The following is a 57,671-nucleotide window of genomic DNA, read 5'->3' as shown; positions in this document are numbered from 1 at the left end:
CTCCGCGTTCGGCTTCAAGGGTCCCGACCAGCAGAAGCCCGCCGGCGTCCTGTCCGGCGGTGAGCGCAACCGCCTCAACCTCGCGCTCACCCTCAAGCTGGGCGGCAACCTGCTGCTCCTCGACGAGCCGACCAACGACCTCGACGTCGAGACCCTCGGCTCGCTGGAGAACGCGCTCCTGGAGTTCCCCGGCTGCGCCGTGGTCGTCTCCCACGACCGGTGGTTCCTGGACCGAGTGGCGACGCACATCCTCGCCTACGAGGGCGACTCCAAGTGGTTCTGGTTCGAGGGCAACTTCGACTCGTACGAGAAGAACAAGGTCGAGCGGCTCGGACCGGACGCCGCCCGGCCGCACCGCGCCACCTACAAGAAGCTGACCCGGGGCTGATCGATCTTGCGCCACATCTACCGCTGCCCACTGCGCTGGTCGGACATGGACGCCTACGGCCATGTCAACAACGCGGTCTTCGTCCGCTACCTGGAGGAAGCCCGTATCGACTTCCTGTTCCGCCCGGAAAAGGACTTCCAGCAGGGGTCGGTGGTGGCGCGCCACGAGATCGACTACAAGCGGCAGCTCGTCCACCGGCACCACCCGGTGGACATCGAGCTGTGGATCACGCAGATAAAGGCCGCGTCCTTCACCATCACGTACGAGGTGAAGGACGACGACCTGGTCTATGTACGGGCCTCGACGGTGGTCGTGCCGTTCGACTTCGAGGCCCAGCGGCCGCGCCGACTCACCTCCGAGGAGCGGGAGTTCCTGGGGGAGTACACGGATGACGCGGCCGACGCGGATGCCAAGCGGGGGGCCGTCGCCGCATGACGGTGCTGCACCTCGCCGACGAGGGGGAGGCGGCGGACCTCGCGGCCTTCCTCTCCCGGCTGCTCCACTACGATCGTGGAGCAGCGGTGCGCCTGCAGGCGGCCGGCACGGCGCTCGCCGTCTTCGGGCGACCGCCGTCCTTCGAGGTACTGGCGATCCGTGCGGTACGGCTCGCAAAGCCGTACGAGAACGGGCTGGACGCCACCCTGGACGTGACCGTCTCCGCGGGTGAACTGCTGGAGTCCGTCGACGAGTCGGCCGCCACGGCCGGCGTGCCGGGCGCGGTGACCGGGCCGCCGTGGGCCGGAGTCCTTCCGCCGCGCGGCGGTTGGCGGCCGGTGCCCGGGCTGCCCGCCCCGGACGTGCTGCGCGCGCTGGTCGGCGCGGCCGTCGCCGAATTCCGGTCCCGTACGCAGGAGTTGGCGCCGGAGCGACGTACCCGGGCCGAACTCGACCGGATCGGACGGGAGATCTGGTCCCGGACGGTCGGGGACACCCGCCTTCCGGTACGGGTGCTGCACGCGGCCCAGTCCCTGGGCTTCCTGCGCGGAGCCGCTGGAGTCTCAGGGGCGTCCGGTGCCTCCGGAGCCTCGGCGGACTGGCGGCTGTTCTCCTCCGGCGCGTGGCTGCGGCTGCGTACCGCCTACGGGTCGATCGCCGTACGGACGGCGGGACTCGGGGCGCTCGGCGTCAGCGTGCGCTGAGCCGTTCGGCGCTGTCCCGCCCCCTCCCGGGCCCGGCGGCTACCGGTCACTGTCGTCCGGCCATACGGCGATGTGGTCCGGCTCCAGTTCCAGGGCGACGCGGTCGCGCATGCCCAGGGACTCGGTGTACTCGGCGGGGAGCTGGAGGCGGCCGGCGCGGTCGAGCATGGCGTACTCGCGGGCGACCACCGTCTCGTGGCCGGTCGTCTCGTCGACCTCGCTGCGGCGCAGGACCTCCGTGGAGGTGCGGCCGTCGCGGATGGCGACCGTGCGGCGGACCTCGCCGGCGACGGCCTGGTCGTGGGTGACGATGACGATGGTGGTGCCCAGGGCCTCGTTCGCGGTGCGGAAGGCGGCGAAGACCTGTTCCGCGGTGTGCGAGTCGAGTTCGCCGGTGGGTTCGTCGGCGAGCAGGACCGAGGGGCTGTTGGCGAGGGCCGCGCCGATCGCGACGCGCTGCTGCTGGCCGCCGGACATCTGGTGCGGGCGACGGTCGCGGCACTCGGCGATGCCGAGCAACTCCAGGAGTTCCAGGGCGCGTTCGGTGTGGGCGCGGCGGGAACGACGGCCGTGGGAGCCGGTCAGCTGCATCGGCAGGGCGACGTTCTGGGCGGCGGTGAGGTAGGGGAGCAGATTGCGGGAGGTCTGCTGCCAGACGAAGCCGATGGTGTCGCGGCGGTAGGCGAGGCGGTCCTTGGCGGTCATGGTGAGCAGGTCGTGGCCGGCCACGCGGGCGGCGCCGGCGGTGGGGGTGTCCAGGCCGGCGAGGATGTTCATCAGCGTGGACTTGCCGCTGCCGGAAGCACCCACCAGAGCCATCAACTCGCCCTCGCGGACCAGGAGATCGAGCCCCTGGAGGGCCTGCACCTCGATGCCGTCCGTGGTGAAGATACGGACGAGACGGTCGCAGGTGATCAGCGCGTCGTGGCCGTAGGCGGGGCGGTTGAGGTGCTCGGTGGCGCGGTGGGCCAGGTCGGCGAGGGTGGGGTTGGTGGTGGTCATCGAGGGTCTCCTGGAGTGGGGCCGCGTCGCTGCCGCTGTTCGTGAGTCGCACGGGCCGGCTGCCGCTCGTGTGTCGCCCGGGTCATCGGCCGTCCCCCACCCGCAGTTCCGCCACCGACCCCCGCCGTCCCGTCCACCAGGCCTGCACCCCCGCGACTCCCACCGTCACCGCGATGATCGCCAGCGCCGGGACCGTGAGGGACACCGCGTCCGTGTGCAACTCGGCCGCGCCCACCGGGACTTGGGCGGAGGCCAGGGCGATCGTCGTGAGGTCGATGCCGGGGGAGAGCAGGCGGATCGCCGCCCAGCCCGTGAGCGCGCCGCCCGCTGCCGCCAGGACCGCCTGGGGGAGTGACTCCAGGACGAGCAGGCGGCGGCCCTGTGCGCGGGTCAGGCCCATGGTGCGCAGGCGGGCCAGGAGGGCTCGGCGTTCGGGGGCCGCGCGTACGAGGGAGAGGAGAAGGGCGAGGACGGCGTAGCCTGCGCCGGCGGCGACCGCGGCCGTGTAGACGCGTTCGGCGCCGGACTGCAGGGGGGAGTCGACGTATTGGGCCCGTTCCTCGGAGCGCAGGAGTACGCCCGCGTTGCCCGCCATCCGGCGCAGGGCGGCTCCGTCGAGGTGGTCGCCGGTCAGGAGCAGGGTGGACGGTCGGGCCGCGTCGGCGCTCAGGCCGGCCCGGTCCACGAGGAGGAAGTCGGCGCCGGTGACGGCCGGCGTGCGGTCGCGGACCAGCGTGATGCGGACGGTGACCGTGGTGCCGTCCTCCAGGCGGACGGGGAAGGGGCGGGTGCCGTACGTGGAGGCGACCTGCGGCGAGGCCACCGCCGGCAGCGCGCCTGACCCTGATCCCGTACCCGTACCCGTACCCGTACCCGATCCCGCATCAGCGCCCGCCGGAACCCTCAACTCCCCAGCCCCGAAAGCTCCAAGCCCCGTCCGCGACGTCAACTCCGCATAGTCGCGCGGGTCTACGCCCACCAGCGGCACCGACTGCCTGCCCTCGTTCGGCTTCGCCTGGTAGGCGATGCTCACCGCTGCCACTCCCCGGACGCCGTGCAGGCCGCGCACACGGTCCGGCAGGGACGACGGCAGTGCGGTGGTTCCCTCGACGCGGGCGTCGGCGCCGACGGTCAGGAGGGCGGCCTGGTCGCGGGCCTCGCTCACGCCCGAGAGGACGGAGCCGCCGAAGGCCGCCGTGGTGAGGGCGGTCAGAAGGGCCAGTAGGGGCAGTACCGCGGAGGCGGAGGTGCGGCCCGCGCGGGCCAGTGACAGGTGGCCCACCGCGCCGCGCAGACGGGCCGCCGGGCGGGCCAGGCCGCGCAGGGGGAGCGGGTAGAGGCGGACCAGGACCAGGGCCGCGGCCACGCCCACCAACACCGGTGCGAGGGAGGCCAGTTCGTCGCCGGACGTACCATTTCGGCGCAGGGTCTCGACCGCGCCGAGCGTCACGACGAGCAGGGTGAGTTCCGCGACCGTACGGCGCCGGGACGGTCGTACGGATGCCACGTCCTCGCGGGCGCCGTGGATCCGCACCACCCGGTGGACGGCCGCCGCGCGCAGGGGCAGGGCGGTGCAGGCGACGGCGGTGACGGTGGCCGCCGCGGCGACCGCGTAGGAGAGCCGGCCGCCGGGCAGGGCGAGCAGCGCGGCCGTCAGGCCGAGGGCGCCGGCGGGCAGGGAGACGATCGACGTCTCCGCGAGCAGGCGGCCGGTCACCCCGCGCAGGGAGCCGCCGCGGGCGCGCAGCAGGAGCAGTTCGGAGCGGCGGCGGTCGGCGGCGAGGCCGCCCGCCATCAGCAGGACGACCGCGGCGACCGTGCCGGTGCCGACGGCGGCCACGGCGACCAGCGGGCGGATGCCCGAGCGCAGGTCGGTGTAGGTGCCGAGGACGTCGTCGAGGTCGGTGCTCACGTCGGTGGAGGGGTCGGTGCGCGTGCGCATCGCGCGCAGGGCCGGGCCGCCCTCCAGGGAGGCGATCGCGGATTTCAGGCGGCCGAGTTCGTAGGCGTGCAGATCGCCGGGGGCGGGGGCCAACTGCCAGTAGCGCCAAGGGTTTCCGGGCGTGCCCAGCATCGCGGGCGCGGCCTCGGGGGCGAGCAGCAGGCCGCCGAGCCAGTACCTGTCGCCCTCGGCACCCGCGCCCGGCAGGAGGACCAGGGTGGGGGTGTGCAGGAGGGGCTGGGCAGCCCAGTAGGCGCCGTTCGGGTCGCGCGGGGTGACGATGCCGGTGATGTGTACGGCGAGGGGTCCGCGTTCCACACCGGGTACGTGGATCACCGAACCGACCTTGATGTGCATGCTCTTGGCGGTCTCGGCGGTGACCGCGGCCTCCACCTCGGCCGTGGCCGCGGTCACCGGCTCCGAGGCGCGCGGCAGCCGGCCGGTCACCGACCGGACGTGTCCGGCGAGGTCGTGCTGCGCGGCGAGGGCGACCTGCGCGGGCAGACCGTTCGGCCGGGGTATGAAGGCGTCCGGCACCTCCATCGGGCTGTGGGTCCGCACCCCGTACGTCGACTGGTCGGGGTCGGCGACGAGCGGGCGCGGGACGGCGGCGAGGACCTTCCGGTACTGGGCGCCGAGCAGGTCGGGGCGCAGCGCGTCCTCCCGCATGCCCTGCGACATGAGGGGGTCGGGCTGCGCCGCGTACACGCTCACGCTGGTGCTGTCGGGACGCGCCCGCTCGACGGCATGACGCAGTCCCGCGTCCTCGTAGCGGTCGACCGCCCGGGGGAGGGCCGCGGCGAGGCACGCCGTCAGCACGACGAGCAGGGCCAGCGCGCAGGCGGCGCCGGGGGCGGTACCCAGTCGGGTGCGGACCCAGGGGGCCAGGACGCGAGTACGGCTCCAGGGGGCCAGGACCCGCGTACGGACCGAGCGCCTCATCTCCCTCTCCCCTCTCATCTCACTCACCCCCTTGATCCCGCAACGACACCACCGGATCCGCCCGCCGCAGTGCCAGCGCCCCGGTGACCAGCAGCGGCGCAACCGCCACCGCGACGAGCAGCAACACCACCTGGGACACGGGCAGTTCGACCAGCACCCCCGGTACCGGGCGCGCCGCCTCCGACGTCAGCACGATCAGCGGGATCACCGCCCGGGTCAGTACCGCGCCCAACGCCGTGCCCACCACCAGGGCCAGCGCGACCAGGACGCCCTGTTCGACGGCGATCATGCGGGCCAGGCGGCGGCGCGGGGCGCCCAGAGCGCGCAGGACGGCGAGTTCGGCGCCGCGCTCCCGCAGCGACCCCGCCGCGCTCACCGCGAAGCCGACCGCGGCCAGCGCCGCCGCCACTCCGGCCGCCGCCCCGAACGCCGCCTCCGGGCCCGCCCCGAACGGGTCGTCGCGCAACTGCGCCGCCATCTCGTCCCGCACCACGACCTGCGCGGGGTCCATGTCGGGCAGCGCCCGCACAGCCGCGGCGACCTGGCCCGAGCCGCCGGCGTCGGTGCGCAGCCACCACTCGGTGGGCGTGACGCTCATCCCGTACTGCGCCTCCAACACCCGGTTCACGGACGGCAGATCGACCAGCAGGGCGCCGCCGTCCACGTCGCTCGTCGTCGGCAACTCCCGTACGGAGTCCACGATCATCGCGGACACGGTCTGGCCGCCGAACGTCAGGTCCACGCGCTCCCCGGTGTGTGCGCCCGCCGAGGTGAGGAAGCGGTCGGTCGCGACGGCGGTGACCTCGGGCGGGTCCGGCTGCGTGATCTGGAGGCGCACCGTCAACGACGAGGCGAGCCAGGCCTCGTCGGGCGGCACGTACCCCGTGCGGTAGGTGAGGGTCGGCGGCTCGGACGAACTCACCTTCGCCCTGGTCGGGTTGGCGGACGCGTCCGGCGAGGAGGCGAGCCCGTCATCGTGCACGGCCCCCTTCCAGCCGGCCGGCAACCGCACCGGCTGGATCGTCCCGTCGGCACCCGTGGCCGTCAACTCCCCAAGAACCAAACGGTGTTGCTCGGAGTGCCCGACGGGCTGGGGCAGCACCAGCTGCAGACCGATGAGCGTGAGCGGGCCCGTGGTGGCGCCCAGGTCCAGGGTGTGCGGGCGGCCGTCGGCGGGGAGTTCACCCACCGGTATCTCGTACGGGGTGCCGTACGCGTCCTCCAGGGTGACCGTCGCGTCGGCCGTCGTGGTCCGGCGGGGCGTGCTGTGCAGGGTCGCCGTCAGCCGTACCCGGGAACTGTGGGCGGGCACCTTCGGGCCGGCCGGCTCGCCCTTCGCGGCGAGCCCCCGCACCAGCGGCCCCACCGCCCCGGGCGCCAGGTCCCGGCGCAGCAGCACCCCGTCCGCCGCATGCCGCGTGTCCAGTGCCAGCACGGTCGCCGTGCGGCTGTCGGAGAGGGGGAGTTCGGTGCGGACGGCGGGGGCGGCCTCCCGTACGTGGGGGAGGGCCGCGTAGGTGTCCGTGCGGCCGAGGCCCGCGTCGCCGGCGCCCTGGACGCGGACCTGGGTGCCCGCGCCGAAGTCGGCCTGGTCGTTCTGCGAGCGGTCCCAGGAGGCACCCTGGCCGATGGCCAGCATGCCGAGTGCGACCGCGAGGACCAGCAGGAGCACCGGGCCCGCGCCGCGCATCGGGCGGCGGCTGAGCTGCCAGCCCGCCAGCGCCGCCGTCAGGCCGCGTCCGCCGGCCGCCCGGCGCTCCGCGAGCCGCGCCACCAGGGGGAGCAGCCGCAGGGTCAGTACCGTGCCGGCGAGCAGCGCGAGCGCCGGGGCCGCCACCAGCAGCGGGTCGATGCCGAGCGTGCCCGAGGTGTCGTCGGAGACGGCGCCGGAGGTCTGCCGGCCGAGTTGCCAGTACGCGACTCCGGCCACCGCCAGCAGGCCCAGGTCCGCGCCCGCGCGCAGCGGAGCGGGCAGCGCGCGGGACCGGCGCGGACTGAAGCCCTCGACCGTGAGGGCGGGCAGGGTCACCGCCAGCGCACAGCCGAGGGCCACGCCCGCGGCGACCAGCCAGACCCCGAGCCGTCCGCCCGCCGGTACGTCCAGGTGCAGCCCGATCCGGGCCAGGGAACCGTGCCCGGCCAGCAGCCGGGTGAGCGGCCCCGCCAGCAGCGGCGCGCACACCACCGCGGGCACCGCCAGGAAGAGCGCCTCCACGGCGGCGAGCGTCGCGATCCGGGTGCGGGAGGCACCGCGCGCCCGCAACAGCCGGGTCTCGCCGGTGCGTTCGGCGCTCAGCAGCCGGGCCACCAGGAGCAGGGCGCAGGAGGCGAGCAGGGCGAGTTGCAGTGCGATGATCAGCAGGGTCGAACGGGAGACGAGCAGCGAGCGCTGGATCCGGTCGAGGACGTCGGGCAGGGCGGTGGCCGCGGCCGTCGTACCGCTGAGCGCGGGTTGCTTGCGCAGGGCCGCGCTGCCGGCGGCGGCGCTCTCGCCGAGCGCGTCGATACGGGCGGTCGTCAGCGTCGAGAAGTCGGCCGACGCCAGCCAGCCCGATTGCCCGACGCTCACCTTGCCGCCGGTCAGGACGTCGGGGGCGGCCAGGAGGGGACCGTACGTCGTGAAGCCGACCGTCCGGATGCCGCGACCGCCGAGGTCGTCCAGCCGCCAGTACGGGGCGTCCGCGGCGACGGGCCGGTAGAGGCCGGTGAGCGTGACGCGCACCTTCGGGCCACTGAGGCGGTCGGTGAGGGTGAACCGGGCGCCGGGTTTCAGACCGAGGGCGCGGGCGGCGGTCTGGGGGAGCGCGGCTTCTACGCCCGACGCGGAGGCTGCGGGCGCCCGGCCCTCCACGATCCGTACCTGCGTCGGATCCAGTGCCGCGAGGTACGTCAGGTCCGGGTCGTCCGAGCGCTCGGACGGTGCCTGGAGGGAGCGCGGCAGGGCGTACGGGCCCGAGCGCGCCAGCGTCCGTACGGTGACCGGCAGCCCGGCGAACGTGCGCCGCGCGCCCTCCCGTACGGCGCGGTCGGCGGCCGTACGTCCCTCGGCCGGCACGTCGGCCTTGACGATCAGGGCGGTGTCGGCGGCGTTGCGGGGGTCCTGGAGCGAGTGCCGCAACGCCGCGTCGTCGATCGCGGTCGAGTAGGCGGTGAGGGTCGCGAGGACCGCGGTGGTCAGCAGGACCGTGAGGAGAGCGGCGGTCAGCAGCAGGCGATGCGCGCGGGCGCGCAGCAGGACAAGCCTCGTCACCGCACCGAACACCGTCACCCCGACCCCCCGTGGCCGTCTGGAAGTTGTCCAGACCTGCGGACGATGCTTTCAGATGGAAGGCAATTCGGGTAAGCGCCTACTGACCGAGCTTGACCGGATCGTGACGCGCGGGGTCAGGTTCGGTCAGGTCGGGTCAGTCCGGGGTGTTCACCATCGAGGCGGCCGCGTACGTCAGGTACTTCCACAGCGTCTGCTCGTGCTCCTCGGACAGACCGAGTTCGTCCACGGCGTCCCGCATGTGCTTCAGCCAGGCGTCGTGCGCCTCGCGGTTCACGGTGAAGGGGACGTGGCGCATGCGCAGCCGGGGGTGGCCGCGGTTGTCGCTGTACGTCGTCGGACCGCCCCAGTACTGCATGAGGAAGAGCGTCAGACGCTCCTCGGCCGGGCCCAGGTCCTCCTCGGGGTACATGGGCCGCAGCAGCGGGTCCTCGGCCACGCCCTGGTAGAAGCGGTGGACGAGTCGGCGGAAGGTCTCCTCCCCGCCGACCTGCTCGTAGAAGGTCTGCTCCTGAAGCGTGCCGCGCCGAATCTCTGTCACGCCTCCATGGTCTCAGACGGGGTGGACGAGGACTCAAGGCTTAGGTCTCGGGGAAACCGGCACCCGCCTCCCCTGGCACTCGCCTCCCGCCGCTCGGCGCAGCACAGTGGAGGGTATGAGCGCGTACGCACTCGACAAGGACCTCGCCGAGCTGGCCGGCTCGGCGCGGGCCGCGCTGGTGCGGGTGATCGAGGCGACCGGGGTGTGGGCCGGCGATCCCGTGTGGCGGGCGGCGTTCGAGGCGGTGCCGCGCCATCTGTTCGTGCCGTACTACTACGTCGGCGTCAAGGACGGCTACGAGCGGCGCTGGGGCGAGAGCGCCGATCCGCGCACCCGGGAGCAGTGGCTGCGCGGCGCCTACACCGACGCCCCGCTGGCCACCCGGCTGCGCGACGGCGATCTGGTCTCCTCCAGCAGCCAGCCCTCGCTGATGGCGATGATGCTGGCCGAACTGCGGGTGGCGGACGGCGATCGCGTGCTGGAGGTCGGCGCCGGCACCGGCTACAACGCGGCCCTGCTGGCCCACCGGCTCGGCGACGACGACCTGGTCACCACCGTCGACCTGTACCCGGACATCACGGAGGCCGCGCGTCAGCACCTGGCCGCCGCCGGCCACCACCCGGCCGTCGTCACCGGCGACGGAGCCCGCGGAGTCCCCGAGCGCGCCCCCTTCGACCGGATCATCGCGACCTGCGCCCTGACCTCGGTCCCGCACGCCTGGCTCGCCCAGTGCCGCCCCGGCGCCCGCATCCTGACCCCGCTCGCCACCGGCCTGCTCGCCCTGACGGTCCGGGACGCGGGTCACGCCGAAGGACACTTCCTGCACACGCCCGCCTACTTCGTGCCGTTGCGGGGCGAGGGCCGGCCGGACCGGGAGCCGGTGCCGCTCGGCGGGGTGCCGAGCAGCGCCCGCGACCACGAACTGTTCCGCTTCCTGCTCGCCCTCACCCGCGACAGCCTCGACCCGCAGGAGGCGTACGCGCTGTGGAACCGCGAGGGCATGCCGTCGCGGGAGCGGTACGGCATCACGGTCAGCGGCGAGCACGAGTGGGCATGGCTGGACGACCCGGAGGGACCGTACGCCTGGCCCCTCGCCGGCTGAACCGAGCTGTCGACCCCGGCGGGCTCAGCCCACGCGGACTCAGCCCCGTCGGACCGTGATCGTCGTCCAAGCACCCACGTGCACCCGGTCCCCGTCCTGCAACGGCACCGGCACGAACGGCTGGATCGGCTCCTCGCCGTTGTTGACCGTCGTACCGTTCGTCGAGTTCTGGTCGACGACCGCCCAGCTGCCGTCCGGCTGCTGGACCAGCACCGCGTGCTGGTGCGAGACGCCCGGGTCCTCCGGGGGCACCGCCAGGTCGATGTCCGGGGTGTCGCCGGTGGAGTGGCGGCGACGGCCGATGGTGACCTGGTTGCCGCCGAGGGTGCGCTGCTGCTCGGGCGAGTACGCGGGCAGGTTGAGCCCCGCGGCCTCGGGACCCGAGCGCTGCATCATCGCCATGAAGTACTCGCGGTCCGGGCCGATCGTCGCCGTCCAGGTCGCCGGCTGCTGCGGCGCCTGCGGGAAGGCGGGTCCTGGCGGGGCCTGGGTCGCGCCGGGCTGCGGATAGCCGTAGCCACCGCCGGGACCGGGACGCTGACCGCCGGGACCGCCCTGTCCACCGGGACCACCGGCGGGCGGGGAGAGCACCCAGTCGTCGTCACCGCCGCCGAATGCCGGACCACCCTGCTGCGGCGGACGCCCGGTCTCCTGCGGGTAGGCGGGAGCGGGCGGACCCTGCTGGTACGCCTGCGGGGCACCCGAGGTCGCACCGGGACCGGCGGGCGGTGTGGGCCCAGGCGGCGGCGGAACCGGACGCGACGGGTCGGCGCCGTAGCCACCGGGCGGGTTGTTGTAGCCGCCCTGGCCACCGGGCTGGTTGCCATAGCCGCCTTGGCCACCGGGACCGCCGGGACCACCGGGCTGGTTGCCGTAGCCACCGGGACCGCCCTGGCCGCCGGGCTGGTTGCCATAGCCGCCTTGGCCACCGGGACCACCGGGACCGCCCGGACCGCCGGGCTGGTTGCCGTAGCCACCGGGACCACCGGGGCCGCCCTGATCACCCTGGCCACCGGGTCCGCCCTGGCCACCCGGACCCGACGGATCGGTGCCGTACGGCGGGATCGGCTCGGCGGGCCGGTTCATCTGGGACGGGCGGGAGCCCTGGTACTCGTACGAGTCGGCGCCGCCGTACGTCGGACCGGGCGGCGGCTGCTGCTGGTAGCGCTGACCGCCGGGACCGGGACCGGGACCAGGTCCGGGACCCGGGCCGGGCGCCGGCGGGCGCGGGGCGGCCGGGGTGTACGAGGTCGCGGTGTTCGTGAGGAAGTTCCACCGGCACTCCTCGCAGAAGGGCGCGCCGCCCTCACGGGGCGTGCGGCACTGCGGGCAGAGCTCCGGCTCGGCGCGGTCCGGCACGGCGGACAGGTGGGAGCGCCCGCCCTGTCCCTGACCCTGGCCGGGCGGCGGGAAGCCGTAGCCGCCACCGGGCGGCGGAGGCGGGGGCGGAGGCACGGCACCGGCCATGCGGTGACCGCAGACCTCGCACCAGTCGTCGGAACCCGACTGGTGTCCGTTCGGGCAGGTCGGCATGTCGGCTCGTCCCCCTTTCCTTCGTCGTTTCTCGCGTTGGTTCCTGCGTTACTTCTTTACACGAACAGTCTTTGTGGACCGTGTCTCGAGAGTCATCTCGTCGGCCGACTCGACCTTCGCCTTCAGTCGCACAGTACCTGTCGCGGCATCGACCACGTCCACCACCTTCGCAAGCAGTTTCGCAGTATCCGCGTTTCCGGAGTCGCTGGCGAGCTGAACGGCCCTGCCCAGTTTGGCCGTTGCTCCGTCGAAGTCTCCCGCTTTGCGTAGATCGAGCCCTTGTTGGATGGCTTGTGCCAGTTCGGCCTGCCCGGTGTAGTGGGCGACCTGAGGGTTGATCGACGTGGAGGCGGCCATGTCGTCGGTCCACATGGCCCGTACGAGCCCCTGGGCGCCCAGGTTCTGGGTGCTGCCGTCGGGTTGCGGGACGACCAGCGAGACGCGGGCGGCGAGCATCTCCTGGCCGATGCCGGCCCTCGGGACCTCGACGCAGACGTGGTAGTCACGGGACTCGTCTCCCCAGGACCCGGTGGGGTAGTCGCCCGCGCGCGGCCCGGCCTCGGTGCGGCGGCCGGTCAACTCCTCGACCGTGGGCGCGACTTGCTTGACGAACTTGATGGTCGTGCCCACCGGTGTCCAGACCCGCAGCGCGACGTCGGCGACCTCCTTGCCCATCGCCTTCTCCATCATCCGCGTGAAGTCGGAGGCGAGGGCGGCCGGATCGGCGACGATGTCGGCCGTGCCGAGCAGCGCGGAGGCGATCGCTGTGACTTCTTTCACTTCCCAGTCGGTGCCCACACCGCGGGCGTCACAGGTGAAACGGCCGGCGCAGGAGTCGAGCGCGGCCTTGAGGTCCTCGGGCGACTCGTGCTCGTTGCGGCCGTCGGTGAGCAGGATGCCGTGCCGGATCGCGACGTCCGCCGAGGAGAGCAGCCGGTCCGCCAGGCGCAGCCAGGTGCCGATGGCCGTACCGCCGCCCGCGCTCAGCTTGCGCAGCGCCTGCTTGGCCTGCTCGCGGGTGGCGGAGTCGGCGACCGCCAGGCTCCCGCCGCCCGGGTAGACCTCCTTGGCCACGTGCGTGCCGCCGATCACCGCGAAGTGCACCCCGTCCCGCAGGGTGTCGATCGCGGCGGCGGTGGCGTCCCGCGCGTTGCGCATCTTGGTCGCCGGGTAGTCCATCGATCCTGAACAGTCGACCATGATCGCCACGGCCGCGGAGGGGCCCTGCCCCGGCGCGTAGAGCTGGGGCGCGGCGACCGGGCTGCCGATCGTGCCGCCGCCGGTGGCGGTCACCGTGACGATCGCGTTGACCTCGTTGCCGTCCGCCGGCAGGTACTCGTTCTGGTACACGTCCACCGAGAACTGCGGCACGTTCGACTTCGCGAAATTGGCCATGCCTACTCAAATCCCCCTCAAAACCCCACAGTTGATGGGGCGATGACGTCATACGGACCGGTCCCCTCCGGTCCGCCGATACGCAGCCGTGCGTTCCCCGTGTACGGCCTCAGGCCGATCCTGCCCCCTGAGGCAGGGCCGGGAACGGCACGACGGCCACTGTTACGTTGTCGTGGCCCCCGCCGTCCAGGGCGTGGCCGACCAGAACCTGGGCGCTGTGCAGCGGACGTACGGCCGCGTCCGGCGGGACGACCTCGGCCAGATCCTCGGCCGCCTCCGCGTAGTTCCACAGCCCGTCGGTGCACACCACCACCACACCCGGCCGGTCCGGCTTGAAGGAAGCCGTGTGCGGCTCCAGTTCGTAGGCGTCCGCGCCGAGCCAACCGGTGATCGCGTGGGCGCGCTCGTCGGCGTAGGCCTCGGCCTCGTTCATCAGGCCCGCGGCGACCATCTGCGCGGCCCACGAGTCGTCCTCGGTGAGCCGGGCCGGCGGCGAGGCGCGGTCCACCGGGATCCAGTAGGCGCGGCTGTCGCCGACCCAGCCGACGACCAGCAGTCCCGCGGTCACCACGGAGCCGACGATGGTGCAGGCCGGCGCGTTCTGGTGCGGGGTGTGCTCGCGGGCCGTGGCGGGCTCGTCGGCCAGCGCGTTGACGGCCTGCGAGGCGGCGACGATCGCGTCGTGCAGCGCCTGCTGCGGGTGGGTGCCGCGGGGCAGGGCCGCGAGCAGCGACTCGCCGGCGACCCGGGCGGCGGCGAGCGAGGCGTCGTCGGGGCGGGTCGCCGAGGAGACGCCGTCGCAGACGATCGCCACCGACGCGGGCGAGCCGTCGGGCAGCACGGCGGTGCCGATGTCGAACGCGTCCTCGTTGCGGTGGTGGCGCAGACCCCGGTCGCTGACGGCGGCCAGCGGGCCGCACTCCTGCTCCATGTGGTCGCGCTCGCGGGGCTGGGCGTGCCCGCAGTTCTCGCAGTAGCCGTCCCGGTCGACGTGGCCCGCCCGGCAGGCCACGCACACCTTGGCCTCCGCCGCCGGACCGGCCGGCTCGGCCAGCCGCGGGTCGGGTGCCTGCAGTGGGTACTCGTCGGGCTCCGGCGGGCGGTCGAAGCGCACCCCGGAGGCCGGCGAGACCGGCGATCCGGTGGGCGGCCCGGCCGCCGGCCCGGCGGCCTGGGGCAGCGGCGGCGGGTGCTCAGGGGGCAGCGGCGTGCCGCCCGAGTCCGTGCCGCGCAGATCCGTCGGCAGATGGGTCGCCGCCGGGGTGCTGGAGCTGCTCGGCTCGGGGGCGATAGGCCAGGCCACGCCGTCGTCGCCGGACGGCGCGTCCGTGCCGTTCAGCATGACCGTCGGGTGGTCGTCGGGCTGTGCGGGCACCGCGGACAGGTCGTATCCGCACGCACCGCAGAAGCGGTCACCCGACTCGAGCGGCCACTCGCAGCTCGGGCACGCGGACAGTTGGGGCATCTGCGACATCAGCTACACCCACGTCCGGGGGCGGTAACGGTTGGCACGTTCCACCAGGTCGATCCTCTCCTCGCCGCCCCGCGCCAGCCGGGCCAGCGTGCGGTACGAACGCTCCAGGCCGAAGCGGAGGCCCCGCTCGTCCAGGTCGCTGCCGAGCAGCACCCGCCGCGCGGGCGCCGAACCCTGGCCTCCGGAGAGTATCCAGTCCAGCGCGCAGCCGAGGACCTCGGCCGACAACTGCTCCCGGCGAGCCGGGTCCAGACCGTACGCGTCCAGCGCCTCGACCTGCCCCGCGGCGGCGGTCAGGTCGTCCAGGAAGGGTACGTCCGCGGCGACCGCCGTGCGTTGACGCAGCCGCGCCCGTACGGCGGCCACGCGCGCGGCCGTGTAGTGGATGGACGACTCCGGCACCGACTCCAGCGTCCGTACGGCCCCGGCGCGGTCCCCGCTCGCCAGCTGGACGCGGGCCAGCGCGAAGGCGGAGCTCACATAGCTGGGGTCGGTCGACCAGACCAGGCGGTAGTACTCGGCGGCGTTGTCCAGCTGCCCCAGCACCTCCGCGCACAGGCCCAGGGCCAGCTTCGGGGCGATCTCGCCGGGGAAGGCGTCGTAGATCGCGTCGAAGGCGAGTGCCGCGCCCTCCTGGTCGCCGGTGACCAGGGCGGCGGTGCCCCGGTACCAGACCACCCGCCAGTCGTCGGGCCGCTCGCTCTCCAGGGTCTGCAGGGCGTTCAGCGCGGTCGCCGAGTCGCCGTTCTCCAGCCAGGCGCGGATCTGCCGCAGCCGGGTCTCGGCCGACTGGGCCGGTGCGGCGGCCAGGGCGCCCAGCAGTTCGGTCGCCGCGGTGGTCATCAGACCCGCGAGGAAACCCGCGTTGGGGTCGGCGGGATCCACGTGCGGGACCGGCAGGGCGAGCGCGGCGGCCGGTGAGTCGGCCGACTTGACCAGCGCGGGAGCGTCGCCCGAGGTGGGCTCGGGCCGCTGCTGCGGGGTCGCCCGTGCTCCGAGGCGGGACACCTCGCCGGTCAGCTTCGGGAACAACTCCGCGTCCGTGACCTTCAGTTCGGGCCCGAACAGCGTCGACAGGGCGGGGCGGGCGCGGCCCGTCTGCAGCGAGACGACCTCGCGCAGGACGCCCGTCAGCTGCTCGGCCATCTCCTGCGCGGAGGCGAACCGGCGGGCGGGGTCGGGGTCGGTGGCGCGCACCAACAGCCGGTAGAAGGACTCGTACTGGCGGAAGACCTCGATGTTGTCGGGGTCGGGCAGGGAGTCCACGAAGACGTTCGTGTAGCCCTGGAAGTCGAAGGTCATCACCGCGAGGGTGCGGGCGACCGTGTACAGGTCGCTGGCCACCGACGGGCCGACCTCCGCGACCTCCGGCGCCTGGTAGCCCACCGTGCCGTAGATGGCCGACTCGTCGTCGTCCATCCTGCGCACCGCGCCCATGTCGATCAGCTTCAGCTGGTCCTCGGTCTGGATCGCGTTGTCGACCTTGAAGTCGCAGTACAGGAGGTTGCGGCTGTGCAGGTGGCCGAGCGCCTCCAGCGCCTCGATGCCGTAGGCGCAGGCCTGCTCCACCGGCAGCGGATCGCGCTTGCCCGCGGGCGTGCGGCGGTCGTTGGCGATCTCCTTCAACGACTTGCCGCCGACGTACTCCATGACGATGTAGCCGTCGAGCGAGCCGGTGCGCTGGTCGAGGTGTTCGACGAAGTTGTAGATCCGCACGATGTTGGAGTGCTCGATCTCCGCCAGGAACCGCCGCTCGGAGATCGCCGCCTCCATCGCGTCCTGGTCGCCGGTGTCCAGCAGGCCCTTGAGCACGACCCAGCGGTCCGACACCGCGCGGTCCACGGCCAGGTAGACCCAGCCGAGCCCGCCGTGCGCCAGACAGCCGACCACCTCGTACTGGCCGTGCACCACATCGCCCGCGGCCAGCTTCGGCACGAACGAGTACGGGTTGCCGCACTTGGTGCAGAAGCCCTCCGTACGCCCCGGCCCGTCGCCGCGCGAACGGCCCACCGGCGCCCCGCAGTCGGAACGCGAGCAGAACCGCTTGCGCTCGGGCACCTCGGGGTTGTCCTGCACCATCGCGCGCGGATCGGGCCGCGGCACGTCCGGCACCTGTACCAGGCCGACGCCGAGCCGGCCGCGACCACTGGTGCCGGTACTGGAGCCGGAGCTGCGCACCGACACCGAACGGCCCGTCGCGCGGCCCGACACGGAGCGGGACAGCCGGCCCGACACCGAGCGCCGGGACTTCGCCGACTGCGACGACGTACGCGAACTGGCGCGGCTGCTGGAGCGTGAACTGGCGCTGTTCGCCGAGCCCTTGCGGCCGCCGGTGAGCCCGGTGGGCGGCGAGCTGACCATGCCGTCCGCCGAGACGACCGGGGCCAGACCACAGGTGTCGCAGTACAGCTCGCCGCCGCCCACGTCCTCGTACGTGCCCTCGCAGTCCGGCCGCTGGCACTTCTGTTCCGCCTGACTCATGACGACGCTGCCCCCTTCGAGTCGCTCATGCTCCCGGCCCCCTACGATCCTGCGGGCCGCCCGGGTCCGGTACGCGTGGGGCGGTGAGCAGTTCGGCCGCCGCGTGCTGGTAGCGCAGCACGGCCTGTTCGGCCACCCGCAGATCGCAGGGCGCGCTCCACAGCATGCGGCGGGCCGCGTCGTACCGCTCGATCAGGAAGCGGTCCTCGGCGAGCCCGTGCCGGGCGACCTTCGCCTTGTACGCGTCCAGCCGGCCGCGCAGCTCCGCGCGGACCGCCAGCGGCTGGGTGACCGCGCTCAACGACTCGCGGGCGCGCAGCAGTTCGTCCTCCGCCTTCTGCTCCAGGGACTCCAGGAGCGGGGACAGCCGGTGCCACTGGGCGTGCCTGCGGTACTCGGCGGCCGTCGCCAACTGCTCCTGCAGCACGGTCGGCGGGCCGCTGACCACCGGCACCTCCGTGGCGGCGATCTTCGCCAGCACCTCGCCGCGCGCGATACGCGCCTCGGCGAGCGTGCGGTCCGCGCGCGAGAGCACGTCCCGCAGCCTCACCAGCCGCTGCTCCGCGTCCTGCCGGACGGTGAGCACGGCGTCGATCTCGCGGCGCACATCCTCCAGGGCGCGCGCCTCACGGTCGTACACCGCGGTGTCGGGCCGGCCGCCGCCCGGGGCCGAACTCCCCTGCGCCGCGACCCAGTAGGCGAGCGGGTCGGACACCACCTGCTCGCGCAGCGAGGTCAGGGTGCGGGTGATGCGTTCCAGGTCGTCGCCGGCCGGGTGCTCACCGGGGCGCACACCGACGGAGTGGGCGAGCTTGCGGGTGCGCTGGAGCTCCGCGGCCAGTAAATCGATCCGCGCGGGCAGCGCCGACCACACCGCGTCGGCGGTGACGACCATGTCCAGGCTCGTCGCGTACAGCTCGTTCATCCGGTCCACCAGCGACACCAGCGAGAAGCGCTGGCTGAGCTTGCCGGCGGCGCCGGACCCCAGCGTCGGCGCGTTCGCCGTGACCTCCGTGGACACCGAGCCCGCGACGGTGACGCACTCGCCGCGCAGCAGCTCGGTCAGCTCGACCAGGTCCTCGCGGCTGGACCAGCGGCGCCGGGAGCGGATGTCCCGGGCGGAGCGCAACGCGTCGGTGTACGCGTCGAAGTACGCCCACAGCAGCGTGATCGACGCGTCCGCGGACGCCCAGCGCTCCTTGGTGGTGCCCGTCAGCTCGGCGCCTTCGAGGAGTCTGCGGCCCGCGTGGTCCTGCAGGGCGAGCAGCGAGGTCTCGACCGCCTCGTGCTCCGCGCCGAGCCGCGCCAGCGCACGGTCCACCTCGTCCCGGTCCATCACCGGCCCGGCGGGGTCCGTGACGCCCATCGATCACCTCTCGCTGCTGTCGTGTGCCGTTGTGTCGTGGTCTCGCCGTGTTCCGTCAATCGTCCGTCAGCCGATGGTCGTTCACTTGTAGTGCGCCGCGGGAGGGGTCGCCGAGGTCGACTTCTTGTCGCCCTGGTCCAGGGTCGCGTGCAGCCACTTCGCGTACGACGCCGTCCAGCCGCCGTCGTCGATGTAGCTGCGCAGGGTCCGGTTGACCTGGCGTACCAGATCGTCGGCCTTCAGGTTCATCGCCACGCCGTAGTACTCGTCGGTGAACGGCGGGCCCTTGAGCTCCACCGCCGGATCCTGCGCGGCCTGGCTCGCGGCGAGCGCGCCGTCCGTCACCACCGCGTCGACCTCACCGAGCTGCAACTTCACCAGGCAGTCCAGCTGGTTGGGGACGGGCTCGACGATTTTGACCGAGTCGGGGATCTTGTTGCCCTTCGCCGCCTTCAGGCTGTCGAGCGCCGTGGAGGTCTCCGCCGAGCAGACCTTCTTGTTCGCCAGAGTGGCGTTGAAGCCGGTGATCGTCGAGGTCTTGGGCGCGAGGACCTGCTGGCCGGTCCTGAAGTAGGGCGCGGAGAAGGCGACTTGCTTGATCCGGTCGCAGTTGATCGTCATGGTGCGGACCACCATGTCGACCTCGCCGCTCTCGACCGCCTCTATCCGGCGACTGGTCGGTATCGCCTTGAACGAGACCGCCTCCGGGTCGCCGAGGATGTCCTGGGCGATCCGGTGCACGAGGTCGATGTCGAAGCCCTCCAGCGCGCCGGAGGCGTTGTTCGGGTCGAGGTAGCCCCAGCGGTAGCTGTTGGTGTCGACGCCGACGATCAGGCGCCGGTCCTTGCGGGCCTTGATCTCGTCGATGGTCGTCGTGGCGCCGCCGCCCGTCGGCGACAGGCTCTGGTCCTGCGGGTCCGTGCACTCCTCCGCCTTGGCCTGCCTGCCCTGGGCGACGCCCTGCCCGCCGGTCCCGACGGAGCCGTCCGCGCCCTTCGACTGGGCCAGGGGCAGCAGCACGAAGACCACGGTGAGAGCGCAGGCGACCGCCATCGCGCCCACCCCGCCCCAGCCCCGGAGGCTGGATCGCAGACGCTGTGACAGACGGTGTGCGTTCATCCTCACGCCCCCTTTCGGAGCCCTCTTCCCCCGAATCCAGTTCCCCACGGCCCTGTTCACCGGTACTCCGACAGCCTGCGCCCGATGCCGAGCACCGCGCCGGCCGCGGCCAGCACCGCGAGCACCGCGGCCCCGTACGGCAGTCCTGTGAAGGCGTCCCGGCCGCCGGTCGCGGCCTGCTTGAACTCGGCCTGCTCATGGTCGAGTGCTGTCACCAGCGCCTTGTCGACGTTGTCGAAGCACACGCTGGTCGGGTCCTTGCCGACGCCGATGACCTTGTCCCGGGCCTGCTGGTAGTTGCCCTTGTCGTTCAAGCCCTGGGCCACCACGTGCCGGTCCTTCCACGCCTTCATGAAGCTGTTGGCGTCCGCGACCGGCTTCTGGCCCGCCGAGTCGTCGGCGAGGGAGTCGGCCTTGGCGAGCGCCGAGGCGAGCTGACCGATCTGGGTCTCGTAGCCCACCGCGTAGGCGTCCCGGGTCTCGTCGCCGACCTTCTGGGTGTCGGCGCCCCGGCGGATCAGGCTGAGGTTCTCGTCGCTGCGGGCCGTCAGGGAGGCGATGCGGGCGTCCTGGAGGACGTTGAGCGAGCGGACGCCGTGGTCGTAGGAGTCGTTCAGGCCCGCGCGGGCCACCGTATGGCCGACGACCAGCCAGAGCAGGACCACCACGCAGGCACCCGAAGCGGTGATCAGGCCGTGGTTCAACACCCGGTTGGTGCGCTGGTAGTTGCGCCGCTGGGCCCAGACCAGGGCGGCCAGCACGGCGACGCCGAGGCCGAGCGCGGCCCACGGGAACGCCTTCGCGTCCGCGTAGTCCGACTGCAGCCGCTGGTTCTCCCAGGTGTACAGGTCCTGGGCCTTCGGCAGCATCTGCTTCTGCATCTTCTCGTTCGCCGCCCGCAGATAGGCGCCGCCCACCGGGAAGCCCTGCCGGTTGTTGGCCCGGGCCGTCTCGACCAGGCCCTTGTACTCCGGCAGTTGCTCGTTGAGCTGGGCGATGGCCTTCGCCGATTCGGACCCGGCATCCGAGTTGGCGGCGGCCGTGACCAGCTTGTCCGCGGCCTCCCGTATGTCGTCCTCGTAGCCCTTCCGCATCGCGGGCTTCTCCTGCAGGCCCGCCAGATAGCCGCTGGCCGCCGCGGTGTTGGCGTCGGCGAGCGCGCGGTAGATGTCGGCGGCGTCGGAGCTGAGCGGCTGGCTGCGGTTGAGGACGTCGTCGGCGGCGGCCGCCCGGTCCGACATCTGCCAGGCGGTGATCGCGCCGAAGAGGACGACGAGCAGGGCGAGCAGCGCGCCGATGATCCGCAGCCGCCCCGGCTCGGTGGTCGCGGCGGCGCGCAGCTTGTCGGCGCCCTCGGCGAAGGCCGTACGGCGCGCGGGACCGGGCTCGGGCGCGGCGGGGGAGCCGGGTGCCGCGGCGGGCGGCACGGGCTGTCCCTGCGGCGGTGGCACGACCGGCATCGTGGGCAGCCCGGAACCCGGTGGCGCCGTGGTGCTCTTCGGCGGGTGTGTCACTTCGACCTCCCCCATGGTCATCGTCGCCGCAAGTATCGCTGCCCGTACTGACATCCGCACCGGCCTTCACTGGATCTTGATCCGATCGCAGCCGGTGGAGCGCGGTTCAGTAGCCGGTATACCGGTACGGCGCGACGCCCGCAGCACCCCCTGCCCATGAATACGCCGCCGGAATCAGTTCGGTTCCCGCGACCTCACCCCTCGAAGTGCGCCCGCACGCGCCGGTGCACCTCGACCGCCGCTCCCACCCGGTCGAGGCCGAGCAGCGCCGCCCCCAGCACCGGGCTCGCCGTGACCACCAACGGCACCGCCTTCGGTGCGCGCACCGCCAGCAAGTCCCGTATGCCGTCGCTGAGTTGGGGATGCTGCGCGGCCAGCACTCCGCCGCCCAGCAGCACCGGGGTCTCCTCCTCCAGCAGCTCAAGTCGGGTCAGCGCCACCGTCGCCATGGTCACCACCTCGTCCGCCAGCCGGTCCACGAGCGCGCGGGCGACCGGGTCGCCGTCGGCCGCGGTGGCGAACAGGACCGGCGTCAGCTCGTGCCGCCGGGCGCTCGCGACCTGCTCCAGGTGCAGGGCCTCGATCAGCGCGAGCATGGTGGTGTGGCCGAAGTGGGCGGGCAGGGTGTGCGCCAGCGCCGTCGGCTCGCCGCGCCCGTCCTCGGCCCGGGCGGCGAACCACAGGGCCTCCTCCGCCAGGCCCCAACCACCGCCCCAGTCACCGGAGATGCGGCCGAGCGCGGGGAAGCGGGCGGTACGGCCGTCGGGGCGCATGCCGACGCAGTTGATGCCCGCCCCGCACACCACGGCGACCCCGCGCGGCTCGGTGATGCCGGCCCGCAGGATGGCGAAGGTGTCGTTGCGCACCTCGATGCCCGCACCCCACCCGCGCGCGTGCAGTGCCGCCGCCAACTGCTCCTCCTCCACCGGGAAGTCGGCGTTGGCGAGACACGCGGAGACGTGCTCGACCGACTCCACCCCGGCCGCGGCGAAGGCCCGCTCCACCGCCGCCGCGACGGAGTCCACGGCCGTCTCCACGCCCACCGTGGGCGGCCGGAACCCGCCGCCGCGGGCCGTGGCGAGGATCTCGCCGTCGGCCGCCACGACCGCGACGTCGGTCTTGCTGTTGCCGGCGTCGACGGCGAGGACACGTGCGGTCATGCCCACGCGAGGTGCTCCTGGTTGTGTGCGATCAGCTGGTCGGTGAGGGCCTCGGCGTACTCGAACTGGCCGATCAGGGGATGCGCGAGCAGCGCCTTGAACACCCGGTCGCGGCCGCCGCGCAGGGCGGCCTCCAGAGCCAGGTCCTCGTAGGCGGTCACGTTCGCCATCAGGCCCGCGTACAGCGGGTCGACGGCGGGCACCGGCAGCGGGGACGGGCCGTGCGGGCCGACGGCCGCCTGGACCTCGATCACCGCGTCGTCGGGCAGGAAGGGCAGCGTGCCCCGGTTGTAGGCGTTCACCACCTGGTACGGCGATCCGCCCGCGCCGAGCAGCGAGGCCGCGAGGTCCACGGCCGCCTCCGAGTAGTAGGCGCCGCCCCGCTTGGCCAGCAGCTCCGGCTTCTCGTCCAGCGCCGGATCGCCGTACATCGTCAGCAACTGCCGCTCCATCTCCGCCACTTCGGCGGCCCGGGAGGGCTTGGTGCGCAGCTCGCGGACGACCTCGTCATGGGCGTAGAAGTAGCGCAGGTAGTACGACGGGACCACGCCGAGCCGGTCCAGCAGGACGCGCGGCAGGTGCAGGTCGGCGGCGATCGCGTCGGCGTGCTCGGCCAGCAGCTTGGGCAGCACGTTCTCGCCCTCGGGGCCGCCCAGGCGCACGCCGGTCTCCCAGGTGAGGTGGTTGAGGCCCACGTGGTCGAGGTGGAGGTCGGTCGGTGCGACTCCGAGCATTCCGGCGAACTTGCGCTGGAAGCCGATCGCCACGTTGCACAGCCCGACCGCCTTGTGGCCGGCCTGGAGCAGCGCGCGGGTCACGATCCCCACCGGGTTGGTGAAGTCGATGATCCAGGCGTCCGGGTTGGCGCGGCGGACCCGTTCCGCGATGTCCAGGACCACCGGGACCGTGCGCAGTGCCTTGGCCAGGCCGCCCGCGCCGGTGGTCTCCTGGCCGACGCAGCCGCACTCCAGCGGCCAGGTCTCGTCCTGCTGCCGGGCCGCCTGTCCGCCGACGCGCAGTTGCAGCAGCACCGCGTCGGCGCCGTCCACGCCCGCGTCCAGGTCGGAGGTGGTGACGATCTTGCCGTCGTGCCCCTGCTTGGCGAAGATCCGGCGGGCCAGACCGCCGACCAGCTCAAGCCGCTCGGCAGCCGGGTCGACCAGGACGAGTTCCTCGATGGGCAGGGTGTCCCGCAACCGGGCGAAGCCGTCGATGAGTTCGGGCGTGTAGGTCGAGCCTCCGCCGACCACGGTGAGTTTCATACGGGGTTAACCCTTCACTCCGGTGAGCGTGACGCCCTCGACGAACGCCTTCTGGGCGAAGAAGAAGACGAGGATCACGGGGGCCATGACCAGTACGGTCGCGGCCATGGTCAGATTCCAGTCGGTGTGGTGCGCGCCCTTGAAGGACTCCAGGCCGTAACTCAGCGTCCAGGCGCCCGGGTTCTCGGACGCGTAGATCTGGGGGCCGAAGTAGTCGTTCCAGGCGTAGAAGAACTGGAAGAGCGCGACGGCCGCGATGCCGGGCTTGGCCATCGGGAGCACGACCCGCAGCAGGGTGCGCAGTTCGCCGCAGCCGTCGACCTTCGCCGCGTCCAGGTACTCGTTCGGGATGGTCAGCAGGAACTGGCGCAGCAGGAAGATGGTGAACGCGTCGCCGAACGCCATCGGGATGATCAGCGGCCACAGCGTGCCGGACAGGTCCAGCTGCTTCGCCCAGAACAGGTACATCGGGATGATGACCACCTGCGGCGGCAGCATCATCATCGAGATGACCAGCATCAGGGAGAGATTCCGGCCGCGGAAGCGGAACTTGGCGAGCGCGTACGCCACCGGGATCGACGACGCGACGCTCAGGACGGTGCCGAGACCGGCGTAGATCAGGGTGTTCTTCCACCAGGTCAAAAAGCCCGGGGTGTCGAAGACCTTCTTGTAGTTGCCCCACTCCCAGGTGTGCGGGATCAGATCGCGGCTGAGGGCCTGGGTGTCGCTCATCAGCGAGGTCAGGAACACGAACACGAACGGGAGCGTGAAGAAGAGCGCTGCCGCGACGCCGAGCGAGTGGATCGCGATCCACTCCAGGAACGCCCGGCGGCGGGCCGTGCGTTCGGCGGGGGAGGCCGGGGTCCCCAACTCCACCGGCTTGTCCAGGACTTGGGTCATGGTCAGTCACCTGCCAGGTTGAGACCGCCCCGACGCCGCATCAGCAACGCGGTGAACGCCATCGACAGCACGAAGAGGACGAGGGCGACGACACACGCGGAGCCGTAGTCGAAGCGCTGGAAGCCGAGGTTGTAGACGAGCTGGGGGAGGGTGAGCGTGGACTTCTCCGGATAGCCGGGCTCGAACTGCGTGCCCGCGCCCTGGATCACGCCCGAGGCGACCTTCCCCGCGATCAGTGGCTGGGTGTAGTACTGCATCGCCTGGATCACGCCGGTGACCACCGCGAACATGACGATCGGCGAGATGTTGGGCAGCGTGACGAACCGGAACCGCTGCCAGGCCGACGCGCCGTCCAACTCGGCCGCCTCGTACTGCTCTTTCGGTACGTCGAGCAGCGCGGCCATGAAGATGACCATGAGGTCGCCGATGCCCCACAGGGCGAGCAGGGTGAGGGCCGGCTTGGACCAGGCGGGGTCGTTGAACCAGCCCGGCGCCGGGATGCCGATCTTCTCCAGGATCGAGTTGACCGGGCCCGTACCGGGGTTGAGTAGGAAGGCGAACGCCATCGTGGCCGCCACCGGCGGGGCGAGGTAGGGCAGGTAGAACAGGGTGCGGAAGACACCCGTGGCCGTCTTGATCTTGGTGATCAGCAGGCCGACACCGAGCCCGAACAGGACCCGCAGGGTCACCGTGATCACGACCAGCCACAGCGTGTTGCGCAGCGCGGGCCAGAACAGCGGGTAGTGCTCGAAGACGTACGTCCAGTTCTTCGTGCCGCTCCACGTCGGCGGTTTGAAGCCGTCGTAGTGCATGAAGGAGAAGTAGATCGTCGAGATCATCGGGTACGCGAAGAAGACCGCGAACCCGATCAACCAGGGCGACATGAAGGCGAAAGTGCGCAGTGCTTGTTTCCGCTGCTTCGCAGCGAGGCCAGAACGGCGGCGCTTCGACGCCAGAGTGATCGTGGCCATTACTTCGCCTGCGCGATGTCCGTGTCGATCTGCTTGGCCGTGCTGTCCAGACCGGACTTGAGGTTCTTCACCTTGCCGCGCTCGAAGTCGTAGCCGAAGTTCTGGATCGTCACCAGGTACTGGCCGCCGTTGATGGAGGCCGGGCTCGTGGTCGAGTTGGGGTTCGCGGCGATGTCCAGGAAGGTCTTGAAGCGCGGGTCGTACTTCAGCTTCGGGGACTTCAGGGCGGCCAGCGTGGAGGGCACGTTGTGGATGTCGTTGGCGAAGCCGACCACCGCGTCCGTGTCCGTGGTCATGTACTTCACCAGCTCCCAGGCCGCGTTCTGCTTGTGGCTGGTGGCGGCGATACCGGTGATGGTGCCGGTGATGTAGCCCTTGCCGTACTGGTCGGCCTGGTCGTCGGGGACGGGCAGCGGGGCCACCCCGATCTCGAACTTCGGCTTCGCGTCCAGCGCCATGCCAAGGCGCCATTCACCGTCCAGCTGCATCGCGACCTGGCCGGTGTGGAAGGGGTGCTTGGCGCCCCATTCGTCGCCCAGCGTGGCGCGGTACTTCTCCAGCTTCTGGAATCCGCCGAGTTCGTCCACGAGCTTCTTCTGCAGGTCGAAACCGGCGGTGAACGCCGGGTCCTTGGCGACGTTCGACTTGCCGCTGGAGTCGAAGTACGTCGGCGAGAACTGCGCGAAGATGTGCTCGGTCGTGGTCTCCCAGCCGTGGTAGTTCGGCATGAACCCGAGCTGCTTGTAGCTGTCGCCGTCGGAGATCGTCAGCTTCTTGGCGTCGGCCTCGAACTCGGTCCAGGTCTTCGGCGGGGTCTTGATGCCGGCCTTCGCGAACGCCGTCTTGTTGTAGTAGAGGCCGTAGGCGTCACCGAGCAGCGGCGCCGTGCAGCGGTTGCCGTCGAACTGGGTGTACTCGTTCATCGCCTTCGGGAACGTCGTCTCCGGGTCGATGTCCGCCTTCTTGAAGAAGGGGTTCAGATCGACCAGGGCGCCCGAGGAGCAGAACTTGCCGACGTTGTTCGTGGTGAACGACGAGATCACGTCGGGGGCCTTGCCGCCGCCCGCGCGCAGCGCCTGGTTGATCTTGTCGTCGGTGACGTTGCCGACGATGTTGACGTGGATGTTGGGGTGGGCCTTCTCGAAGCCGGCGACCAGTGTCTTGACGGCCTTCACCTCGTTCGGCGCGCTCCAGGCGTGCCAGAAGTTGATGGTCGTGTCCTTCGAGGCGTCGTCGTCGGAGCCGGAGGAGGACTGACCGGTACAGGCGGTGGCCAAGAGGGCGATGGAGGCGGAGGCGGCGAGAGCGACGGCCGCTTTCCGGGACATTCCGGGCATGGCAGGGTCTCCCAGGGACGGGGCGAGGTGGGCGAGGGAAGAAAGAGGAAAGAGGAAAGAGGAGGACGGGGCGGGCGTAGGACGTGGGGCTGAAGGGGTTCAGCGCGAGGTGTCGAAGACCTCGTCGCGGGTGGTCGCGAGCGCGCTCTCCAACGCGCCGCGCAGCACGGGGTGTTCGGTGACGTCGCCGACGACGAGCCGGGGCCGGGAGGCGGCCAGCTCCTCCAGCTCGGCCTGGACCAGGGCGCGCAGCGTCTCGCCGCCGGAGGTCAGCGAGTCGCCGCTGAGGACGACGAGTTCGGGGTCGAGGACGGAGACCAGCGAGGCGAGACCGGTGGCCAGATGTGTCGCGTACGTCTCCAACATCTGCCGTTCCGGGCCGCTGTCGGTCTCGGCGGCGCGGGCGACGAGGGCGGCGGCGACCTCGGCGGACGAGCCCGAGGGGATGTCCTCGACGCCCAGCTGCCGGGCCAGCTTGGGAATCGCCTGCGAACCGGCCAGTTCCTGGTAACCACCGCTGTTGGCCTTGGTCACCTGCCGGACCAGGGGTGCGCCCGGCACCGGCAGGAAGCCGACCTCGCCGGCGCCGCCGGTCCAGCCGCGGTGCAGCCGGCCGCCGAGGATCAGGGCGGCGCCGAGGCCGCCCTCGTTCCACAGCAGCACGAAGTCCGCGTGTCCGCGGGCCGCGCCGAGCCGCTGTTCGGCGACGGCGGCGAGGTTCACGTCGTTCTCGTACTCGACCGGCATAGGCAGCGCGGCCGCGAGTTCGTCGAGCAGGGCCGGGGTGTGCCAGCCCGGCAGGTGCGAGGCGTAGCGCAGCCGGCCGGTGTTGGGGTCGAAGGCGCCGGGGGTGCCGATGACGAGCCGGTGGACGTCGTCCCGGGCGAGCCCGGCGGCCTTCACGGCGCCGTCGAGGGCGTCGGTGACCTGCCGGACCACGGGCTGGACCGGCCGCCTGCCCGGGGTGGGCAGTTCGTACGAGCCCACCGTGCGGCCGGTGACGTCGGCGACCGCGGCCAGGATGCGCTCGGGGGTGACGTCGAGCCCGGCGGCGTACGCGGCCGTCGGATTGACCTCGTAGAGCTGGGCGTTGGGGCCCGGGCGGCCCTCGGTGGTGCCGGTGGCGAGCACGAGCCCGGCCGCCTCCAGGCGGGCCAGGAGCTGCGAGGCGGTCGGCTTGGACAGGCCGGTGAGCTTGCCGATCCGGGTGCGGGAGAGCGGGCCGTGCTCCAGGAGGAGGTCCAGGGCGGCGCGGTCGTTCATGGCGCGCAGGACGCGCGGGGTGCCCGGCGTGCCGGCTGTTCCTGCCATGTGGGTCGACACCTGCCTTTCGACTGCCCAGCTTCTCAGCGGTCTGCGCTGGAAGTCCATCCGCCGATCATGTTCTCAGTCGGCGGTGATCACTGTTAGGAAAGTTTCCTATTGGCTGGAAAGGAACGTAAGCCCGGTGCGAAGGGGGCGTCAATAGAAACCGCCCCCGAGGCAACAGACTCGTTACCTGGGGGGCGGTTTCTCGCTGGCCGCGGGCTACTTCGCCGGAGTCGAAGGCCGCTGCTGGGCGAGCGGTGAGGCCGCTGCAGCCTGTGGGGAGTCCGCGTTGGAGTACACCGAGGGGGCCGCCACGGCTGCCGTCGGGTCGGGGGTCTCGCTGTCTTCGAGCGGGGCCGTCGCGCCGCCGACGATGCGGATGTCGGCCGCGTCGAAGGCCCGCTTGATCCGCCAGCGCAGCTCGCGCTCGACCGAGAGGGACTTGCCGGGCATCGTCTTGGCGGTGACCCGGACGACCATCGAGTCGAGCAGGACGCTGTCCAGGCCGAGCACCTCGATCGGGCTCCACAGCAGCTCGTTCCAGGGCTCCTCGGCGGTCATCTTCTCGGCGACCTCGTCGAGGGTGGCCTTGACCCGGTCCAGATCCTCGGAGGACTTGACGGTCACGTCGACGCCCGCGGTGGCCCAGCCCTGGGAGAGGTTGCCGATGCGCTTGATCTCGCCGTTGCGGACGTACCAGATCTCGCCGTTGTCGCCGCGCAGCTTGGTCACGCGCAGGCCGACCTCGATGACCTCGCCGGAGGCGACGCCGGAGTCGATCTGGTCGCCGACGCCGTACTGGTCCTCCAGGATCATGAAGACGCCGGAGAGGAAGTCCGTGACGAGGTTGCGGGCACCGAAACCGATCGCGACGCCCGCGACACCGGCGGAGGCCAGGAGTGGGGCCAGGTTGATCTGGAACGTGCCCAGGATCATCAGCGCGGCCGTGCCGAGGATCAGGAAGCTCGCCACCGAGCGCAGCACCGAGCCGATCGCCTGGGACCGCTGCCGGCGCCGCTCGACGTTGACCAGCAGACCGCCCAGCGCGGTGCCGTCGACCGCCTGCACGGTGCGGGTCATCCGGTCGATGAGCTTAGTGATCGCCCGCCGTACGAAGACTCTCAGCACTCCGGCGATCACCAGGATGAGCAGCACCCGCAGGCTGATCGCCAGCCATGTGGACCAGTTCTGCTCGACCCAGCTGGCGGCGTTGGTCGCGCTCTCCTGGGCGTCCTGCAGCGAGGGCACCGCCGGAGTCGTCGACCCCGAGGGGGTCGGTGACGGCGACGTACCGGCGGCCAGTAGGACGGCGGACAAGGACACGGCAGGTACCTCCAGGTGCAGCCTCCACCCCACCGGCCGGCGGTCAAGGTCTCGGGCTCTCAGGTCACGAAAAGGTCACCGGCGGGGCAGGTTCACCACACTATCGGGGCATCGTGTGTGGATCGTTGCCGTCTTCTGGGGAGAGACCGCGCCCAGGCGGGGAAGTACAGGTGGGATGAAGCATTCCCCGCCCGGGGCATGCTCCAGATGTGGTCGAAAACACTCCCAGCCCGTTACCGGGACATGGTGGCGCTTCCACCAGGCATGAGGGGAGACTGACTACAGATCGTCCCGGCGCGAGCCACGCGCCGCCGACGCACAAGGAGGCATCCGTGCCGCACGTCCTGGTACTCAATGCGTCGTACGAGCCACTCGGCGTCGTACCGCTCCGCCGCGCGCTCGTCCTCGTCCTGGAGAACAAGGCTGTCGCCTTGGAGGAATCCGGCGCCTTTATGCACAGCGCAACCGTCACAGTCCCCGCACCCAGCGTGGTCCGGCTCAAGCGATTCGTACGGGTTCCCTATCGGGGGCCCGTTCCTCTTACCCGGCGGGCGCTGTTCGCGCGTGACGGGGGCCGGTGCATGTACTGCGGTGGCGTCGCAACCAGCGTCGACCATGTCATTCCGCGCAGCCGCGGGGGCAAGCACGTCTGGGACAACGTGGTGGCGTCCTGCCGCCGCTGCAACCACGTGAAGGCCGACCGACACCTCTTCGAGATCGGCTGGCGGCTGCGCCACAAACCCGCCCCACCCTCCGGACTGGCCTGGCGCATCATCGGGACCGGACACAGGGACCCGCGCTGGATGCCGTACTTGCAACCGTACGGCGCGGAAGACGCCATGGCCCGGATCGACGGCATATCCGCCTGACGATCCGGGCTTTCGCATATCCCCTGGTCAGCGGCGATATGGCGAATACGGCGGATGCGGCACGGTGCGTGATCCGCCCCGGGGAGCCCCGTCGTGCTCCCGGGGGCGGATCGTCATGGGCTCACGCGTAGCGCAGCTCCGCCGGGCGGACCGAGCGGCGCAGCAGGGGCAGCGAGGTGGCCGCCGCCAGCAGACAGGCCGCGTACACGGCACCGGGGACCAGCAGCGCGGCGTACGGCACGGGCACGGCCGTGTGCGCCGAGGCGGCCGAGCCGTACCAGACGCTGATCGCCAGGCCGCCGAGGCCCGCCACCGCGATCGCGGGGGTCAGCGGCAGCGCGGTCTCCAGGAGCAGCGCCCGGGCCAGTACGGAGTGCGGCACCCCGGCGGCGGCCTGTGCGGCCAGGCCCCGGCGCCGGGTGGCCAGGGACTCGGCGGTGCCGACGGCCAGGCCGGTCAGGACGAGCGCAAGGGCGATGAGGATCGCGGCGCCGGTCAGGTCGATGCCGGTCGTGTAGTAGGCCATGTCCGTCCCGAGGCTGCCCTCGCGGCGCATTTCGGCCAGATGCGCGAGCAGCACCTGGCGCACGCCCGCGAAGCCCGAGCCGACGACCGTCACCAGCAGAACCGCCGCGTGGGTGCGGGCGGTCGCCCAGGGGTCCTCGCGCAGCCGCTCCGCCGCGATCAGCAGCGCGGGGCGCCCGGTGCCGGCCGCGAAGCCCTCGCCCAGCTGGCGGGAGGAGGCGCCGGACAGCCAGATCGCGGTGAGGCCGGCCAGCACGGCCAGGAGGATCACCGCGACCGGGCCGAGGTCGAAGGAGACGGGGCTGCCGAAGACCGGCGTCACCGCGATGAACAGCTCCGTCGCCACCAGCAGCCAGGTCACCGTACGGAACAGCCGCCCCGGCCCCCGCGCCGGCCGCGTCCGCCGGATCCGGCCCAGCGGATCGGCCACCACCCGGCGCAGCGACACCATGCCCACGGCCGCGCCCAGCACCGGCACGGCCACGGCGACCAGGACGATCCCGGCCCAGGCCACGGCGGTCGGGCTCGACCATGCGTGCAGCAGCACCGGCACGAAGACGGCCGTGGCGAGCACCGAACCGGCCAGACAGGCGGGCCCCGACTCCAGCGCCGCGATCCGCCGCACCTGCCAGGGCTCGGCCCCCGCGAGCCGCAGCGCGGCCAGCCGCCGGTCCCGGTGCACCGCCCCGATCCGCGCACACTGCCCGAGGAACCCCAGCACCGGGATGAGCAGCAGCCCCAGCGCGAGACCCACGTTCTGCCGGTCACTGGGGGAGTCGAACAGCCCGGACCCGAAGGACACGGAGTACCACCCGTCCAAGGACAGCAGCGCTACGACCCCCAGCCCGACCCCCGTCGCCAGCGCCGCCCCCACCACCGTGAGCCCGACCCGCCACCACTCCCGCCGATCGGAACCCCGGGTGAGCAGCCAGGCGAGGCGCAGATCGGCGAACAGGGCGCTCACGCCGCCACCCCCTGCGCGGCCACGGCCCCGTCGGTCAGGCGTATCTCCCGGTCCGCGTAGGCCGCCACCTGGTCGTCGTGGGTGACGAGGACGACGGCCGTGCCCGCCTCGCGAACCGTCCTGACCAGGGCCGTCATCACCTGCTCGGTCGTCAGGGAGTCGAGCGCGCCGGTCGGCTCGTCCGCGAACACGATCCGCGGGGCGGTCACCAACGCCCGTGCCAACGCGACCCGTTGGGCCTGGCCGCCGCTCATCTCGCCGGGCCGCAGCTCCCCCTGCCCGCGCACCCCGAACCGCTCCAGCCACTCGCCGGCCTCACCCTGCGCCTCCGTGCGCGCGGCCCCCGCGAGCAGCAGCGGCAGCGCCACGTTGTCCAGCGCCGTCAGCTCGGGTATCAGCTGCCCGAACTGGAACACCACCCCGAACTCGGTCCGCCGCAGCTCGCTCAGCCGCTTCTCCGGCAACTCGTCCAGCCGCTGCCCCGCATACGTCACCGAGCCCGCGTCCGGCCGGACGATCCCGGCGAGACAGTGCAGCAACGTCGACTTCCCGCTGCCGCTCGCGCCGGTCACGGCGAGCAGCTCACCGTCGCGCAGCTCGACCGACGCGCCGCGCAGGGCCTCGGTCCTGCCGTGCGCCTTGACGAGGTCACGGGCCGCCAGCAGCGGCACCGTCTCGCCCCCCTTGTCGCTCATGCTGCGTCTACCTCCGCGATCAGAGTGGTGAGCCGGACCCCCGTGGTGGTCATCCAACGGAGGTCGGCATCAAGGTGGTTGAGGGCGTAGTCGGCCGAGAGCACGGTCGCGAGATCGGCGCCCCGCGCGGTCTTCACCGCCGTCAGCTCCCGCATCCGCTCCATGTGGGCGGCGCGTTGGGCACGCAGATAGGCGTCCGCGTCACCGCCGGACAGGATCGAGACGACGACCTTGGCGAAGATCTCGTTCGTCACGAAGGGCGCGGGCGGCGCGATCTCCCGTGCCCACTCGGCCAGTTCACGCTCGCCCTCCTCGGTCCAGCGGTACTTGGTCCGCTCCGGACCGCCGTCCGAATCGGTGCCCTCGACCTCCGCGAGGCCGTCCCGGACCAGGCGCTGCAGGGTCGTGTAGACCTGCCCGTAGGCGAGTGGACGGGCCTGCGGGAAGCGTTCGTCGTGCCGTCGCTTGAGGTCGTAGCCATGGCTCGGCCCCGAGGCGAGCAGCCCCAACAGGATGTGGCGGGTGCTCATGGCCATCATTATGCACGCGATACATGTACTGAGTGAATAGTGGGATCCGGCGGTCTCCGGGTACGGCCGGCGGCGACTCGACGCAAAATGTGAGGAGTGGCACGTAGTCCCCCCTCTCACGTCTGCCGTGGCGTCCACTGGGTAGGGCTCCGAATGCCCGCAGAGCCCGCCGTACCCGAGCCGTATCGACAAGGAGGCCCCCGTGGCCGCACCGGCACACCCCCTGTCCAAACCCGTGGCGCAGTCGCCGTCCACCGAGCCCGAGGCGTACATCTGCGTCTTCAGCGCGGAGGGCGCCTGCGCCGAGACCCCGCTGACCAGCGAACCTCCGCTGCCCGACGCCGAGCCCCTGACCAGCGAGCCACCGCTCGCCGACGCGCCCTCGCTGACCAGCGAGTCGGCGCCGTTCGCCGACGTAGAGCCGGAATTCACGGCGCTGTAGATGACCCCGCAGGCGCCAGGAGGCCGTGGATGAGCGCGCAGGAGCCGGACGCACCCGAACCGTCCGCCGAGGGCCTGTCCCCACAGGACCCGCACTCCGAGGAGCCGCCGGCCGCGGACTCCGCCGCCGCGGACCCGTACGCCGAGGACCTGGCCCGGCTGGCCGCGCTGTACGGCGTCGCCAGCTCCTACAGCCCCTCCCCGGACCGCACGGTCACGGCTTCCGGTACTGCCGTCACCCTCGCCCTGGCCGCCCTCGGTGTCGACGCGAGCAGTCCGGAGGCGGCGCGCGCGGCGCTCGACGCCCGTGAGCGGGAGCTGGCCGAGCGGCTGCTGCCCCCGACCGTGGTGGTCTGGAGCGGCGGTACGTCAGCCGCCCTCGCGGATCTCCCGGCCGGCACCCGGCTGCGGATCGAGACCGAGCAGGGCGAGACGCGGGCCGACGTGGACCAACTCCCGCACGGTGTCCACCGGTTGACCGCCACCGCGCCCGACGGCCGCACCGCCGAAGCCCACCTGGTCGTCGCCCCGGCCCATCTGCCCACGCCCACGGGACGCTCGTACGGACTGCTCGTCCAGCTCTACTCCCTGCTCTCCCAACGCTCCTGGGGCATGGGCGACCTGGGCGATCTCGGTGAACTCAGCGCCTGGGCAGGCCGTGCGCTCGGTGCCGGCTTCATCCAGGTCAACCCCCTGCACGCGGCCGTGCCAGGACCGCCCACCGACCCGTCCCCCTACCGCCCCTCCTCCCGCCGCTTCCCCGACCCCGTCCACCTGCGCGTCGAGGACGTCCCCGAGTACGCCTACGTCACCGAGCCCGAGCGGCTGCAGACGCTGCTGGAGCGGGCCGGACGGTTGCGCGAATCGGTGCTGGAGAAGGGCGAGTTGATCGACCGGGACGCGGTCTGGGAGCTGAAACGGGAGGCCCTGGAGCTGATCCGCGAGGTGCCGCTCGGGCCCGGGCGGCGGGCCGAGTACGTCGACTTCCTGGCCCGGGAGGGCGAGGCGCTGGAGGACCACGCCACCTGGTACGCCCTCGCCGAGGTGCACGGCGCGGACTGGAGCCGGTGGCCGGACGCGCTGCGCGACCCGCGCTCGGCCGAAACGGCGCGCGCCCGCGGCGAGTTGATGGACCGCGTCGACTTCCACTGCCGGCTCGCCTGGCTCACCGACGCCCAACTCACCGCCGCCCAGCGCACCGCACGCGAGTCCGGCATGCCGGTCGGGCTCGTCCACGACCTCGCGGTCGGCGTGCACCCGCAGGGCGCCGACGCCTGGGCGCAGCAGGAGTACTTCGCCGCCGGGATGTCGGTGGGCGCCCCGCCGGACGCCTTCAACTCCCGTGGCCAGGACTGGGGCCTGCCGCCCTGGCGCCCGGACCGCCTCGCCGAGTCGGGCTACGCGCCCTACCGGCGGCTCCTGCGCGCCCTGTTCCGCTACGCCGGCGCCCTGCGCATCGACCACGTCATGGGCCTGTTCCGCCTCTGGTGGGTCCCCCAGGGCCGCCCGCCCACGGAGGGCACCTACGTCCGCTACGACGCCGAGGCCATGCTCGCCGTCCTGGTCCTGGAGGCCGAGCGGGCCGGGTCCTTCGTGATCGGCGAGGACCTGGGGACCGTGGAGCCCGGCGTGCGGGAGGCGCTGCGCGAGCGCGGGGTCTTCGGCACCTCCGTCCTGTGGTTCGAACGGGACTGGGAGGGCGACGGCCGTCCCGTGCCGCCCGAGGGCTGGCGCGCCGACTGCCTCGCCACCGCCACCACCCACGACCTGCCGTCCACCGCCGCCCGCCTCACCGGCGAACACGTCGAACTCCGCGACCACCTGGGCCTGTTGACCCGCCCGGTGGCCGAGGAGCGGGCGGAGGCGGCGGCGGAGACAGGGGAGTGGCTGGCGCTGCTCGCCCGGCTCGGCCTGCTGCACGGCACGGGCGGCGGGCACAGCACCTCGACGGAGGAGGCCGAGATCCAGGCCGTGCACCGCTTCCTGCTGCGCACCCCGGCCCACCTGATCGGCATCTGGCTCCCCGACACGGTCGGCGACCGCCGGCCACAGAACCTGCCGGGCACCTGGGACCAGTACCCGAACTGGCGGCTGCCGATCGCGGACGCCGACGGCCGTCCGGTCACCCTGGAGGAACTCGCGGCCTCACCGCGCCTGCACGCCCTGATCGAGGTGGTACGGGCGGGGTGAATCGAGGTGGTGCGGCGGGATGTGAGGGCGGGGCGCGGCGGTTCCTCCGGCGGGGTGCCCCTCGTACGGCACCCCCGGACGAGCGGCCTCATTCGTCGTTCGATACTTTTGTGACCGTGGACAAGAAGAACGCCCTGCGCGCCGGCGCCCTGGCTGCCGGAACGACGCTGATGATGCTGCTCATGTCGTCCCCCGCGCTCGCGCTGGCGCGCGACGACGGCGACGACCCCGGCAAGGGCCTGAGCGTCATCGAGACGCTGAGCCTCTACGTGCTGACGCCGCTCGCCCTGTTCGCGATCATCGCGGGCCTGGTGCTGGCCCTGGACAAGTCCAAGGACCGCGAGCCGAAGACCAAGGCTGCGGCCAAGGCGAAGGTCTGACCGTACTTCCTCACTGAGGGCGCCGTCCCCGCCGTACGTACGCGCATCCGCCGTACGCACCGCGAGGACGGCGCCCTCAGTGTGTTTCAGGGGCTCGGCCTGGTCAGGTACCGCTGGATCGTGGGCGCCAGCCACGCCACGATCTCCTCGCGCGCCAGCGCCACGACCGGCGGCAGCCGCAGCACGTAACGGGTCAGCGCCAGCCCCAGCAACTGCGTCGCGCACAGGGCGGCCCGGGTCGGGATCTGCTCGGGGTCCGGGCACACCTGGCGGGCGACCGGCAGCAACTGGTCGCGGAAGATGGCCTGCATCCGCGCCGCCCCGGCCTCGCTGGTGGCGCCGACCCGGAGCAGGGCCGTGAGCACCTCGTTCGCTTCCCACAGGGTGAGGAAGTGCTTGACGAGGACCTCACCGACCTCCTGCCGACGCAGTGCGCCGACGTCGGGCAGCTTCAGGTCGACGGAGACGGCCGCCGCGAAGAGGCCCTCCTTGTTGCCGTAGTAGCGCATCACCATCGACGGGTCGATGCGGGCGTCCTTGGCGATGGCGCGGATGGTGGCGCGCTCGTATCCGTCGGCCGCGAAACGCTCGCGGGCGGCGGTGAGGATCGCGTCGCGCGTGCCGTCGGAGCGGCGACGCGTGGTGCCTGTGGTGTCACTCCCGTTCATGCCCACGAGCGTAGGCCAACGTGTGTTGGTCAACAAGTGTAGGCCAACAGGCGTATGCCAACTTTCGTTTGCCAACACGTGTTGACTTATGCGTCGAGGTGCGTCTATCTTCGTCAACAAGCGTTGGCAAACAGACGTTGGTAAGCGGATGTTGGTCAACAGGCGTAGGCAGGCAAGCGTCGGCATCAGGAGGCCACCATGAGCGCCGCGAACGGCACGAACGGAATGAACGGCACCGCCACCCCCGTGATCGTCGTCGGCTCCGGCCCCACGGGTCTGCTGCTGGCCGGTGACCTCGCCACCGCCGGCGTCCCCGTCACCCTGCTCGAAAGGCGGCCGCACGAGATCAGCAACCTGTCCCGGGCCTTCGGTGTGCACGCCCGCACCCTGGAGCAGCTCGACGCCCGCGGCCTGGCCGACCAGCTGCTCGCCACCGGCGACACCATCACCGGCCTGCGCCTCTTCCGCCGGCTCACGCTCGATCTGGGCACGCTGCCGTCCCGGTTCCCGTTCCTGCTGATCACCCCGCAGTACGAGGTGGAGCGGCTGCTGGAGCGGCGGGCGCGCGAGGCCGGTGTCGTGTTCGAGCACGAGGCGGAGGTCGTGGGGCTGCGGCAGGACGACGAAGGGGTCGACCTGGACGTCCGTGGTGCGGACGGCGAGGTCGGCACCCGCCGGGCCGCCTATGTCGTCGGCGCCGACGGCCACCACAGCGCCGTACGCCAGGCGGTAGGGCTGCCCTTCCCCGGTGTCTCGGTCATCAAGTCGCTCTTCCTGGCGGACGTGCGGCTCGCGCAGCCGCCCGAGGGTGTGCTCACGGTCAACGGCGCGGGCGACGCCTTCGCGATGGTCGCCTCGTTCGGCGACGGCTGGTACCGGGTCATGGGCTGGAACCGCCGCAACGAGGTGGCCGACGACGCCCCGCTCGACCTCGACGAGATCAAGGAGGTCACCCGGCGTGCCCTGGGCACCGACTACGGCATGCACGACGCCCGTTGGCTCTCCCGCTTCCACAGCGACGAGCGCCAGGCGCCGGAGTACCGGGTCGGGCGGGTCTTCCTCGCGGGCGACGCCGCGCACATCCACTCCCCGGCCGGCGGTCAGGGCATGAACACCGGCCTCCAGGACGCGGCCAACCTCGGCTGGAAGCTCGCCGCGGCCGTCCAGGGCCGGGCGCCCGAGGGCCTCCTCGACACCTACCAGTCCGAACGGCACCCGGTCGGCGAGGCGGTACTGCGCAGCAGCGGCGGTCTGGTCCGGCTGGCCCGCGCGCAGAGCCCGGTACAGCGCGCCGTCCGCGGCCTCGTCTCGGCCTTCGTCAACGTGGCCCGCCCCGTCCAGCGCAGGGCCCTCGCTCAGGTCTCCGGCCTCGGCTTCGCCTACCCGTCCCCCCGGGGCGCCCACCGCCTCACCGGCACCCGCGTCCCGGACGTCGCACTGAAGGACGGCGGCCGTCTGTACGAGGCGCTGCGCGGCGGCCGGTTCGTACTGATCACGCCGGAGAGCCCGGAGGGGGCGCCGGAGGCGGCTGAGGCGGGGAGTTACGAAGGGTCAGAGGGGCATGAGGGGTACGACGGCCAGGGCGCCCGCAAGGACCGGCTGGCCGTGGAGCGTTGGGCGAGCCGGCGGCGTACGACCGTGCTGGTGCGGCCCGATGGATACGTGGCCTGGGCGGCGGACTCGGCGGACGCGCCGGCGATCGAGCGGGCGCTCGCCGCGCACATGGGCTGAACGGGGCTGAACTTCCCCGCTAGGGCTGGGTGTTCTGTGTCCCCACGAGCAATTCTCTGAGCAGGTCGGCCAGTTGGCTGGCCTGTTCGCCGTCGAGGGCGGACAGGGCCTCCGTCTCGGCGGCGAGGCCGGCGCCGACCGCGCGGTCGACGACGTCCAAGCCCTTCTCGGTCAGGGTGACTTGGAGGGCGCGGCGGTCGTGCGGGTCGGGGGAGCGGCGGAGCAGGCCGGCCCGTTCCAGTCTGTCGAGGCGGCCGGTCATGCCGCCCGTGGTGAGCATCAGCGTCGCCGAGAGCTGGCGGGGCGAGAGGGTGTGCGGCTCGCCGGAGCGGCGCAGGGTGGCCAGCACGTCGAACTCGCCGCGTGCGATGCCGTAGGGCGCGTACGCCTTCTCCATGCGGTCGCCCATCTCCCGGGAGAGCCGGAAGATCCGCCCGAAGACCTCCATCGCGGCGGTGTCGAGTTCGGGCCGCACCGCCGCCCACTGCTCGACGATCGCGTCGACGGGGTCCTTGTGGGTCATGGGTCGAGTATCCGCCGAGGGTCGATCGGCCGCAAGAAAGTGGCTTGACGGTAAGTCGCTTAGGGCTAAGCTAATTAGCATCAACCTATCTCGAAGGGTGCGTCCCATGGCCACCGCAAGCCGGCGTTCGACCCTGACCGTGCTCACCGCTCTGGCGCCCATCTCCTGGGGCAGCACCTACGCCGTCACCACGGAGTTCCTGCCGCCGGACCGGCCGCTGTTCACCGGGCTGATGCGTGCGCTGCCCGCCGGGCTGGTCCTGCTGGCGCTCGCCCGGGTACTGCCGCGGGGCATCTGGTGGGCGAAGGCGGCGGTGCTCGGGGCGCTGAACATCGGCGCGTTCTTCCCGCTGCTGTTCCTGTCCGCGTACCGGATGCCCGGCGGGATGGCGGCCGTGGTCGGCTCGGTCGGGCCGCTGTTCGTGATCGGCCTGTCGGCGCTGTTGCTCGGGCAGCGGCCTACGGCGCGGGCGCTGGTCGCCGGGATCGTGGCCGCGTTCGGCGTCAGTCTGGTCGTACTGAAGGCGGCCGGCGCGCTGGACTCCGTCGGTGTGCTGGCCGCCGTCGCCTCGACCGCGTCCATGTCGACCGGCACGGTGCTCACCAAGAAGTGGGGTCGGCCCGAGGGCGTGGGCCCACTGGCGCTCACCGCCTGGCAGCTCACCGCGGGCGGCCTGCTCATAGCCCCGCTGGCCCTCCTGGTCGAGGGTGCCCCACCGGCACTCGACGGCCGCGCGATCGGCGGCTACCTCTACCTCGCCCTCGCCAACACCGCCCTCGCCTACTGGCTCTGGTTCCGCGGCATCGGCCGCCTCACCGCCACCCAGGTCACGTTCCTCGGCCCGCTGTCTCCGTTGACGGCGGCGATCGTCGGTTGGTCTGCCCTCGGGCAGGCGCTGACGCCGGTCCAACTGGCGGGGATGGCGCTGGCGTTCGGGGCGACGGTGGCAGGGCAGTTGGCGGGAAGGCGGATGGCCTCGGTGGGGAGGATGGGCACGGGATTGCCGCTCGCCGCGTCGGTCCGTGCAGCGGGCAGGGCGTCAGCCGAACCCGCGCCCCGAGCAACAGCCGAACCCGCAGCCCGAGCAACAGCCGCCCCCGTAGCCCGTCAGCCGAAGTAGTGCCCCTCCGCCAGGTCCGCGATCAGGCCCGGCTCCGTCGGCTCCCAGCCCAGGTGCTCGCGGGTCAGTTGGCTCGACGCGGGGATGTCGAGGGCGGCGATGCGGCCGATCCAGCCGAAGTGGGTGTCCGCCTCGTCGGGGGAGATGGCGTTGACCGGCAGGTCCAGGTGGCGGCCGATCGTTTCGGCGATGTCGCGGAACGCGATGCCCTCCTCGGCGATCGCATGCACCCGCGTGCCCGCCGGGGCCCCTTCGAGTGCCAGTCGGAACAGGCGTGCCGCGTCCAGGCGGTGCACGGCGGGCCAGCGGTTGGCGCCGTCGCCGATGTACGCCGAGAAGCCCTTGGCGCGGGCGATCTCGATCAGCAGGTGGACGAAGCCGTGGTCGCCCCGGCCGTGCACGGTGGGTGCGAAGCGGACGGAGGACGAGCGGATCCCCTGGTCGGCCAGCCCGAGTGCGGTGGTCTCCGACCGCAGCCGGGGCGAGCCGAACCACTCGCCCTGCGGCGTGTAGTCCTCGGTCACGAGGTGGCCGGGCCGCAGTCCCGCCGTTCCCGACGAGATCGCGAAGGGCTTGCCGGAGCCTTCGAGTGCGGCGCCGATCGTCTGGATGGCCCGCAGGTCAGCCGCGCAGGACGCCTCGAAGTCCGAGAAGTCGTGGATGAACGCCAGATGGGCGACCGCGTCGGCGGACGCGGCGCCCTTGGTCAGGCTGTCGAGGTCGGCGAGGCTTCCGTGCTGCACGTCGGCCCCGGCGTCCGCCAGTGCCGCCGCGGACTGTTCAGAGCGGGCGAGGCCGGTGACCTGGTGACCGGCGCCGAGGAGTTCGCGGACCACGGCGGAACCGATGAAGCCGGTCGCACCCGTGACGAAAACGCGCATGGTGTGTCCTTCGGAAGACAGGAGGGCCGCACCTCCGGAGAGATGAGGTGCTGTGCTTCCATCGTCCGAAGAGGTACCCCTCCGCGTCCAAAGCCTGTTTCGCATGGCGCAATACGTTCTGGGCATCACCCCAGGCCGTGGCGGTACGCTGAGAGCATGCCCCTCTCAGACGGCACCCCGGACCTCGACCTCCGTCTGGTCCGCTACTTCACCGCCGTGGCCGAGCACCGGCACTTCGGCCGGGCCGCCGAGGCCCTGCACACCACCCAGCCCTCCCTGAGCCGGCAGATCCGCCGCCTGGAACAGCAGGTGGGCGCCCGGCTCCTGGACCGCACCCCGCGGGGCACCCGGCTCACCGAGGCCGGCGAGGTGTTCCTGCCGCACGCCGAGGCGTTGCTGCACTCCGCCGCCCAGGCCACCGCGCAGTCCCGCGCCGCCGCCCGGCCGACCCTGATCACCGTCGGCTTCACCGCGGGCGTGATCGTCACCCCCGCCGTGCGCGAACTGCGCCACCGGCACCCCGACGCCGAGGTGGAGACCCGGCACCTGGGTTTCGGTGAGTCCCGTGAGGCCCTGCTCGACCACCGGGTGGACGCCCTGGTGACCCGACTGCCGCTGCCCAGCGCCGGGTTGGAGGTGACGGTCCTCTACGACGAGCAGCGGGTCGTCGTGCTGCCCCTCGACCACCGGCTGGCCGGCAAGGAGTTCGTCACCGTCGACGACATCGCCGACGAGCCGCTGCCCCGGATCCCCGGCGCCGATCCCGCGTGGGAGGCCTTCTGGCGGCTGGACCCCCGCCCGGACGGCAGCCGTGCTCCCGACGGGCCCGTCGTCGGTGCCCTGGAGGACAAGTTCGAGGTCGTCGCCGACGGCCGGGCAGTGGCCATCACCGCCCACCCGCGCGGCCGGCCCCTGCGCCCCGACCTCACCGTCGTACCGCTGGACGGCGTCGCACCCTCCCAGGTCGCCCTGGCCACCCGCGCGGGCGACCGGGGCCGCCTGGTCACCGCGTTCCGCAAGGCGGCCCGGAGTCATCTCACGGGCCCGGAACCGGTGTAGCCGCCGCCGGCTTCCACGATGCGGTTGCCGCGACGGGCGCTCCTGACGGAGTTGCGGCGCGCCTGCGGCACCGCCCCCGCGACACCATTCCCCCGACGGGCCACCTCCCACTTCGTCCCCTCGCGATAGCGTCACCGTGTCCCCGCGTGACGCAATTCCCGGAGGTGCCCGTGGTTGCCGATCTGTGTGCGGTCTGTGCGAAGCCGCTGCCTGCTCGCAACGGCCGTACGGGCCGCAGTTCCGTCTACTGTTCCGCCGCCTGCCGGCAGAAGGCCTACCGGGAGCGGCAGGGGGACGCCGGGCCGAGTGTGCACGGGCTGATCAAGGAGATCGGGCGGCAGGTGGAGGAGCTGGTGCCGCAGCCGCCTTCCGTCTTCTACTCCGGCGTGACGGAACTGTCGTCGGCCGTCGCCCGGCTCCGGCGCGTGGCCCGCACGGCACGGGACACCGCACGGGAAACCGTCACGCTGCGGTCCGTGACGGAAACGTCTGCGACGGTAGCCTCTGGGGCGGAAACCTCAGTCAGTCCGGCCCCCGTGACGAAAGTCTCCGCCTCAGCAGCCTCCGCCTCAGCAGCCTCTGCCCCCCAACTCGCCCTCACCGAGACCGACTTCGCCGCCCTCACCGAGTCCCACCGCCGTGAGATCCAGGTGCACTGTTACCGCATGTCGGGCTCGTACGACGACGCCGAGGACCTCGTGCAGGAGACGTTCCTGCGGGCCTGGCGGGCGAGGGACGCCTTCGAGGGGCGGGCCAGCGCGCGGACCTGGCTGTACCGGATCGCCACCAACGCCTGTCTCGACTTCCAGCGCCGTACCGCCCGCCGCCCGCAGCGCTACGAGCCGATCCCCGGCATGAACCACGGCACCGGCGAGGCCCCGGCCCGGCTGACCTGGCTACAGCCCTATCCCGACGACGAGTTGCCCTCGGCGGAGGAGCAGCCGGAAGCCGCCGCCGTCGGCAAGGAGACCCTTGAGCTGGTCTTCCTCGCCGCCATCCAGCACCTGCCGCCCCGCCAGCGCGCCGTGCTGGTCCTGCGGGACGTGCTCGGGCTGACCGCCGCCGAGACCGCCGAAGCGCTCGACCTGACCGTGGCCTCGGCCAACAGCGCCCTGCAGCGCGCCCGCCCCACCCTGCGCGACCACCTGCCCGACCGGCGCGGCGACTGGACCGCCGCCGCGCCCACCGATGCCCAACGCGCCGTCCTGCAGGGGTACATGGCCGCCGTCGAACGCCTCGACTTCACCGCGATGGCCGACCTGCTCAGCAAGGACGTCACGCTCACCATGCCGCCGAACCCCTTCTGGTTCACCGGCCGCGACGCCCTCATCGACTTCATCCGGCCCAGCCTCGACCCGGCTTCCCCGATGTTCCTGGGCCACTGGCGCAGCCTGCCCGCCCGCGCCAACGGCCAGCTGGCGTGCGGAGGTTACGTCCGCAGGCCCGGTACGAACGTCTACCGCGCCCAGGTCCTCGACGTGCTGCGCTTCGACGCCGACGACCGGATCGTGGAGGTCATGTCCTTCGAGCCGCACCTGTTCCCGGCCTTCGGACTGCCCCTCAAGCTCTGACCGATGGGGGACCGGCGAGCGACCGATGAGTGATCCCGGCGGCGTGCGTCTGTATTGCCGACTCGTACGGAACACGCCGTACGGAACAGTTCGTACGCCTCAAGGAGATCACCATGCTGCTCACCGACAAGACCGCGATCATCTACGGCGCCGGCGGTTCCATCGGCTCGGCCGTGGCCCGTGCCTTCGCCGCCGAGGGCGCCCGGGTCCACCTCGTCGGACGCACCCGGCAGACGCTGGAGGCGGCCGCCGCGGATCTCAAGGACGCCGAGATCGCGGTGGTCGACGCCCTCGACGAGGCGGCGGTGGAGGCGCACGCCGAGTCGGTCGGGGACATCGACATCTCGTTCAACCTGGTCAGCCGCGGCGATGTGCAGGGCGCCCCGCTCACCGACCTGGCCGTCGACGACTTCCTGCGGCCGGTGCTCAACGGCGCCCGCGCCAACTTCATCACCGCCCGCGCCGCCGGCCGCCGGATGGCCCAGCGCGGCTCCGGCGTCATCCTCACCCTCAACAGCGCCTCCGCACACGGCAGTCCGATGATGGGCGGCACGGGACCCGCCGATGCCGCGATCGACACCCTCGTACGCAATCTGGCGGTGGAGCTGGGACCGAGCGGGGTGCGGGCCGTGGGGCTGTGGGCGGCCGGCGTGCCGGAGACGTTCACCGTGGAGAAGCTGTCCGCGGTCAACCCGGCCATCGACGAGGCCGCCGTGGCGGGCATCGTGCAGGGCCTCGCCGGGATGCGGATGACCCGCCGCAACCCCACCCTCGCCGAGGTCGCCGCCACCGCCGTCTTCGTCGCCTCCGACCACGCGGCCGGCATCACCGGCACCTTCGTCAACGTGACCGGCGGGATGGTCCCGCGCTGAGCGGGCGAGCACATGAGGAAGGGGCGCCCGGCACTGTGCCGGGCGCCCCTTCCTCGTCGTACGACGAGCGGCGGACTACTGGGCGGCCGCGTCCGCCGCCTGTGCCTTCAGCGCCCGCTCCACGCCCGCGCGGGACTCGGAGATCAGGCGACGCAGCGACGCGCCCGGCTCGGCGGAGGCCAGCCAGGCGTCCGTGCGGTCCAGGGTGTCCTGCGCGACCTGGATCGACGGGTAGAGGCCGATCACGATCTGCTGGGCCATCTCGTGCGAACGGGACTCCCAGACCTCGCCCGCCGCCTCGAAGAACTTCTCCGTGTACGGCGCGAGCAGCTCGCGCTGGTCGGTCTGGACGAAGCCGCCGATGACCGCCTCCTGGACGGCGTTCGGCAGCTTGTCGGACTCGACGACCGACGCCCAGGCCTCCGCCTTCGCCTCCGGGGTCGGGCGGGCCGAACGGGCGCTGGCCGCGTGCCGCTCGCCGGCCGCGGTCTTGTCCCGCTCGTACTCGCCGGCGATCTCCGCGTCGTCGAAGCGGCCGACCGCGGCGAGGCGCTGCACGAACGCCCAGCGCAGCTCGGTGTCGACGGCCAGGCCCTCGATCGTCTGCGTGCCCTCCAACAGGGCGTCCAGCAGGTCCAGTTGCTCCGGCGTACGGGCGGTCGCCGCGAACGCCCGCGCCCACGCCAGCTGGTGGTCGCCGCCCGCCTCGGCGGACCGCAGATGGGCCAGCGTCGCGTCGGTCCAACGGGTCAGCAGAGCCTCGCGGGTGGAGGGGTCGGCGTACAGCTCGATCGCCAGCTTCACCTGGCGGTGCAGCGACTGCACGACACCGATGTCGGACTCCTTGCCGATGCCCGACAGGACGAGGGAGAGGTAGTCGCGGGTGGCGAGCTCCGCGTCCCGGGTCATGTCCCAGGCCGAGGCCCAGCACAGGGCGCGCGGGAGGGAGGACTCGAAGTCGCCGAGGTGCTCGGTGACGTAGGCCAGCGACTGCTCGTCCAGGCGGACCTTGGCGTACGACAGGTCGTCGTCGTTGAGCAGGATCACGTCCGGGCGGCGCTTGCCGACCAGCTGCGGTACGGCCGTCAACTCACCGTCCACGTCCAGCTCGACGCGCTCGTCGCGCACCAACTTGCCGGTGTCCTCGTCGAGTTCGTACAGGCCGACGGCGATGCGGTGCGGGCGCAGGGTCGGCTCGCCCTTGGCGCCGGCCGGGAGCGCCGGGGCCTCCTGGCGGACGGCGAAGGCGGTGATGACACCGTCCGCGTCCGTCTCGATCTCCGGGCGCAGGATGTTGATGCCGGCCGTCTCCAGCCACGCCTTCGACCAGGCCTTCAGATCCCGGCCGGAGGTCTCCTCCAGGGCGCCGAGCAGGTCGGACAGGCGGGTGTTGCCGAAGGCGTGCCGCTTGAAGTACGCCTGGACGCCCGCGAAGAACTCGTCCATCCCGACGTACGCGACGAGCTGCTTCAGCACGCTCGCGCCCTTGGCGTACGTGATGCCGTCGAAGTTGACGAGCACGTCGTCGAGGTCGTTGATCTCGGCCATGATCGGGTGGGTGGAGGGCAGTTGGTCCTGCCGGTAGGCCCACGTCTTCATGGAGTTGGCGAACGTCGTCCAGGAGTGCGGCCACCGGGAGTCCGGGTGGTACGACTGGCAGGCGATCGACGTGTAGGTGGCGAACGACTCGTTCAGCCAGAGGTCGTTCCACCACTCCATGGTGACCAGGTCGCCGAACCACATGTGGGCCAGCTCGTGCAGGATCGTCTCGGCGCGCACCTCGTAGGCGGCGTCCGTCACCTTGGAGCGGAAGACGTACTGGTCGCGGATGGTCACCGCGCCCGCGTTCTCCATCGCGCCCGCGTTGAACTCCGGCACGAAGAGCTGGTCGTACTTCTGGAACGGGTACGCGTAGTCGAACTTCTCCTGGAACCACTCGAAGCCCTGCCGGGTCACCTCGAAGATGGCGTCGGAGTCGAGGAACTCGGCGAGCGAGGGCCGGCAGTAGATGCCGAGCGGCACGCTCTGCCCGTCCTTCTCGTACACGCTGTGCACGGAGTGGTACGGGCCGACGATCAGCGCCGTGATGTACGTCGAGATGCGCGGCGTCGGCTCGAACGCCCAGACGTCGTCCTTCGGCTCCGGCGTCGGCGAGTTGGAGATGACGGTCCAGCCGGACGGCGCCTTCACGGTGAACCGGAAGGTGGCCTTGAGGTCGGGCTGTTCGAAGGAGGCGAAGACGCGGCGGGCGTCCGGCACCTCGAACTGGGTGTAGAGGTAGGCCTGGTTGTCGACGGGGTCGACGAAACGGTGCAGGCCCTCACCGGTGTTGGTGTACGCGCAGTCCGCGACGACCCGCAGGACGTTGCGTCCCTCCAGCAGGCCCGGCAGCGCGATCCGGGAGTCCTCGAACACCTCGGCGGGCGCCAGCGGCTCGCCGTTCAGCGTCACCTCGTGGACCGCCGGGGCGACCAGGTCGATGAACGACTCGCTGCCGCCCTCCGCGACATCGAAGCGCACCGTGGTCACGGACCGGTAGGTACCGCCCTCCTGCGCGCCGGAGAGGTCGAGATCGATCTCGTACGAGTCAACGGTCAGCAGCTTCGCCCGCTGCCGCGCCTCTTCGCGAGTCAGGTTTGTGCCAGGCACGCGGTCATCTCCTCGTTATGTGTGGGTTGCGCCATCCTTCCACGGGACCTGACCGGCTGTCTCCGACGGTTCGGCAGGGGGCCTGCGGGTGCGTGGTGGCACGCGTCCCCTGGGGGCTGCGCCCCCAGACCCCCGCTCCGGCCCTGAAGGGGCCTCGTCCTCAAACGCCGGACGGGCTGAGTTGTGCGGACCGGCGCTTAAGAGTTCCGGTCCGCACAACTCAGCCTCTCCGGCGTTTGAGGAGCGGGGTCCGGGGCGGAGCACCGGCGGGGTCGAAGGGGCGGAGCACCTGGGGACGGGACGGGTAGGGGCGGGGGCGAGGAACGCCCCGTGCGCGTAAGGGGCGGTCACCACTCAAGGTGACCTCCCCTTACGCACTGCTCGACCGGCGTCAGCCCTTCAGCTCCGCCGCCACCAGCTCCGCGATCTGTACCGCGTTCAGGGCCGCGCCCTTGCGGAGGTTGTCGTTGGAGATGAAGAGGGCCAGGCCGTGCTCGACCGTTTCGTCGGAGCGGATGCGGCCGACGTAGGAGGGATCCTGGCCTGCCGCCTGGAGGGGGGTGGGGATGTCGGAGAGGGCAACGCCGGGGGCGCCGCCGAGAAGCTCCGTGGCGCGCTCGACCGAGAGGGGGCGCGCGAAACGGGCGTTGACCTGGAGGGAGTGACCGGAGAAGACCGGGACCCGGACGCAGGTGCCGGAGACCTTCAGCTCGGGGATCTCCAGGATCTTGCGGGACTCGTTGCGGAGCTTCTGCTCCTCGTCGGTCTCGTTCAGGCCGTCGTCGACGATCGAGCCGGCGAGCGGGAGCACGTTGAAGGCGATGGGACGCTTGTAGACCTGCGGCTCGGGGAAGTCCACCGCCGAGCCGTCGTGGGTCAGCTTGTCCGCGTCGGCCACGACCTTCTGCGCCTGGCCGTGCAGCTCCGCCACGCCCGCGAGGCCGGAGCCGGACACCGCCTGGTACGTCGCGACGACCAGCGCCTCCAGGCCCGCCTCCGCGTGCAGCGGCTTCAGGACGGGCATCGCGGCCATCGTCGTGCAGTTCGGGTTGGCGATGATGCCCTTGGGGCGGTCCACGATGGCGTGCGGGTTCACCTCGGAGACCACCAGGGGTACGTCCGGGTCCCTGCGCCAGGCGGAGGAGTTGTCGATCACGACCGGGCCCTGCGCGGCGACCTTCTCCGCCAGCGCCTTCGAGGTCGCGCCGCCCGCCGAGAACAGCACGATGTCCAGGCCGGAGTAGTCGGCACTGGCCGCGTCCTCCACCGTCACCCCGTCCAGGACCGTCCCCGCCGAGCGGGCCGAGGCGAACAGGCGCAGCTCGTCGAGCGGGAAGTTCCGCTCCTTGAGGATGCTGCGCATGACCGTGCCGACCTGACCGGTGGCTCCGACGATTCCGACCCTCACGACGACTCCCCTACCTGTTCCTGTACGTCTGCGGCGTTTCCATCATGCGGCCGACCCGGGTCAGCCTGTCCAATTCTTTGCCGCGCATGCCCGAGGAGTGGGACACCGCCCGCGCGGTGTGACGTACGCCTCCAGAAAATTTCCCGGGCCCGCGCCGAACGTTTCCGGGTGCTGTGGCGTCGTAGAGGAAACGCGGTGAGGGGGGTGGCTTGTGCTGCGCAGAAAGGCCCGCCGTGCCCAGAGGGACGATCACGGTGATCCTCTGGACGCGGCCCAGGAACGTCGGGTGAGAGCGGTGCTCGCGCTCGGCGGGGTACCGCAGACGGACCTGCCGGACGGGGTGCAGCAGGTCCGCCTGCGGCTCCTGGAGCGGGCGGCGAAGGGCGACGAGGCCCCACGCGACGTGTCCGCGTGGGCGGCCGTCGTCGCCTCCAACCTGGCCATGGACTGGCATCGCGCCAAGCGCCGCCAGGAGCGGATCGGCGAGCGGCTGGCCTCCCTGCGCCAGCTGGAGCACCCCTCGGGCGAGGACACCAGCGTGCTCTCCCTCGCCGTCGCCCAGGGCCTGGACGAGCTGCCCGACTCCCAGCGTCAGGTCCTCGTCCTGCGGTTCTTCGCCGATCTGCCGGTCCGCTCGATCGCCGACGAACTCGGCATCCCCGAGGGCACGGTCAAGAGCAGGCTGCACACGGCGGTACGGGCACTGCGCGCCCGCCTGCACGAGGACGAGGTGGTGTGAGATGACCGCCGAACACAACGACACCGACGCACTCATGGCGGCGATCACGGGGGAGCCTCTCACGCAGGGGGTCCGGACCGACGACGCCTTCATGACCGAGTACCGCGAGGCGGAGGCCGATGTGGCGCTGCTGCGCGAGCAGTTGGGGCTCATCGGGCACGCGCTGGCCGACGAGCAGCGGCCCAAGGAGAAGCCCGTTCCGGTACGGGCGCCCCGCGACCTGCGCCGGGTGCGCAGGTTCGCCTTCGCCACCGTGGCCGTGGCCGCCGCCGGGACCGTCCTGGTGGGGATGGGCTGGCTGCTGGGGCAGTCGGGAGGCGCCTCCAGCACGGCGAGCAGCGACTCGGGCGACAAGGCGGCGAACTCCCCGGCGGACTCCCAGGGGGGCTCCCAGGATGGCTCTCCCTTCGCCAGCCCCGGCTATCTCGCCTGCGCCCGGCTGGTCGTCGAGGGTGAGGTCGCGAAGGCGGCGTGGGTGCACGGCACCTCCGGCCGGCAGCGGATCACGCTGGCGGTGACCCGCGCGTACAAGCCGGTGAAGACCGCGAAGCAGGTCACCTTCGTGATCGAGGAGGGGGCCGTCCTGAAGAGCCTGCACAAGGGCGAGCACGTCCTGGTGGGCCTGCCGCGGGACTCGTCCGTCGCGGACTACCTGGTCGTCGGCGAGCAGTCCGTCGCCCGCGAACACGCCGGGATCGTCCGGGCGCTGCCCGAGGCGGCCGCGGTGCCCTGCGAATGAGAAAGGGCGGGCGCCCGTCCGGACGCCCGCCCTCACCGCCGCATCAACTGACTACGGCGTACCACTGACTACGGTGTGACCTTCTCGATCTTCACGCTGCCGAGGCCCGCGACCGTGCCGTTGCCGTTCACCAGCTGGACCTGGCCGAAGAACTCGCGGCCCTCCGGGGCGGCCGCCGCGGCGGTGACACTGGCGGAGACGGTCGTCGACTGGCCCGTGGCGAGCTTCACCGGCACCGACTCGTCGACGGTGACCGTGCCGAGGGCGGCGGAGAAGAACACGTCCTGGTAGTCGTAGGCCGTGGAGCCGGACGGCACCGAGTAGCCGATGACCTGGACCGTGTACGTACCGGCGGCCGGGTCGGCCACCGAGACGGCCTCCTCCGAGTCGCCGTCCGCGGAGCTGCCGACCTCGGTGCCCGCGGCGTTGAGCACCACCAGGTCCAGGTCGGCGGCGGTGTCGGAGACGTTGCCTATCGCGACGTCCAGGGACTTGGCGCCCGCGGGCACCTCGACCGTGGTCGTCTGGGTCACGCCCTCCGTGATGGTCGGGCGGGCCGACTTGGCGGAGCCGAGCGGGCCGCCGACCAGCTTGCCGTCGATCGCGGCGAAGTTGTTCGTCACCTTCCAGGAGGCGGCGACCGGAGTGCCGACCTTCGCCTCGGGCACGGTCACGGTCTCCGGGTCGAAGGCCGCGCCGTAGGCGGCGACGTTGAGCTTGTACGGGTTGTCGAGCAGCGGCGAGGTGCGGCGCGCCTCGACCTCGATCTCCCAGACGCCGGGCTGCGGGTCGGCGTACGAACGCACGTCGGGCCGGCAGCCGTTGCCGTCGAGGTAGTTGTTGTAGCAGAACGGCGTCGAGGTGTTGTCGACCGGAACGCCGTACGGGTGGATCGCGATGAACCGGGTCTGGCTCTTGTCCTTCAGCCCGCCGATCGCGACCTCCAGCGACTTGGCGCCCCCGGGCACGGTCACGAAGTACGACTGGGTGGCGTTGCGCTGCACCGAACTCGACGCGGAGTAGGTGTACTTGACCGGCGCCGAGACGACGACCGTGGTGAGGATCTGCTTGTCCAGGCCCTCGGTCTTCGGGTCGTCGAGCTCAAGGATCGCGCTCTTGAGGCCCGCGGACTTCGGGTTGGCCTGCACCTTGACCGTCACCGGCTGGTTCAGCGGCAGCTTCGGTTCGTCCGAGCCGAGGATCTTGAAGGTGTCACCGGCGTTGTTCTCGAAGTGCAGCTCGTGCCGGATCGCCTTGTCCGCACCGGACGTACGGGTGATCGTGAGGTCGTACGTCTTCTTCTGGCCGGCCTTCAGGCCGCCCTCGCGGTCGTAGAGACCGGTGCCGAAGCCCGGCGTCTTCAGCGCGAAGTCGATCGCGGTGTCGACCGGCGCCTTCACCGCGTAGTCGTGCGCGGTGGCGCCGTCCTTGATGGACTCCCAGGCGTCAGGGATGTTGATGAGGCCCGCGCCCTCCTCGTACGCCTGCACACCCTTGATGTGGTCGGCGGTCGAGGTCAGGGCCGTGCGCAGGGTGAGGGGCGTCAGCTCGATGTTCTTCTGCTTGGCGGCCGACAGCAGCAGCGCCGAGGCGCCGGCGGCCTGCGGGGACGCCATCGACGTGCCCTGCAGCATGGAGTAGCCGGCCGGCAGCGTGTAGCCCGCCTCGGCGACCGGGGCGCCCGGCAGCCAGGTCTGGGTGGAGTTGATCGAGGCACCCGGCGCGGACAGGGTCGGCGTGAAGCCGCCGTCCTCACGCGGACCGCGCGAGGAGAACGGCATCATCGCGTACTTGGTCTTCACGGCCGAGCCGTAGTTGGCGGCCCAGGTCTCCTTGGAGATGGTCGCGCCGACCGAGATGACCTTGTCGGCCAGACCGGGGTCACCGATGGTGTTGGCGCCCGGACCGGAGTTGCCGGCCGAGATCACCAGCTGCACGCCGTAGGTGTCGATGAGCCGCGTGTACAGCTCGGAGCGTGCGTTGTTGCCGTCGTTCAGCGCCGGCAGACCGCCGATCGACATGTTCACGATGTCGACACCGCGGTTCACGACGAGGTCGATCATGCCCTCGGTGAGCGCGATGTTGGTGCAGCCGCCGGTCCAGGTGCAGGCGCGCGAGGAGACGATCTTCGCGCCCGGGGCCGCGCCGTTCATCTTGCCGCCGAACAGGCCGTTGGCGGAGGTGATGCCGGCGACGTGTGTGCCGTGCTCGGACTCGATGACGCCGATGTTGACGAAGTCGGCCTTCGCGCCGGCCGCGTTGTAGACGACGTCCTTGCGGACCTCGACGACGAACGGCTGCCGCTCGACGACGTCCGTCGCCGGGTTGTCGGTGCCGAAGTACCCGATCTGGAAGCCGTCCTTGTACGGCTTCATCGGGGTGTCGTCACCGAAGTCGTGGTTGTTGTTGAGGTCGACCCGCACGGTGCCGGCGGCCGCGTCGTACAGGACGCCCCACTTGTCCGTGGTGTCCCCGTCGCGGTTCGCGTCGCCCGCGGCGTCGCCGCCCGTGGTGGCGCTCTCACTGAACACGCTGACCCGGTACGCGCCGGCGGGCGCCGACCAGGTGCTGCCCTGGTAGGTGAAGGTGGGTCCTGACACCGAGGTGACCATTCCGCGCCAGGTGGCGTCACCGTCGGCGATCGGGTCGGTCGCCGTCACCCAGTCGACGATCTTCCGCTCACCGGTGGTGGTCTTCTGCAGCGCGGGGTGGCCGAGGTCCACGCCCGAGTCGAGGATGCCGATGGTGACACCGCGGCCGTCCGCCTTCGGGTGGTCCTGCACGAAGTCGACGGCGCCCGTCTCGAAGGACGGGTTGTACGGGTTCTCGGCGGGGGTCTTCTTGCTCGGCGCCGGGTAGGTCACGGTCGCCGAGGCGGACTTGCCCGAGCTCTTGGTGCTCGGGTCGTCCAGCGGGATCTCCTCGCGCAGGTCGATGCCGTGCACGGAGGTGAGCTTGACGGCGGCGGCGATGGCCGAGTCCGCCTTCGCGGTGGGGACGGTGGCGCTGACGTAGCCGACCTTGTCGAACGTGCGGCCCACGAGGCCGCCGCTGACCGCGTCCAGCTCCTTGGCGACCTGCTCGGTCTGGCCCGGGGCGGTGGCGATCATCATCGTGACGTTCTTGTCGCCGGCCGCCTTGGCGTCGGCGAGCAGGTCCGCGTCGTCCGAACCGAGCTTGTCGTGCGCGGACTTGACGACGTCGTCGGCCGGGGTGGTGGTGGCCGGGCCGTCCGCGGAGAAGGCCATGGGTATCGGCCCCGCCGCGGAGAGCGCGGTGACCAGGCCGGCGGCCACCGCGATGCGGGCCAAGCGTCTCGCGCCGCCGGATATCGGATCGCGCTGGGGGGTGTGGGTCATCGGCATCCCTTGTAGGTAATAAGGAACGAACGTGAACGATCGCTCAGCTTTACCCAAGGGGCAGTTGTTTGGGAAGTGTTGACCGACAGGATGAGGATGTATGGGGAAAACCCGCGATGCCCTTTGGGGTCAACAACCCTCAATACCGGCAAATCATCCCAAGGTTCACACTTCCTTCGAGCGCGCGTAATGCCGTGAGGCCTTCGCCCGGTTTCCGCAGGTGGCCATCGAGCACCAGCGGCGGGTGCCGTTGCGCGAGGTGTCGAAGAAGTGCAGGACGCAGGTCTCGTGGGCGCAGCCGCGGATCCGGTCGGGGGCGGCGGTGAGCAGCTCCAGATAGCCGCGCGCGGCCAGCCAGGCCGGACCCCACGCCGGGTCGGCGAACTCGGGGCGCTCGCCGGGCCCCTCGGCGGTCAGCGTGGCCCGGATCCGCCCGTGCCCGAGCACGGCGTCGACCGCCTCCGCGCCGCCCGGCGCCCCGTCCACGGCCGCCCGCAGCGCGTCCCGCGCCCCGAGCGTGTGCCGCAGGGTCGTCGCGTCGACGGCGAACCGCCCCTCCAGGCCGTTCGCCGCGAGCCACAGCGCGAGCCCGTCGGTGTCGGTGAGCAGATCGTGCGGGGACCCCTCCGCCACCCACCGCGTGTTGAGAAGATCGAGCGCGAGAGGCTCGCCGGTCAGGGGGCGCGGGTCATGGAGGGTGGTGGGCATGGGGGGCTCCTTGTGACCGGCTACTTCCTCCCACCTTAACTCCTGACGTCAAGGACAACGGTTATAACTGGAGTGTGAGAGTGCGCAAGAAGCTGAGGGTGGCGGCCTATGCCGTGTGCGTCCGCGACGAGCAGATCCTGCTGGCCCGCTGGACCGACCGCTACGGCCGGCCCGAGTGGACGCTGCCCGGCGGCGGCATGGAGCACGGCGAGGACCCCTACGACACCGTCCTGCGGGAGGTAGAGGAGGAGACCGGCTACCACATCGAGGTGACCGCCCTGCTCGGCGCGGACTCCGTCCGCCGCGTCTCCCCGCACCGCTTCGGCCGCACCGTCGAGCACCACGGCGTACGCATCGTCTACGAAGGTCGCGTCACCGGCGGCGAACTGCGCCCCGAGGTGGGCGGCTCCACGGACCTGGCGGCCTGGCATCCACTGGAGAAGGTGGCCGACCTCGACCGCGTCTCCCTGGTCGACGTGGGCCTGCGGCTGTGGCGCGAGCGGCCGGTGACAGGACGGCTGGAATAGCTTCAGTACCCCGCAAGATGAACACTGCGTGACCGGCTCCCGGCCGTCCGAGGAGCGGTCGTGGGCGCGGAGGGTAGTCCAAGATCGACGTACGGTGATCGGCGCTGCGCGTTGCGGCCTCGTTCACACGCAGGTCATTCCCGGTGCCAAGGCTCCAGAGTGAGCGGGAAGTTCGCGACAGCGATCGTCCCGCGACCCTGCCGACGCGTTCGCACTCGGGGAGATCGCGCCATGTCGCGCATACGCTCTGTCGCCGGTTCCAAGCCGGCGGTCAACCGCCGTACCGTCCTCGCCGTCAGCGGAGCGGCGGCCGTCTCCGCGGGCGTCGGCTACGCCCTGCGGCCCACCGACAGCCAGGCCGCCTCCGCACCCGCGAGCGGCACCGCCCACCAGGCCCCGGTCGCCGTCTCCCGGCAGGCCCCGGCCGCGCCCCTCGCGCCCTACACCAAGGGCACCACCCTCGCCTCCGTCGCCGCCCCGCGCACCAACTCCGGCTACCGGCGCCTCGGTTCCGGCGCCGGCTGGACCCGCGTGGTGCGCGGCGAGCTGGCCGCCGCCAAGTCGGGCCGCGCCGGACGCCGTACCGCGCTCGCCGCGTTCGTGCAGCTGACCGACCTGCACCTGATCGACAGCCAGCACCCGATGCGGCTCGAATACGTCCGCTCCGCCGACCAGCACGCCTGGCGCCCGCACGAGGCGCTCACCGTGCAGGGGGCGGTCTCGCTGGTCGAGCGGGTCAACGCGCTGCGCGGGGCGCCCGTCACCGGCAGCCCGCTGCACTTCGCCATGACCACCGGCGACAACACGGACAACAACGCCAAGTCCGAGCTGGAGTGGTTCCTGACCATCATGAGCGGCGGCCGGATCACCCCCAACACCGGTGACCCGCGCCACTACGAGGGCGTTCAGAACAGCGGCAGCAAGCTGTTCTGGCAGCCCGACTCGACCATCCGCGACGGCGACAAGCAGCTCGGCTTCCCGCACCTGGGCGGCTACCTGAACGCCGCGATCCGCGAGGTGCAGAGCCCCGGCCTCAACCTGCCCTGGTACTCCACGGTCGGCAACCACGACACCCTGCCGCTGGGCTGCTACGGTCACGGCGACTCCTGGCTCGCCGAGTTCGCGGTCGGCGGCAAGAAGCTCATGTCGCTGTCCGTGTCCGAGTCGCAGAAGCTCCAGAAGCTCATCAAGAGCGGTAACGACCCCAAGGGCCTCGCCTTCCGGGACCTGCTCAAGGCGCACACGCGGGACATGCGCTCGGTCACGCCGGACGAGAAGCGCGCCCCCTACACGGCGACCGACTACCTCAAGGCCCACCTCGACCCGGCCCGCCGCGGTGTCGGCCCGGTCGGCCACGGCTACTCCAGCGCCAACCTGGCGGAGGGCACGCAGTACTACACCTTCCGCATCGCCGACGACGTGGTGGGCATCAGCCTCGACACCACCGACCCGGGCGGCCACTACGAAGGCTCCATCGGCTCGGCCCAGTTGAAGTGGCTGGACCGGCAACTGCGGGACTACAGCGACTCGCACGTCGTCGTCTTCAGCCACCACACCAGCCACTCGATGACCAACACCTCGCACGCCGACCCCGCCCGCCCGAACGAGCGGCGGCACAACGGCCAGGAGGTCATCGCGCTGCTCGGCAGTCACCGCAACGTGCTGGCCTGGGTGAACGGCCACATCCACCGCAACGAGATCACCCCGCACTCGGCGCCCGACGGGCGTTCCTTCTGGGAGATCTCCACCGCCTCGCACGTGGACTACCCGCAGCTCGCCCGCGTCATCGAGATCGCCGACAACAAGGACGGCACGCTGTCCCTGTTCACCACGCTCGTCGAGTCCGCGGCCCCGCACCAGACCGACTTCGCCGACCTCTCCCAGACGGGCCTGGCCGCCCTCTACCGCGAGGTCTCCTACAACGCCCCCGGCGCCGGCAAGGTGCTGAGCGGCAAGTCCACCGACCGCAACACGGAGCTGGTCCTCAAGAAGGGCTGACCCGGAGAGGGCGAACGGGAAAGGCGGAGCGACCGGTTCCGGCCTCTGTTTCACCCGGTCGCTCGCACGGCCTACACCCTGGTCCGTCCGGGTACCGGCCTTGCCGTTTTCTTTGCCCTGGGCCGCGCCGGTCGCTCAACCGTCGCGGCCTGTGGAGTGCGAAGAAACAGCAGGTCAGCGAGGTGGCGGAGGCGGGGGAGCGGAGGCGACGGGGGCGGCCGGACGGACGGGTTCCGAGTAAGCGCAGACGACTTCGACACGAGACGCCGCGTTCATTCGTCTGAAACGTCTGTACCGCCTCATATCGGCTAACCCGCTGGCTTCACGGGGATGGCTCGATCTGGTGCAAGGCGGGTGGTCGTGTGCGAACGAGGCGCGGGCTGCGTGTGCTGTCGGTCTACGAGGGTTTCTTCTCCGGAGGAGCCCGGATCGTGCACAGCGATGTGCTGTTGGGGCTGGTCGAGGGCGGCCAGCAGTGGCATCGGGTGCTGAGTCTGCACGATGAGGTGCACAGGGAGGCCACGACCCAGCGGATGGAGGACGACGCCTGCTACCGGTCACTGACGGCCGGCGGGATCGACGTCACCTCGCTGGGCCGCAGCGCAGGGCTGGTCGACGGCACCGTCGCCGCGTCCGTCTTCACCGGGCCCGAACTGGCCGACACGGCAAGGGCGATGGCCGGTGCGGACGTCATCCTCTCCCTCAAGGAGCAGCCCCTGGCGCTCCTCAACCAGGCGGGCCTGCCGCGCCGTCCGGTGGTGGTGTGCCTGCACCGCTCCGACCCGGAGAACCAGGGCCCGGCCCTGGACGAACTCAAGGCGGCCATCGACGAGGGCAAGGTCGTCGCCTGCGTCTGCTGCGCCGACTCCACCCGCGACGCCTACGAGGCCGCCGGCATCCCCGCCGACCTCCTGCACGTCATCCCCAACGGCGTCGACCTCCTGCGCTTCCGCCCCGACCCGGCGGCCAGACTCGCCTTCCGCACCTCCCTGGGCATCCCCGCCACGGCCCCGGTCGTCGTCTTCGCCGCCCGCTACGCCTCCATGAAGAACGTCTCC

Annotated in this window: 46 protein-coding genes (2 of these 46 only partly in view); 18 read left to right on the top strand and 28 right to left on the bottom strand. The window is 71.9% G+C overall.

Annotation, left to right across the window (positions count from 1 at the left end; translation table 11 throughout):
• The 3 genes in view from ettA to M2283_RS15345 are tightly spaced (at most 6 nt apart) and all read left to right on the top strand, a layout consistent with a single transcriptional unit that may run on beyond the window.
• Window positions 1–388, top strand: the end of a protein-coding gene (gene ettA / locus M2283_RS15355) for an energy-dependent translational throttle protein EttA (RefSeq protein WP_280876748.1). It extends 1,277 nt beyond the left edge of the window; only the last 388 of its 1,665 coding nucleotides appear in the window; its start codon lies beyond the left edge, outside the window; its stop codon occupies window positions 386–388.
• 6 nt (window positions 389–394) lie between these two features.
• Window positions 395–823, top strand: a complete 429-nt coding sequence (locus M2283_RS15350) for an acyl-CoA thioesterase (protein ID WP_280876747.1) — start codon at window positions 395–397, stop codon at window positions 821–823.
• Window positions 820–1,527, top strand: a complete 708-nt coding sequence (locus M2283_RS15345) for a hypothetical protein (protein ID WP_280876746.1) — start codon at window positions 820–822, stop codon at window positions 1,525–1,527. Before M2283_RS15350 ends, M2283_RS15345 begins: the two co-directional genes overlap by 4 nt.
• Window positions 1,528–1,566: 39 nt before the next feature.
• Here the strand turns inward: M2283_RS15345 and M2283_RS15340 are convergent, their stop codons facing one another.
• The 4 genes from M2283_RS15340 to M2283_RS15325 all read right to left on the bottom strand — a co-directional run bounded on the left by M2283_RS15340 (window position 1,567) and on the right by M2283_RS15325 (window position 9,222).
• Window positions 1,567–2,529 (bottom strand): ABC transporter ATP-binding protein, encoded by a 963-nt coding sequence (locus tag M2283_RS15340; protein ID WP_280876745.1) that lies wholly within the window; start codon window positions 2,527–2,529, stop codon window positions 1,567–1,569.
• An 82-nt stretch (window positions 2,530–2,611) separates the two neighbouring features.
• A complete protein-coding gene (locus M2283_RS15335; protein WP_280876744.1) occupies window positions 2,612–5,413 on the bottom strand; it encodes an FtsX-like permease family protein in 2,802 nt (933 codons plus the stop codon).
• A gap of 19 nt (window positions 5,414–5,432) precedes the next feature.
• Window positions 5,433–8,663, bottom strand: coding sequence for an ABC transporter permease (locus tag M2283_RS15330; RefSeq protein WP_280876743.1), 3,231 nt, complete (start codon window positions 8,661–8,663; stop codon window positions 5,433–5,435).
• A 154-nt stretch (window positions 8,664–8,817) separates the two neighbouring features.
• Window positions 8,818–9,222, bottom strand: coding sequence for a globin (locus tag M2283_RS15325; RefSeq protein WP_124000028.1), 405 nt, complete (start codon window positions 9,220–9,222; stop codon window positions 8,818–8,820).
• A gap of 115 nt (window positions 9,223–9,337) precedes the next feature.
• On the opposite strand from M2283_RS15325, the gene M2283_RS15320 reads away from it, so the two are divergent.
• Window positions 9,338–10,324: a methyltransferase domain-containing protein gene (locus M2283_RS15320; protein WP_280876742.1), complete on the top strand. Its 987-nt coding sequence runs from the start codon at window positions 9,338–9,340 to the stop codon at window positions 10,322–10,324.
• A gap of 39 nt (window positions 10,325–10,363) precedes the next feature.
• Here M2283_RS15320 and M2283_RS15315 read toward each other — a convergent pair whose 3' ends face one another.
• From M2283_RS15315 to M2283_RS15250, 14 genes are all read right to left on the bottom strand, one after another.
• Window positions 10,364–11,857 carry an FHA domain-containing protein gene (locus tag M2283_RS15315; RefSeq protein WP_280876741.1) on the bottom strand — a complete coding sequence of 498 codons (1,494 nt, stop codon included), beginning with the start codon at window positions 11,855–11,857 and terminating at the stop codon, window positions 10,364–10,366.
• A gap of 48 nt (window positions 11,858–11,905) precedes the next feature.
• Window positions 11,906–13,252, bottom strand: a complete 1,347-nt coding sequence (locus M2283_RS15310) for a vWA domain-containing protein (RefSeq protein ID WP_280876740.1) — start codon at window positions 13,250–13,252, stop codon at window positions 11,906–11,908.
• A gap of 109 nt (window positions 13,253–13,361) precedes the next feature.
• Window positions 13,362–14,729 (bottom strand): PP2C family serine/threonine-protein phosphatase, encoded by a 1,368-nt coding sequence (locus M2283_RS15305; RefSeq protein ID WP_280876981.1) that lies wholly within the window; start codon window positions 14,727–14,729, stop codon window positions 13,362–13,364.
• Window positions 14,730–17,207 (bottom strand): serine/threonine-protein kinase, encoded by a 2,478-nt coding sequence (locus M2283_RS15300; RefSeq protein ID WP_280876739.1) that lies wholly within the window; start codon window positions 17,205–17,207, stop codon window positions 14,730–14,732.
• A 25-nt stretch (window positions 17,208–17,232) separates the two neighbouring features.
• Window positions 17,233–18,573, bottom strand: coding sequence for a hypothetical protein (locus M2283_RS15295; RefSeq protein ID WP_280876738.1), 1,341 nt, complete (start codon window positions 18,571–18,573; stop codon window positions 17,233–17,235).
• Window positions 18,574–18,654: 81 nt separating this feature from the next.
• Window positions 18,655–19,692: a glutamate ABC transporter substrate-binding protein gene (locus M2283_RS15290; RefSeq protein ID WP_280876737.1), complete on the bottom strand. Its 1,038-nt coding sequence runs from the start codon at window positions 19,690–19,692 to the stop codon at window positions 18,655–18,657.
• Window positions 19,693–19,748: 56 nt separating this feature from the next.
• Window positions 19,749–21,206: a hypothetical protein gene (locus tag M2283_RS15285; protein WP_280876736.1), complete on the bottom strand. Its 1,458-nt coding sequence runs from the start codon at window positions 21,204–21,206 to the stop codon at window positions 19,749–19,751.
• Between the two features lie 194 nt (window positions 21,207–21,400).
• Window positions 21,401–22,372, bottom strand: a complete 972-nt coding sequence (locus tag M2283_RS15280; RefSeq protein ID WP_280876735.1) for an N-acetylglucosamine kinase — start codon at window positions 22,370–22,372, stop codon at window positions 21,401–21,403.
• On the bottom strand, window positions 22,363–23,628 hold the full coding sequence (locus M2283_RS15275) for a 6-phospho-beta-glucosidase (RefSeq protein ID WP_280876734.1): 1,266 nt from the start codon (window positions 23,626–23,628) through the stop codon (window positions 22,363–22,365). Before M2283_RS15275 ends, M2283_RS15280 begins: the two co-directional genes overlap by 10 nt.
• A gap of 6 nt (window positions 23,629–23,634) precedes the next feature.
• Window positions 23,635–24,528, bottom strand: a complete 894-nt coding sequence (locus M2283_RS15270) for a carbohydrate ABC transporter permease (RefSeq protein ID WP_280876733.1) — start codon at window positions 24,526–24,528, stop codon at window positions 23,635–23,637.
• A gap of 2 nt (window positions 24,529–24,530) precedes the next feature.
• Window positions 24,531–25,499 (bottom strand): carbohydrate ABC transporter permease, encoded by a 969-nt coding sequence (locus tag M2283_RS15265; protein WP_280876732.1) that lies wholly within the window; start codon window positions 25,497–25,499, stop codon window positions 24,531–24,533.
• Window positions 25,499–26,836: an ABC transporter substrate-binding protein gene (locus tag M2283_RS15260; protein WP_280876731.1), complete on the bottom strand. Its 1,338-nt coding sequence runs from the start codon at window positions 26,834–26,836 to the stop codon at window positions 25,499–25,501. Before M2283_RS15260 ends, M2283_RS15265 begins: the two co-directional genes overlap by 1 nt.
• Window positions 26,837–26,935: 99 nt before the next feature.
• Window positions 26,936–28,147: an ROK family transcriptional regulator gene (locus M2283_RS15255; RefSeq protein WP_280876730.1), complete on the bottom strand. Its 1,212-nt coding sequence runs from the start codon at window positions 28,145–28,147 to the stop codon at window positions 26,936–26,938.
• A 216-nt stretch (window positions 28,148–28,363) separates the two neighbouring features.
• Window positions 28,364–29,467, bottom strand: coding sequence for a mechanosensitive ion channel family protein (locus tag M2283_RS15250; protein ID WP_280876729.1), 1,104 nt, complete (start codon window positions 29,465–29,467; stop codon window positions 28,364–28,366).
• 332 nt (window positions 29,468–29,799) lie between these two features.
• On the opposite strand from M2283_RS15250, the gene M2283_RS15245 reads away from it, so the two are divergent.
• On the top strand, window positions 29,800–30,336 hold the full coding sequence (locus M2283_RS15245) for an HNH endonuclease (RefSeq protein WP_280876728.1): 537 nt from the start codon (window positions 29,800–29,802) through the stop codon (window positions 30,334–30,336).
• A gap of 121 nt (window positions 30,337–30,457) precedes the next feature.
• On the opposite strand, the gene M2283_RS15240 is transcribed toward M2283_RS15245, so the two are convergent.
• Genes M2283_RS15240 through M2283_RS15230 form a run of 3 tightly spaced genes read right to left on the bottom strand, consistent with a single transcriptional unit; the run spans window position 30,458 to window position 33,050 of the window.
• The gene (locus tag M2283_RS15240; protein WP_280876727.1) at window positions 30,458–31,825 is read right to left on the bottom strand and encodes an FtsX-like permease family protein; all 1,368 of its coding nucleotides are present in this window, start codon (window positions 31,823–31,825) and stop codon (window positions 30,458–30,460) included.
• On the bottom strand, window positions 31,822–32,520 hold the full coding sequence (locus M2283_RS15235; protein ID WP_280876726.1) for an ABC transporter ATP-binding protein: 699 nt from the start codon (window positions 32,518–32,520) through the stop codon (window positions 31,822–31,824). The genes M2283_RS15240 and M2283_RS15235 overlap by 4 nt, the downstream gene beginning before the upstream one ends.
• Window positions 32,517–33,050 carry a PadR family transcriptional regulator gene (locus tag M2283_RS15230; RefSeq protein WP_280876725.1) on the bottom strand — a complete coding sequence of 178 codons (534 nt, stop codon included), beginning with the start codon at window positions 33,048–33,050 and terminating at the stop codon, window positions 32,517–32,519. Before M2283_RS15230 ends, M2283_RS15235 begins: the two co-directional genes overlap by 4 nt.
• 202 nt (window positions 33,051–33,252) lie before the next feature.
• Here M2283_RS15230 and M2283_RS15225 point away from each other — a divergent pair, with 202 nt between their 5' ends.
• The 3 genes from M2283_RS15225 (at window position 33,253) to M2283_RS15215 (ending at window position 36,061) form a co-directional block, all read left to right on the top strand.
• On the top strand, window positions 33,253–33,492 hold the full coding sequence (locus tag M2283_RS15225; protein ID WP_280876988.1) for a hypothetical protein: 240 nt from the start codon (window positions 33,253–33,255) through the stop codon (window positions 33,490–33,492).
• A gap of 29 nt (window positions 33,493–33,521) precedes the next feature.
• The gene (malQ, locus tag M2283_RS15220) at window positions 33,522–35,681 is read left to right on the top strand and encodes a 4-alpha-glucanotransferase (RefSeq protein ID WP_280876724.1); all 2,160 of its coding nucleotides are present in this window, start codon (window positions 33,522–33,524) and stop codon (window positions 35,679–35,681) included.
• Between the two features lie 116 nt (window positions 35,682–35,797).
• A complete protein-coding gene (locus M2283_RS15215; RefSeq protein ID WP_280876723.1) occupies window positions 35,798–36,061 on the top strand; it encodes a hypothetical protein in 264 nt (87 codons plus the stop codon).
• A gap of 86 nt (window positions 36,062–36,147) precedes the next feature.
• Here M2283_RS15215 and M2283_RS15210 read toward each other — a convergent pair whose 3' ends face one another.
• Entirely contained in the window at window positions 36,148–36,729 is a 582-nt protein-coding gene (locus M2283_RS15210; protein WP_280876722.1) for a TetR family transcriptional regulator, read from the bottom strand.
• A 198-nt stretch (window positions 36,730–36,927) separates the two neighbouring features.
• Between M2283_RS15210 and M2283_RS15205 the strand changes: the two genes are divergently transcribed.
• A complete protein-coding gene (locus M2283_RS15205; protein ID WP_280876721.1) occupies window positions 36,928–38,460 on the top strand; it encodes an FAD-dependent monooxygenase in 1,533 nt (510 codons plus the stop codon).
• Between the two features lie 19 nt (window positions 38,461–38,479).
• Here the strand turns inward: M2283_RS15205 and M2283_RS15200 are convergent, their stop codons facing one another.
• Window positions 38,480–38,983 (bottom strand): MarR family winged helix-turn-helix transcriptional regulator, encoded by a 504-nt coding sequence (locus tag M2283_RS15200; protein ID WP_280876720.1) that lies wholly within the window; start codon window positions 38,981–38,983, stop codon window positions 38,480–38,482.
• Window positions 38,984–39,089: 106 nt separating this feature from the next.
• Between M2283_RS15200 and M2283_RS15195 the strand changes: the two genes are divergently transcribed.
• Window positions 39,090–40,103, top strand: coding sequence for an EamA family transporter (locus tag M2283_RS15195; RefSeq protein ID WP_280876719.1), 1,014 nt, complete (start codon window positions 39,090–39,092; stop codon window positions 40,101–40,103).
• On the opposite strand, the gene M2283_RS15190 is transcribed toward M2283_RS15195, so the two are convergent.
• Entirely contained in the window at window positions 40,091–40,984 is an 894-nt protein-coding gene (locus tag M2283_RS15190; RefSeq protein ID WP_280876718.1) for an SDR family oxidoreductase, read from the bottom strand. The two genes, M2283_RS15195 and M2283_RS15190, sit on opposite strands and share 13 nt — an antisense overlap.
• A 156-nt stretch (window positions 40,985–41,140) precedes the next feature.
• On the opposite strand from M2283_RS15190, the gene M2283_RS15185 reads away from it, so the two are divergent.
• The 3 genes from M2283_RS15185 (at window position 41,141) to M2283_RS15175 (ending at window position 44,486) form a co-directional block, all read left to right on the top strand.
• A complete protein-coding gene (locus tag M2283_RS15185; RefSeq protein WP_280876717.1) occupies window positions 41,141–42,043 on the top strand; it encodes a LysR family transcriptional regulator in 903 nt (300 codons plus the stop codon).
• A gap of 146 nt (window positions 42,044–42,189) precedes the next feature.
• Window positions 42,190–43,614 carry a sigma-70 family RNA polymerase sigma factor gene (locus M2283_RS15180; RefSeq protein ID WP_432423080.1) on the top strand — a complete coding sequence of 475 codons (1,425 nt, stop codon included), beginning with the start codon at window positions 42,190–42,192 and terminating at the stop codon, window positions 43,612–43,614.
• Window positions 43,615–43,727: 113 nt separating this feature from the next.
• A complete protein-coding gene (locus M2283_RS15175) occupies window positions 43,728–44,486 on the top strand; it encodes an SDR family NAD(P)-dependent oxidoreductase (RefSeq protein ID WP_280876716.1) in 759 nt (252 codons plus the stop codon).
• A 75-nt stretch (window positions 44,487–44,561) separates the two neighbouring features.
• On the opposite strand, the gene pepN is transcribed toward M2283_RS15175, so the two are convergent.
• Window positions 44,562–47,135, bottom strand: coding sequence for an aminopeptidase N (pepN, locus tag M2283_RS15170; RefSeq protein ID WP_280876715.1), 2,574 nt, complete (start codon window positions 47,133–47,135; stop codon window positions 44,562–44,564).
• Between the two features lie 391 nt (window positions 47,136–47,526).
• Window positions 47,527–48,543 carry an aspartate-semialdehyde dehydrogenase gene (locus tag M2283_RS15165; RefSeq protein WP_280876714.1) on the bottom strand — a complete coding sequence of 339 codons (1,017 nt, stop codon included), beginning with the start codon at window positions 48,541–48,543 and terminating at the stop codon, window positions 47,527–47,529.
• A gap of 211 nt (window positions 48,544–48,754) precedes the next feature.
• Between M2283_RS15165 and M2283_RS15160 the strand changes: the two genes are divergently transcribed.
• Window positions 48,755–49,282, top strand: coding sequence for a sigma-70 family RNA polymerase sigma factor (locus M2283_RS15160; RefSeq protein WP_280876713.1), 528 nt, complete (start codon window positions 48,755–48,757; stop codon window positions 49,280–49,282).
• A 1-nt stretch (window position 49,283) separates the two neighbouring features.
• Complete coding sequence (locus tag M2283_RS15155; RefSeq protein ID WP_280876712.1) at window positions 49,284–50,021, top strand: hypothetical protein; 738 nt, start codon at window positions 49,284–49,286, stop codon at window positions 50,019–50,021.
• A 68-nt stretch (window positions 50,022–50,089) separates the two neighbouring features.
• Here the strand turns inward: M2283_RS15155 and M2283_RS15150 are convergent, their stop codons facing one another.
• Window positions 50,090–53,380, bottom strand: coding sequence for a S8 family serine peptidase (locus tag M2283_RS15150; protein ID WP_280876711.1), 3,291 nt, complete (start codon window positions 53,378–53,380; stop codon window positions 50,090–50,092).
• Between the two features lie 165 nt (window positions 53,381–53,545).
• Window positions 53,546–54,088: a CGNR zinc finger domain-containing protein gene (locus M2283_RS15145; RefSeq protein WP_280876710.1), complete on the bottom strand. Its 543-nt coding sequence runs from the start codon at window positions 54,086–54,088 to the stop codon at window positions 53,546–53,548.
• 80 nt (window positions 54,089–54,168) lie between these two features.
• On the opposite strand from M2283_RS15145, the gene M2283_RS15140 reads away from it, so the two are divergent.
• The 3 genes from M2283_RS15140 to M2283_RS15130 all read left to right on the top strand — a co-directional run.
• Window positions 54,169–54,615: an NUDIX hydrolase gene (locus M2283_RS15140; RefSeq protein ID WP_280876979.1), complete on the top strand. Its 447-nt coding sequence runs from the start codon at window positions 54,169–54,171 to the stop codon at window positions 54,613–54,615.
• 231 nt (window positions 54,616–54,846) lie between these two features.
• Window positions 54,847–56,613 (top strand): TIGR03767 family metallophosphoesterase, encoded by a 1,767-nt coding sequence (locus M2283_RS15135; protein ID WP_280876709.1) that lies wholly within the window; start codon window positions 54,847–54,849, stop codon window positions 56,611–56,613.
• 362 nt (window positions 56,614–56,975) lie between these two features.
• A protein-coding gene (locus M2283_RS15130) for a glycosyltransferase (RefSeq protein WP_280876708.1) crosses the window boundary here: on the top strand, window positions 56,976–57,671 show its 5' portion. Its footprint extends 525 nt past the window's final position; only the first 696 of its 1,221 coding nucleotides appear in the window; its start codon is at window positions 56,976–56,978; the stop codon falls past the right edge of the window.

This window comes from Streptomyces pseudovenezuelae (genome assembly GCF_029892565.1).
Classification (GTDB): Bacteria; Actinomycetota; Actinomycetes; order Streptomycetales; family Streptomycetaceae; genus Streptomyces; species Streptomyces pseudovenezuelae_A.
Note: the sequence above shows the minus strand (reverse complement) of the source record. Positions and strands in the feature narration are given on the sequence as shown.

Excerpts from the sequence above, each read along its gene's own strand:
- M2283_RS15335 (WP_280876744.1), bottom strand. The coding sequence starts at position 5,413 with ATGAGGCGCTCGGTCCGTACGCGGGTCCTGGCCCCCTGGAGCCGTACT.
- M2283_RS15210 (WP_280876722.1), bottom strand. The coding sequence starts at position 36,729 with ATGAACGGGAGTGACACCACAGGCACCACGCGTCGCCGCTCCGACGGC.
- M2283_RS15190 (WP_280876718.1), bottom strand. The coding sequence starts at position 40,984 with ATGCGCGTTTTCGTCACGGGTGCGACCGGCTTCATCGGTTCCGCCGTG.
- M2283_RS15235 (WP_280876726.1), bottom strand. The coding sequence starts at position 32,520 with ATGAGCGACAAGGGGGGCGAGACGGTGCCGCTGCTGGCGGCCCGTGAC.
- M2283_RS15255 (WP_280876730.1), bottom strand. The coding sequence starts at position 28,147 with ATGGCAGGAACAGCCGGCACGCCGGGCACCCCGCGCGTCCTGCGCGCC.
- M2283_RS15275 (WP_280876734.1), bottom strand. The coding sequence starts at position 23,628 with ATGAAACTCACCGTGGTCGGCGGAGGCTCGACCTACACGCCCGAACTC.
- M2283_RS15345 (WP_280876746.1), top strand. The coding sequence starts at position 820 with ATGACGGTGCTGCACCTCGCCGACGAGGGGGAGGCGGCGGACCTCGCG.
- M2283_RS15155 (WP_280876712.1), top strand. The coding sequence starts at position 49,284 with ATGACCGCCGAACACAACGACACCGACGCACTCATGGCGGCGATCACG.
- M2283_RS15300 (WP_280876739.1), bottom strand. The coding sequence starts at position 17,207 with ATGAGTCAGGCGGAACAGAAGTGCCAGCGGCCGGACTGCGAGGGCACG.
- M2283_RS15290 (WP_280876737.1), bottom strand. The coding sequence starts at position 19,692 with ATGAACGCACACCGTCTGTCACAGCGTCTGCGATCCAGCCTCCGGGGC.
- M2283_RS15230 (WP_280876725.1), bottom strand. The coding sequence starts at position 33,050 with ATGAGCACCCGCCACATCCTGTTGGGGCTGCTCGCCTCGGGGCCGAGC.
- M2283_RS15315 (WP_280876741.1), bottom strand. The coding sequence starts at position 11,857 with ATGCCGACCTGCCCGAACGGACACCAGTCGGGTTCCGACGACTGGTGC.
- M2283_RS15320 (WP_280876742.1), top strand. The coding sequence starts at position 9,338 with ATGAGCGCGTACGCACTCGACAAGGACCTCGCCGAGCTGGCCGGCTCG.
- M2283_RS15310 (WP_280876740.1), bottom strand. The coding sequence starts at position 13,252 with ATGGCCAATTTCGCGAAGTCGAACGTGCCGCAGTTCTCGGTGGACGTG.
- M2283_RS15295 (WP_280876738.1), bottom strand. The coding sequence starts at position 18,573 with ATGGGCGTCACGGACCCCGCCGGGCCGGTGATGGACCGGGACGAGGTG.
- M2283_RS15145 (WP_280876710.1), bottom strand. The coding sequence starts at position 54,088 with ATGCCCACCACCCTCCATGACCCGCGCCCCCTGACCGGCGAGCCTCTC.
- M2283_RS15340 (WP_280876745.1), bottom strand. The coding sequence starts at position 2,529 with ATGACCACCACCAACCCCACCCTCGCCGACCTGGCCCACCGCGCCACC.
- M2283_RS15195 (WP_280876719.1), top strand. The coding sequence starts at position 39,090 with ATGGCCACCGCAAGCCGGCGTTCGACCCTGACCGTGCTCACCGCTCTG.
- M2283_RS15150 (WP_280876711.1), bottom strand. The coding sequence starts at position 53,380 with ATGACCCACACCCCCCAGCGCGATCCGATATCCGGCGGCGCGAGACGC.
- M2283_RS15185 (WP_280876717.1), top strand. The coding sequence starts at position 41,141 with ATGCCCCTCTCAGACGGCACCCCGGACCTCGACCTCCGTCTGGTCCGC.
- M2283_RS15265 (WP_280876732.1), bottom strand. The coding sequence starts at position 25,499 with ATGGCCACGATCACTCTGGCGTCGAAGCGCCGCCGTTCTGGCCTCGCT.
- malQ (WP_280876724.1), top strand. The coding sequence starts at position 33,522 with ATGAGCGCGCAGGAGCCGGACGCACCCGAACCGTCCGCCGAGGGCCTG.
- M2283_RS15205 (WP_280876721.1), top strand. The coding sequence starts at position 36,928 with ATGAGCGCCGCGAACGGCACGAACGGAATGAACGGCACCGCCACCCCC.
- M2283_RS15200 (WP_280876720.1), bottom strand. The coding sequence starts at position 38,983 with ATGACCCACAAGGACCCCGTCGACGCGATCGTCGAGCAGTGGGCGGCG.
- M2283_RS15135 (WP_280876709.1), top strand. The coding sequence starts at position 54,847 with ATGTCGCGCATACGCTCTGTCGCCGGTTCCAAGCCGGCGGTCAACCGC.
- M2283_RS15175 (WP_280876716.1), top strand. The coding sequence starts at position 43,728 with ATGCTGCTCACCGACAAGACCGCGATCATCTACGGCGCCGGCGGTTCC.
- M2283_RS15270 (WP_280876733.1), bottom strand. The coding sequence starts at position 24,528 with ATGACCCAAGTCCTGGACAAGCCGGTGGAGTTGGGGACCCCGGCCTCC.
- M2283_RS15260 (WP_280876731.1), bottom strand. The coding sequence starts at position 26,836 with ATGCCCGGAATGTCCCGGAAAGCGGCCGTCGCTCTCGCCGCCTCCGCC.